This window comes from Limnohabitans sp. Jir72, assembly GCF_003063575.1.
Classification (GTDB): domain Bacteria; phylum Pseudomonadota; class Gammaproteobacteria; order Burkholderiales; family Burkholderiaceae_C; genus Limnohabitans_A.
In genome coordinates this window covers 55471-110096 of sequence record NZ_NESC01000004.1, presented here as the reverse complement: position 1 = coordinate 110096, position 54626 = coordinate 55471, and the positions used below count along the sequence as shown (strand labels likewise).

Annotated in this window: 58 protein-coding genes (2 of these 58 only partly in view); 36 read left to right on the top strand and 22 right to left on the bottom strand. The window is 59.9% G+C overall.

Going from position 1 to position 54626, the window contains the following annotated elements:
• Positions 1-385 carry the 5' end (the start) of a hypothetical protein gene (locus tag B9Z52_RS06920; protein ID WP_108413119.1) on the bottom strand. It extends 566 nt beyond the left edge of the window, so 385 of the gene's 951 nt are visible here — the first part of the coding sequence; the start codon lies at positions 383-385; its stop codon lies beyond the left edge, outside the window.
• A 56-nt stretch (positions 386-441) separates the two neighbouring features.
• Positions 442-585, bottom strand: coding sequence for a hypothetical protein (locus B9Z52_RS17845; RefSeq protein ID WP_158270520.1), 144 nt, complete (start codon positions 583-585; stop codon positions 442-444).
• Between the two features lie 97 nt (positions 586-682).
• Between B9Z52_RS17845 and B9Z52_RS06915 the strand changes: the two genes are divergently transcribed.
• From B9Z52_RS06915 to B9Z52_RS06850, 14 genes are all read left to right on the top strand, one after another.
• Positions 683-1882: an MFS transporter gene (locus tag B9Z52_RS06915; protein ID WP_158270519.1), complete on the top strand. Its 1200-nt coding sequence runs from the start codon at positions 683-685 to the stop codon at positions 1880-1882.
• A gap of 714 nt (positions 1883-2596) precedes the next feature.
• Complete coding sequence (locus B9Z52_RS06910; protein WP_108413117.1) at positions 2597-3064, top strand: CoA-binding protein; 468 nt, start codon at positions 2597-2599, stop codon at positions 3062-3064.
• Positions 3065-3277: 213 nt separating this feature from the next.
• Entirely contained in the window at positions 3278-4561 is a 1284-nt protein-coding gene (locus B9Z52_RS06905; RefSeq protein WP_108413116.1) for an O-acetylhomoserine aminocarboxypropyltransferase/cysteine synthase family protein, read from the top strand.
• 34 nt (positions 4562-4595) lie between these two features.
• A complete protein-coding gene (locus B9Z52_RS06900; RefSeq protein ID WP_108413115.1) occupies positions 4596-5864 on the top strand; it encodes a lipoprotein-releasing ABC transporter permease subunit in 1269 nt (422 codons plus the stop codon).
• The gene (gene lolD / locus B9Z52_RS06895) at positions 5857-6540 is read left to right on the top strand and encodes a lipoprotein-releasing ABC transporter ATP-binding protein LolD (protein ID WP_108413114.1); all 684 of its coding nucleotides are present in this window, start codon (positions 5857-5859) and stop codon (positions 6538-6540) included. Before B9Z52_RS06900 ends, lolD begins: the two co-directional genes overlap by 8 nt.
• Before the next feature lie 6 nt (positions 6541-6546).
• A complete protein-coding gene (locus B9Z52_RS06890) occupies positions 6547-7386 on the top strand; it encodes a TatD family hydrolase (RefSeq protein ID WP_108413113.1) in 840 nt (279 codons plus the stop codon).
• On the top strand, positions 7383-7937 hold the full coding sequence (locus B9Z52_RS06885; protein WP_108413112.1) for a DNA-deoxyinosine glycosylase: 555 nt from the start codon (positions 7383-7385) through the stop codon (positions 7935-7937). The genes B9Z52_RS06890 and B9Z52_RS06885 overlap by 4 nt, the downstream gene beginning before the upstream one ends.
• Positions 7934-8692, top strand: a complete 759-nt coding sequence (locus B9Z52_RS06880; RefSeq protein WP_108413111.1) for a spermidine synthase — start codon at positions 7934-7936, stop codon at positions 8690-8692. Before B9Z52_RS06885 ends, B9Z52_RS06880 begins: the two co-directional genes overlap by 4 nt.
• Positions 8693-8841: 149 nt before the next feature.
• Positions 8842-9330, top strand: coding sequence for a tripartite tricarboxylate transporter TctB family protein (locus tag B9Z52_RS06875; RefSeq protein WP_108413110.1), 489 nt, complete (start codon positions 8842-8844; stop codon positions 9328-9330).
• Positions 9331-9340: 10 nt separating this feature from the next.
• Positions 9341-10855: a tripartite tricarboxylate transporter permease gene (locus B9Z52_RS06870; protein WP_108413109.1), complete on the top strand. Its 1515-nt coding sequence runs from the start codon at positions 9341-9343 to the stop codon at positions 10853-10855.
• Between the two features lie 154 nt (positions 10856-11009).
• Positions 11010-11987, top strand: a complete 978-nt coding sequence (locus B9Z52_RS06865) for a tripartite tricarboxylate transporter substrate binding protein (protein ID WP_108413108.1) — start codon at positions 11010-11012, stop codon at positions 11985-11987.
• 1 nt (position 11988) lies between these two features.
• Positions 11989-13611: a gamma-glutamyltransferase family protein gene (locus B9Z52_RS06860; protein ID WP_108413107.1), complete on the top strand. Its 1623-nt coding sequence runs from the start codon at positions 11989-11991 to the stop codon at positions 13609-13611.
• Positions 13612-13631: 20 nt separating this feature from the next.
• A complete protein-coding gene (locus B9Z52_RS06855; protein WP_233251855.1) occupies positions 13632-14513 on the top strand; it encodes a DMT family transporter in 882 nt (293 codons plus the stop codon).
• A gap of 16 nt (positions 14514-14529) precedes the next feature.
• Positions 14530-15330, top strand: coding sequence for an SDR family oxidoreductase (locus tag B9Z52_RS06850; protein WP_108413105.1), 801 nt, complete (start codon positions 14530-14532; stop codon positions 15328-15330).
• A gap of 93 nt (positions 15331-15423) precedes the next feature.
• Here B9Z52_RS06850 and B9Z52_RS06845 read toward each other — a convergent pair whose 3' ends face one another.
• The 4 genes from B9Z52_RS06845 to B9Z52_RS06830 form a co-directional block, all read right to left on the bottom strand.
• Complete coding sequence (locus B9Z52_RS06845; protein ID WP_108413104.1) at positions 15424-16350, bottom strand: TauD/TfdA family dioxygenase; 927 nt, start codon at positions 16348-16350, stop codon at positions 15424-15426.
• A 98-nt stretch (positions 16351-16448) separates the two neighbouring features.
• Positions 16449-17204, bottom strand: a complete 756-nt coding sequence (locus B9Z52_RS06840; protein WP_108413103.1) for an ABC transporter permease — start codon at positions 17202-17204, stop codon at positions 16449-16451.
• The gene (locus B9Z52_RS06835) at positions 17194-18003 is read right to left on the bottom strand and encodes an ABC transporter ATP-binding protein (protein WP_108413102.1); all 810 of its coding nucleotides are present in this window, start codon (positions 18001-18003) and stop codon (positions 17194-17196) included. Before B9Z52_RS06835 ends, B9Z52_RS06840 begins: the two co-directional genes overlap by 11 nt.
• A gap of 3 nt (positions 18004-18006) precedes the next feature.
• Positions 18007-19011, bottom strand: coding sequence for an ABC transporter substrate-binding protein (locus B9Z52_RS06830; protein ID WP_108413101.1), 1005 nt, complete (start codon positions 19009-19011; stop codon positions 18007-18009).
• Between the two features lie 154 nt (positions 19012-19165).
• Here B9Z52_RS06830 and B9Z52_RS06825 point away from each other — a divergent pair, with 154 nt between their 5' ends.
• Positions 19166-19861: a Crp/Fnr family transcriptional regulator gene (locus B9Z52_RS06825; RefSeq protein ID WP_108413100.1), complete on the top strand. Its 696-nt coding sequence runs from the start codon at positions 19166-19168 to the stop codon at positions 19859-19861.
• Positions 19862-19948: 87 nt separating this feature from the next.
• Here the strand turns inward: B9Z52_RS06825 and B9Z52_RS06820 are convergent, their stop codons facing one another.
• The gene (locus tag B9Z52_RS06820; protein WP_108413099.1) at positions 19949-20848 is read right to left on the bottom strand and encodes a DMT family transporter; all 900 of its coding nucleotides are present in this window, start codon (positions 20846-20848) and stop codon (positions 19949-19951) included.
• 122 nt (positions 20849-20970) lie between these two features.
• On the opposite strand from B9Z52_RS06820, the gene B9Z52_RS06815 reads away from it, so the two are divergent.
• Complete coding sequence (locus tag B9Z52_RS06815) at positions 20971-21954, top strand: quinone oxidoreductase (protein WP_108413098.1); 984 nt, start codon at positions 20971-20973, stop codon at positions 21952-21954.
• A 164-nt stretch (positions 21955-22118) separates the two neighbouring features.
• On the opposite strand, the gene B9Z52_RS06810 is transcribed toward B9Z52_RS06815, so the two are convergent.
• The 6 genes from B9Z52_RS06810 to B9Z52_RS06785 form a co-directional block, all read right to left on the bottom strand.
• The gene (locus tag B9Z52_RS06810) at positions 22119-23267 is read right to left on the bottom strand and encodes an aminotransferase class V-fold PLP-dependent enzyme (protein ID WP_108413097.1); all 1149 of its coding nucleotides are present in this window, start codon (positions 23265-23267) and stop codon (positions 22119-22121) included.
• Positions 23268-23327: 60 nt separating this feature from the next.
• A complete protein-coding gene (locus B9Z52_RS06805; RefSeq protein WP_108413096.1) occupies positions 23328-23627 on the bottom strand; it encodes a nucleotidyltransferase family protein in 300 nt (99 codons plus the stop codon).
• Positions 23628-23640: 13 nt separating this feature from the next.
• A complete protein-coding gene (locus B9Z52_RS06800) occupies positions 23641-24075 on the bottom strand; it encodes a nucleotidyltransferase substrate binding protein (RefSeq protein WP_108413095.1) in 435 nt (144 codons plus the stop codon).
• Positions 24076-24106: 31 nt separating this feature from the next.
• Complete coding sequence (gene lspA, locus B9Z52_RS06795) at positions 24107-24616, bottom strand: signal peptidase II (protein ID WP_108413094.1); 510 nt, start codon at positions 24614-24616, stop codon at positions 24107-24109.
• 26 nt (positions 24617-24642) lie between these two features.
• Positions 24643-27549 carry an isoleucine--tRNA ligase gene (gene ileS / locus B9Z52_RS06790; RefSeq protein ID WP_108413093.1) on the bottom strand — a complete coding sequence of 969 codons (2907 nt, stop codon included), beginning with the start codon at positions 27547-27549 and terminating at the stop codon, positions 24643-24645.
• Between the two features lie 117 nt (positions 27550-27666).
• The gene (locus tag B9Z52_RS06785; protein ID WP_108413092.1) at positions 27667-28704 is read right to left on the bottom strand and encodes a bifunctional riboflavin kinase/FAD synthetase; all 1038 of its coding nucleotides are present in this window, start codon (positions 28702-28704) and stop codon (positions 27667-27669) included.
• Positions 28705-28885: 181 nt separating this feature from the next.
• Here B9Z52_RS06785 and B9Z52_RS06780 point away from each other — a divergent pair, with 181 nt between their 5' ends.
• Together B9Z52_RS06780 and B9Z52_RS06775 are read left to right on the top strand one after the other, a co-directional pair.
• The gene (locus B9Z52_RS06780) at positions 28886-29443 is read left to right on the top strand and encodes an HNH endonuclease (protein WP_108413091.1); all 558 of its coding nucleotides are present in this window, start codon (positions 28886-28888) and stop codon (positions 29441-29443) included.
• 101 nt (positions 29444-29544) lie between these two features.
• Complete coding sequence (locus B9Z52_RS06775) at positions 29545-30417, top strand: DNA ligase (protein ID WP_233251853.1); 873 nt, start codon at positions 29545-29547, stop codon at positions 30415-30417.
• Positions 30418-30461: 44 nt separating this feature from the next.
• Here B9Z52_RS06775 and B9Z52_RS06770 read toward each other — a convergent pair whose 3' ends face one another.
• Both B9Z52_RS06770 and B9Z52_RS06765 read right to left on the bottom strand, forming a co-directional pair.
• Entirely contained in the window at positions 30462-31577 is a 1116-nt protein-coding gene (locus B9Z52_RS06770; RefSeq protein ID WP_108413089.1) for an acyl-CoA dehydrogenase family protein, read from the bottom strand.
• A gap of 10 nt (positions 31578-31587) precedes the next feature.
• A complete protein-coding gene (locus B9Z52_RS06765) occupies positions 31588-32769 on the bottom strand; it encodes an acyl-CoA dehydrogenase family protein (RefSeq protein WP_108413088.1) in 1182 nt (393 codons plus the stop codon).
• A gap of 154 nt (positions 32770-32923) precedes the next feature.
• On the opposite strand from B9Z52_RS06765, the gene purN reads away from it, so the two are divergent.
• Positions 32924-33499 (top strand): phosphoribosylglycinamide formyltransferase, encoded by a 576-nt coding sequence (gene purN, locus B9Z52_RS06760; protein ID WP_108413087.1) that lies wholly within the window; start codon positions 32924-32926, stop codon positions 33497-33499.
• Here the strand turns inward: purN and B9Z52_RS06755 are convergent.
• A complete protein-coding gene (locus tag B9Z52_RS06755) occupies positions 33496-33735 on the bottom strand; it encodes a DUF1653 domain-containing protein (protein WP_108413086.1) in 240 nt (79 codons plus the stop codon). The two genes, purN and B9Z52_RS06755, sit on opposite strands and share 4 nt — an antisense overlap.
• Positions 33736-33788: 53 nt before the next feature.
• Here B9Z52_RS06755 and B9Z52_RS06750 point away from each other — a divergent pair, with 53 nt between their 5' ends.
• Both B9Z52_RS06750 and B9Z52_RS06745 read left to right on the top strand, forming a co-directional pair.
• The gene (locus B9Z52_RS06750; RefSeq protein ID WP_108413085.1) at positions 33789-35084 is read left to right on the top strand and encodes an RsmB/NOP family class I SAM-dependent RNA methyltransferase; all 1296 of its coding nucleotides are present in this window, start codon (positions 33789-33791) and stop codon (positions 35082-35084) included.
• A gap of 113 nt (positions 35085-35197) precedes the next feature.
• Positions 35198-36409, top strand: a complete 1212-nt coding sequence (locus B9Z52_RS06745; protein ID WP_108413084.1) for a fatty acid desaturase — start codon at positions 35198-35200, stop codon at positions 36407-36409.
• A 171-nt stretch (positions 36410-36580) separates the two neighbouring features.
• Here B9Z52_RS06745 and rpmG read toward each other — a convergent pair whose 3' ends face one another.
• The 3 genes from rpmG to trxB all read right to left on the bottom strand — a co-directional run bounded on the left by rpmG (position 36581) and on the right by trxB (position 38151).
• The gene (gene rpmG / locus B9Z52_RS06740; protein ID WP_006298735.1) at positions 36581-36751 is read right to left on the bottom strand and encodes a 50S ribosomal protein L33; all 171 of its coding nucleotides are present in this window, start codon (positions 36749-36751) and stop codon (positions 36581-36583) included.
• A 26-nt stretch (positions 36752-36777) separates the two neighbouring features.
• Positions 36778-37011 carry a 50S ribosomal protein L28 gene (gene rpmB, locus B9Z52_RS06735; protein ID WP_026039317.1) on the bottom strand — a complete coding sequence of 78 codons (234 nt, stop codon included), beginning with the start codon at positions 37009-37011 and terminating at the stop codon, positions 36778-36780.
• Between the two features lie 180 nt (positions 37012-37191).
• The gene (gene trxB, locus B9Z52_RS06730; protein WP_108413083.1) at positions 37192-38151 is read right to left on the bottom strand and encodes a thioredoxin-disulfide reductase; all 960 of its coding nucleotides are present in this window, start codon (positions 38149-38151) and stop codon (positions 37192-37194) included.
• Between the two features lie 129 nt (positions 38152-38280).
• Here trxB and B9Z52_RS06725 point away from each other — a divergent pair, with 129 nt between their 5' ends.
• The 9 genes from B9Z52_RS06725 (at position 38281) to B9Z52_RS06685 (ending at position 48741) form a co-directional block, all read left to right on the top strand.
• Positions 38281-40683: a DNA translocase FtsK gene (locus B9Z52_RS06725; RefSeq protein WP_108413082.1), complete on the top strand. Its 2403-nt coding sequence runs from the start codon at positions 38281-38283 to the stop codon at positions 40681-40683.
• Between the two features lie 5 nt (positions 40684-40688).
• Positions 40689-41351 carry an outer membrane lipoprotein chaperone LolA gene (gene lolA, locus B9Z52_RS06720; RefSeq protein WP_108413081.1) on the top strand — a complete coding sequence of 221 codons (663 nt, stop codon included), beginning with the start codon at positions 40689-40691 and terminating at the stop codon, positions 41349-41351.
• Positions 41352-41358: 7 nt separating this feature from the next.
• Positions 41359-42657: a replication-associated recombination protein A gene (locus B9Z52_RS06715; RefSeq protein ID WP_108413080.1), complete on the top strand. Its 1299-nt coding sequence runs from the start codon at positions 41359-41361 to the stop codon at positions 42655-42657.
• 185 nt (positions 42658-42842) lie between these two features.
• Positions 42843-43772, top strand: coding sequence for a branched-chain amino acid ABC transporter permease (locus B9Z52_RS06710; RefSeq protein WP_108413079.1), 930 nt, complete (start codon positions 42843-42845; stop codon positions 43770-43772).
• Positions 43773-43789: 17 nt separating this feature from the next.
• Positions 43790-44866, top strand: a complete 1077-nt coding sequence (locus tag B9Z52_RS06705; protein WP_108413078.1) for a branched-chain amino acid ABC transporter permease — start codon at positions 43790-43792, stop codon at positions 44864-44866.
• A gap of 11 nt (positions 44867-44877) precedes the next feature.
• A complete protein-coding gene (locus tag B9Z52_RS06700) occupies positions 44878-45651 on the top strand; it encodes an ABC transporter ATP-binding protein (protein ID WP_108413295.1) in 774 nt (257 codons plus the stop codon).
• A 1-nt stretch (position 45652) separates the two neighbouring features.
• On the top strand, positions 45653-46369 hold the full coding sequence (locus B9Z52_RS06695) for an ABC transporter ATP-binding protein (RefSeq protein WP_108413077.1): 717 nt from the start codon (positions 45653-45655) through the stop codon (positions 46367-46369).
• Positions 46370-46474: 105 nt separating this feature from the next.
• Positions 46475-47602: a branched-chain amino acid ABC transporter substrate-binding protein gene (locus B9Z52_RS06690; RefSeq protein ID WP_233251876.1), complete on the top strand. Its 1128-nt coding sequence runs from the start codon at positions 46475-46477 to the stop codon at positions 47600-47602.
• 116 nt (positions 47603-47718) lie between these two features.
• Positions 47719-48741 carry a porin gene (locus tag B9Z52_RS06685; protein WP_233251852.1) on the top strand — a complete coding sequence of 341 codons (1023 nt, stop codon included), beginning with the start codon at positions 47719-47721 and terminating at the stop codon, positions 48739-48741.
• Positions 48742-48852: 111 nt separating this feature from the next.
• Here the strand turns inward: B9Z52_RS06685 and B9Z52_RS06680 are convergent, their stop codons facing one another.
• Positions 48853-49815 (bottom strand): tripartite tricarboxylate transporter substrate binding protein, encoded by a 963-nt coding sequence (locus tag B9Z52_RS06680; RefSeq protein ID WP_108413074.1) that lies wholly within the window; start codon positions 49813-49815, stop codon positions 48853-48855.
• Positions 49816-49922: 107 nt separating this feature from the next.
• On the bottom strand, positions 49923-50963 hold the full coding sequence (locus B9Z52_RS06675; protein WP_108413073.1) for a CDP-6-deoxy-delta-3,4-glucoseen reductase: 1041 nt from the start codon (positions 50961-50963) through the stop codon (positions 49923-49925).
• 47 nt (positions 50964-51010) lie between these two features.
• Here B9Z52_RS06675 and B9Z52_RS06670 point away from each other — a divergent pair, with 47 nt between their 5' ends.
• Together B9Z52_RS06670 and B9Z52_RS06665 are read left to right on the top strand one after the other, a co-directional pair.
• Positions 51011-51967: an SDR family oxidoreductase gene (locus tag B9Z52_RS06670; RefSeq protein ID WP_108413072.1), complete on the top strand. Its 957-nt coding sequence runs from the start codon at positions 51011-51013 to the stop codon at positions 51965-51967.
• Between the two features lies 1 nt (position 51968).
• On the top strand, positions 51969-52370 hold the full coding sequence (locus B9Z52_RS06665) for an RNA-binding S4 domain-containing protein (protein ID WP_108413071.1): 402 nt from the start codon (positions 51969-51971) through the stop codon (positions 52368-52370).
• Positions 52371-52403: 33 nt separating this feature from the next.
• Here B9Z52_RS06665 and B9Z52_RS06660 read toward each other — a convergent pair whose 3' ends face one another.
• The gene (locus B9Z52_RS06660) at positions 52404-52982 is read right to left on the bottom strand and encodes a rhodanese-like domain-containing protein (protein WP_108413294.1); all 579 of its coding nucleotides are present in this window, start codon (positions 52980-52982) and stop codon (positions 52404-52406) included.
• Between the two features lie 199 nt (positions 52983-53181).
• On the opposite strand from B9Z52_RS06660, the gene B9Z52_RS06655 reads away from it, so the two are divergent.
• From B9Z52_RS06655 to B9Z52_RS06640, 4 genes are all read left to right on the top strand, one after another.
• Positions 53182-53514 (top strand): helix-turn-helix transcriptional regulator, encoded by a 333-nt coding sequence (locus tag B9Z52_RS06655; protein ID WP_108413070.1) that lies wholly within the window; start codon positions 53182-53184, stop codon positions 53512-53514.
• A 78-nt stretch (positions 53515-53592) separates the two neighbouring features.
• Positions 53593-54003: a DsrE family protein gene (locus B9Z52_RS06650; RefSeq protein WP_108413069.1), complete on the top strand. Its 411-nt coding sequence runs from the start codon at positions 53593-53595 to the stop codon at positions 54001-54003.
• 39 nt (positions 54004-54042) lie between these two features.
• The gene (locus tag B9Z52_RS06645) at positions 54043-54351 is read left to right on the top strand and encodes a c-type cytochrome (protein WP_108413068.1); all 309 of its coding nucleotides are present in this window, start codon (positions 54043-54045) and stop codon (positions 54349-54351) included.
• Positions 54352-54362: 11 nt separating this feature from the next.
• Positions 54363-54626: the beginning of an NAD(P)/FAD-dependent oxidoreductase gene (locus B9Z52_RS06640; protein WP_108413067.1), read on the top strand. 1008 nt of this gene lie beyond the right edge of the window; 264 of the gene's 1272 nt are visible here — the first part of the coding sequence; the start codon lies at positions 54363-54365; the stop codon falls past the right edge of the window.

Below are 54626 nucleotides of genomic sequence, written 5' to 3'. Positions count from 1 at the left end.
GCAAAAATGGCTGCATGGCTTGCAAAAGGTGCTGCGATTCCTCGTCGGACAGGTGCAAATGAGCCGGGTCGGCCATCACCACCTGGTCCATGCCGATTTGCCAGTGGCAGGGCGTCATCCAGGCTTGGGGTTCAGTGCTGGGTAGACCTTGTTGCGCTTGGTGCCAAGCGGCCCAGGGCAGGGTGGGGGCGTCAGGTGCCCAGCCCAAGGCTTGGGCTTGCAAGCGTTCGTGGGGCAGGTGCAGCGGTGTGGCTTCAGGGTCTTGCAGCACCTGCTGGCGCTGCAGCAGGGTCAGCAGGGCTTGTAAATTTGGCAGCTGCAAACCGGCCCAAACCTCGGGGCCGGTCAGGGTGTGGCTGGCTGCGAAGGGAATGATCAGGTGCATGGGTCGTGATTGTCGCAGGCCACCCAATGACCTTGAACCATTGAACTTGGAGGGCTTCAGGTGGCGTTCATGCCGTAGATCACCGCCAAGGCGGTGGCAAAAATCACCGCCCAGATGGCGCGGTTGTTTTTTTCGATGAATTTGAGCACCACGTCTTCCAGGCTTTTGGATTCGTGCGGGGGGCGAGGGTCCTGTGTCATCGGTGCGCGCTCAAGCGTTGGGGTGAACCATTATGGACAGGCGAGCCAATGCCTTGAGGGCACAATGTCCAACACCTTCAAAAAATACGGAGACCGCATGAAAGAAACCCCCTACGCCTGGGTGGTGGTGTGGGCCACCTTTGTGTGCCTGGCGCTGATCTTTGGGGTGTCGTATTCGTTCGCGGCGTTTTTTGAATCGTTCGCGGCCGAATTCTCGGCGCAGCGGGCCGATGTGTCCTGGATTTTTGGGCTGTCGGGCTTTGTTTACTTTGTGCTGGGCGCGGGTGGCGGCATGCTGGCTGACCGCTTCGGTCCGCGACTCGTGTGCTCGGCGGGCATGGCCTTGATTGCGCTGGGCCTGCTGGCCACCAGCTGGGCGTCTTCCTTGTTGGCGGTGTACGTGAGCTACGGTTTGCTGGTGGGCCTGGGGATCGCACTGGTCTACACCCCGTCCATTGCCAGCGTGCAGCCTTGGTTCACCACCCGGCGGGGGCTGGCCGGGGGCATTGCCAGCTCGGGCGTGGGCGCGGGCACTTTGCTGGTGCCGGTGTTGGTGGCCATGGCGATTGGCCCCATGCCCTGGCGCGACGCCATGCAGCTGCTGGCCTTGGGGGTCTTGGTGCTGGGCTTGTTGGCGGCGGGTTTGCTGCGACGGGCCCCTGCGGCGTCCGGCGTTGCCGCTGACGTGCCAGGTGCGGGCGGCTCGGCCTCTGGGCTGACTTTGCGCGAGACCTTGCGCAGCCCCACCTTCCGCTGGCTGTACCTGGCCACCGTGCTGGCCTCACCCGTCATGTTCATTCCCTTTGCCCATGTGTCCGCCTCGGCGCGTGACCTGGGTCTGGGCGAGGCCTTTGCCGTCGGTTTGGTGGGCTTGATTGGCGTGGGCAGTCTGGTGGGGCGATTTGCCATTGGCCTGCTGGCCGACCGACTTGGCCGGGCGCAAACGCTGGTGCTGATGCAGCTGTCCATGGGCGCGTCGTATGTGCTGTGGGGCGCGGCAGGCGGGCAGGCCATGCTGGTGCTGTTTGCGCTGTGGTTTGGCCTGAGCTATGGCTCCATCGTGTCGCTCTTGCCCGCCATTTGCATGGATTACTTTGGCGGAAAATCGGTGGCCAGCGTGGTGGGCACGCTCTACAGCGGCGCGGCTCTGGGGAACTTGCTGGGGCCTGTGTTGGCGGGCGCGGTGTTTGACCACAGCGGCCACTACCTGGGCGTGATGGCGGTGTGCGGGGTGCTGTCGCTGAGCGCCACCTGGGCCTCGCGGCAAATGAAGCGCAGTGGACATGTGACGTATTGAACCTGCGACCCCTTCGCAGCTGATCGCGTTGACATTCAGCTCAATGGCTTTTGTAGGAGCCCACCCTGTGGGCGATGGCTTGCCTTGGCGGTGTGCGTGAAATCGCCCACAGGGGTGGGCTCCTACACAGACAAAAACCATCGTCTGTGGGCTCCTGCAAAGATAAGAACCATCGCCTGTGGGCTCCTGCGCAGTGGACATGTGACGTATTGAACCTGCGACCCCTTCGTCGCTGATCGCGTTGACATTCAGCTCAATGGCTTTTGTAGGAGCCCACCCTGTGGGCGATGGCTTGCCTTGGCGGTGTGCGTGAAATCGCCCACAGGGGTGGGCTCCTACAAAGACAAAAACCATCGTCTGTGGGCTCCTGCAAAGATAAGAACCATCGCCTGTGGGCTCCTGCGCAGTGGACATGTGACGTATTGAACCTGCGACCCCTTCGCCGCTGATCGCGTTGACATTCAGCTCAATGGCTTTTGTAGGAGCCCACCCTGTGGGCGATGGCTTGCCTTGGCGGTGTGCGTGAAATCGCCCACAGGGGTGGGCTCCTACACAGACAAAAACAACGCCTGTGGGCTCCTACACAGACAAAAACCATCGTCTGTGGGCTCCTGCAAAGATAAGAACCATCGTCTGTAGGCTCCTACAAATATCCTTGCACCGCTTAAGCTTGAGGTTTCAACGCAACGACGCCGAAAAGACAAAAGGACTTTCATGCACAACGATTTGCACGCGCTGCGGCGCATCTTCAAAACGTGCCCCACCATCGCCGTGGTGGGCTTGTCGGCTGAGTGGCACCGGCCCAGCTATTTCGCTGCCAAGTACATGCAGTCGCATGGCTTCAAGATCGTGCCCGTGAACCCGCGCTATGCGGGCACGCCCGTGCTGGGCGAGACTTGTTATGCCAGCCTGGGCGACATCCCTTTTAAGGTGGACATGGTTGACGTGTTTCGCCGCGCCGAAGACGTGTTGCCGATTGCCGAACAAGCGGTGCAAATCGGGGCGCGGTGTTTTTGGCAGCAGCTGGGCGTGGCCAACCCCGAGGCCGATGCGCTGGCCCGGCAAGCCGGGCTGGATTCGGTGAGCAACCGCTGCGTGAAGATCGAACACGCCCGGCTGTTCGGGGGGCTGAACTGGGTGGGTGTGAACACCGGCGTCATCTCGGCGCGGCGGTTGGTGTGAAGGCTTCTTATGGATCAGGCCAGATGTTTGCATCTTCTGCACCGCGCCCCCGTAGGTCGGCAGCTTTAGCTCCGACAGTGCTGGTTGGTCGCGGCCACTTGTCGGGGCTAAAGCCGCCGACCTACAAAATCATTGACCATTGAACTCTTGACAGGGCCGGATCAATCGCTCTGCACTTGCCATTTTTGAACCGACTTTTTTCACCCGAACACCATGACCGACCGCCAATTTCACCCCGAGACCCTGGCCATCCACGCCGGGCAAATCCCCGATGCGGCCACGGGCGCACGCGCCTTGCCGATTTACCAGACCAGCAGCTTTGTGTTTGACAGCGCCGAGCACGCGGCGTCGCTGTTCAACCTGCAGACCTTTGGCAATGTGTATTCGCGCCTGAGCAACCCCACGGTGGCGGTGCTCGAAGAGCGTGTGGCCGCGCTCGAAGGCGGGCGTGCTGCGGTGGCCAGTGCCTCGGGCATGGCGGCCGAAACCATGGCGCTGATGACCATCTTGCAATCGGGCGACCATGTGGTGGCGGCCGGGGCTTTGTACGGCGGCTCGGTCACGCTGCTGGCCGTGAGCCTGGCCAAGTTCGGCATCGAGACCACCTTTGTGGACGCCACAAAACCCGAGGCCTTTGCCGCCGCCATGCGCCCCAACACCCGAGCGGTGTACGCCGAGAGCTTGGGCAACCCGAGCATGGTGGTGCTGGACATCGCCGCCGTGGCCGAGGTGGCCCATGCGCACGGCGTGCCGCTCATCATCGACAACACCGTGCCCAGCCCGCTGCTGTGCAATCCGCTGGCGCTGGGGGCCGACATCGTGGTGCATTCGGCCACCAAATACCTGGCTGGGCACGGCACCACGCTGGGCGGTGTGGTGGTCGAAGGCGGCAAATTCCCGTGGGACAACGGCAAGTTCCCCGGCATGACCGAGCCCTCGCAGGGCTACCACGGCGTGAAGTTTTACGAGACCTTTGGCGACTTTGGCTTTTCCATGCGCTGCCGCATGGAAAGCCTGCGCGTGTTCGGCGCATCGCTCAGCCCCATGAGCGCCTGGCAAATTCTGCAAGGCGTCGAAACCCTGCCGCTGCGCATGCAAAAGCACTGCGACAACGCACTGGGCGTGGCCAAATTTTTGCAGGCCGACCCGCGTGTGGCTTGGGTCAACTACCCCGGCCTGCCCGACCACCCGCAGCATGCCCTGATGCAGCGCCAGATGCGCGGCGCTTCAGGACTGCTGTCGTTTGGCGTGAAAGGCGGGCTGGCGCAGGGCGTCAAGTTCATCGAGTCGGCCCAGTTCATGAGCCACCTGGTCAACATCGGCGACACCCGCACCCTGATCAGCCACCCGGCCAGCACCACCCACCGCCAGCTCGACGACGCCCAGCAACTGGCCGCTGGCGTGCCGCCCGACATGGTGCGCATATCTGTCGGCCTGGAGAATCTGGACGACATCTTGTGGGACATCGACCAGGCGCTGGACAAGGCCAGCCGCTGAAAGCCCCAACTGCGATTGGTCACAATAGCGGTCTATGGCTTTTTTCAAAAACATTCCCTACGAACTCGTACTGGGCTGGCGTTACACGCGGGCCGGCCGCGCGACGCGGCGCAACGGTTTCATTTCCTTCATCTCGGGCGTGTCCATGCTGGGCATTGCGCTGGGGGTGGCCGCCCTGATCATCGTGCTGAGCGTGATGAACGGTTTTCAGAAAGAGGTCCGCGACCGCATGCTGGGCGTGGTCTCACACATCGAGGTGTATGCGGCTGACGGCGGTGCGGTGCAGGACCTGGCTGCGGTGCTGGCCAAGCTCAAAGCGCATCCTCAGGTGGTGGGTGCGGCGCCTTTCATCACGGCGCAGGCTTTGTTGGCCCGTGGTGAAGACATGAAAGGGGTGCTGGTGCGTGGCATCGATCCGGCTTTGGAGCCCGAAGTGACCGACATGGCATCGGAGGCCCAACGCGCCAGCCTGATGCGCTTGCTGCCCGGGCAGTTTGGCATGGTGTTGGGCGCGGACTTGGCGCAAAGCCTGGGGGTGCAGTTGGGCGATCCGGTCACCTTGGTCTCGCCCTCGGGTCAGGTCACGCCGGCCGGAGTGGTGCCCCGCATGAAGCAAATGCAGGTGGTCGGGACCTTCCATTCGGGGCATTACGAATACGACTCCACGCTGGCCATGATGCATGTGGCCGATGCGGCCCGCATGTTCCGCTTGGAGGGGCCCACGGGCATTCGCCTCAAGCTCCAGGATTTGCACGAGGCCCGCGCGGTGGCGCGTGATTTGCAGTTGCAACTGGGTGCCAGCTTTTGGGTGCGCGACTGGACGCAGCAAAACAAGACCTGGTTTGCCGCGGTGCAGGTTGAAAAACGCATGATGTTCATCATCCTCACGCTGATCGTGGCGGTGGCCGCGTTCAACCTGGTCAGCACACTGGTGATGACGGTGACCGACAAGCGTGCCGACATCGCCATCTTGCGCACGCTGGGCGCCAGCCCCCGCAGCATCATGGGTATTTTTGTGGTGCAGGGCGCCACGGTGGGGGTGATCGGCACCATGAGCGGTTTGCTCTTGGGCTTGTTGGTGGCCTTCAACATCGACGTGATCGTGCCCGCTTTGGAAAAGCTGTTCAACGCCAGCTTCTTGCCGCGCGATATTTACCTCATCAGCCGCATGCCCAGCGAGCCGCTGGCCAGCGACATCCTGCCGATTGCGGTGATCTCTTTGGTGTTGGCTTTTGTGGCCACGCTCTACCCGAGCTGGCGCGCCAGCCAGGTGAATCCTGCCGAGGCGCTGCGTTATGAATAAGACGGTTTTAAAAGCCCAGGGCCTGACCAAGCGCTTCACCGAAGGCCGCCTGGATGTGACGGTGTTGCAGGGCGTGGACCTGGAAGTCCATGCCGGGCAAACGCTGGCGATTGTGGGCGCTTCGGGCTCTGGCAAGAGCACCCTCTTGCATTTGCTCGGCGGGCTGGATGCGCCCACGCAAGGCAGCGTGCAACTGCAGGGCCAATTGCTCTCGGCGCTCAACGCGGCCGAGCAAGGCCAGTGGCGCAACCGCTACCTCGGCTTTGTGTACCAGTTTCACCACCTCTTGCCCGAGTTCAGCGCGCAGGACAACGTGGCCATGCCGCTGTGGATCCGCAGGCAGGACCGCGGCGAAGCGGCCGCTGTCGCGGCGCAGTGGCTGGCGCGTGTGGGCTTGGCCGATCGCGTGCACCACCGGCCTTCAGAGCTGTCTGGCGGCGAGCGCCAGCGTGTGGCCTTGGCCCGGGCGCTGGTCAACGATCCGGCCTGCGTGCTGGCCGATGAACCCACCGGCAACCTGGACCGCGAGACGGCCGATGGCGTGTTCGCGCTGATGCTGCAATTGGCACGCGAGCGCGGCACCGCTTTTGTGGTGGTCACGCACGACCAGGCCTTGGCGGCCCGCTGCGATCGGCAATTGCACCTGGTCAAAGGCGTTTTGCAGCCTGCTGTTTGAGCGGCAATGTGGATCGACACCCATTGCCATCTGGATGCGGCGGAGTTTGACGCCGACCGTGACGTGGTCAGAGCCCATGCCCGTGCACAAGGGGTGTCGCTGTGCGTGATCCCGGCGGTGGAACGCGCGCATTGGGCCGGTGTGGCGCAATTGGCAGAGCGCCATGGCGATGCTTATGCACTGGGCATTCATCCTTTGTACGTACCCCAGGCCCATGAAGAAGATTTGCTGGCGCTGGATGCGGCCTTGAGCGAGCGCCTGGGCGACCCGCGCTTGGTGGCGGTGGGCGAAATCGGGCTGGATTTTTTCGTGCCTGCCTTGTGCGAGCCCGCCATGCGGGAGCGGCAGTGGCTGTTTTACACCGCCCAGTTGAAGCTGGCGCAAAAACACCATTTGCCGGTGATCTTGCATGTGCGCCGATCGGCAGACTTGTTGCTCAAGGGCCTGCGTCAATGCCCGGTGCTGTCGGGCATTGCACACGCCTTCAATGGCAGTGCGCAGCAGGCCGGGCATTTTGTGGAAATGGGTTTCGCGCTGGGCTTTGGCGGTGCGCTCAGCTATGAGCGGGCTTTGCAATTGCGCCGCCTGGCGCGCGAGCTGCCTTTGCAGGCGCTGGTGCTGGAGACCGATGCCCCCGACATGCCGCCGCACTGGCTCTACCAGACCGCCGAGCAGCGCGCACTGGGCCAGGCGCAAGGCCGCAACAGCCCGGCCGAGTTGCCGCGCATCGCGCAGGTGCTGGCCGATGTGCGGGGCGTGTCGCTGGACGCGCTGGCGCAGGCCAGCAGGCGCAACGCTCAGTGCGTGCTGCCCAAGCTTTTGTCTTTGTGCGGGGCCACGCCATGACGGCCTTGGCTTGCGGGTCTCATTCGGACCGTTTGCAGGGCCTGGCCCCTTTGGTCCATCCCGACATCAGGGTGCTGGTGTTGGGCAGTTTTCCCAGCGTGAAGTCCTTGCAGTCGCAGCAGTATTACGCCCATCCGCAAAACCATTTCTGGCGCATCATGCGAGCCCTGTGGCCCGATGCCGCCTGGCCAGCAGATGGTGATTACGCGCAGCGTTGCCAGTGTTTGCTGGCGCAAGGCCTGGGCGTGTGGGATGTGTATGCGCATTGCGAGCGCGAAGGCAGCCTCGACAGTGCGATCCGCCATGCCCAGCTGAACGATTTTCCGGGTCTGCTGCAACGCTGCACGCAGTTGCGCGGCATCTTGCACAACGGCGGCGAGAGCTTTCGGCATGCCAAAGCGGTCAAAAAAGCACTCCAAGACGCCGCTTGCGGCGAGCGCGTGACGGTTCATCGCCTACCATCGACCAGTCCAGCCAATGCGTCGTGGACTTTTGAACAAAAACTCAGCGCCTGGCAGGCGGTGATGAACACCCATGGAATGATGGCATGAGCCGAAAAAAAGCAATCGAACTGCCCGAAGTCAATTTCTCTGAAGACGGCGAAATCCGTTACCTGCACTTGGGCACCGAGTGGATCCAGGGCTCCATGTTCCTCGACAGGCCTTTTGACATCGAGCTGGAGTATGTGCAGCGCATGTTCGGCTGGCTGCTGTTTTTTCCGCACGGCGAAGTCAAGGGTGCGCACGCCATGCAGCTGGGTTTGGGCGCAGGCACCATCACCAAGTTTTGCTACAAAAAACTCAAAATGACCACCACCGCCATCGAGCTCAACCCCGGTGTGCTCCACGCGTGTCGTGGCTGGTTCCGTTTGCCGCCAGACGATGAACGCTTGCGTGTGGTGCTGGCCGACGCGGCGCTGGAAATCCAGTCCGACGAATGGCGTGGCACCGTCGATGCGCTGCAGGTGGATTTGTACGACGAGCACGCTGCCGCGCCTGTGCTGGACACGCCTGACTTTTACCGGCACTGCCGCGATCTGCTCAGCCCGCAAGGCGTGATGACGGTCAACCTGTTTGGCCGCTCGTCCAGCTACCCGGCCAGCGTGGAGAAAATTTGCGCCGCCTTTGGTGAAGACGCGGTCTGGGCTTTCAAGCCTACCCGCGAAGGCAATGCGATCGTCCTGGCCCAACGCACCAGCAGCCGACCCAAGCGCGAAGATTTATTGGCTGCGGCCGAGCGCATCCAGGACAAGTGGGGCCTGCCTGCACCCAAATGGCTCAGGGTCTTCAAGCCTTTGACCAAATGAAGTCTGCATCGCACCCTCGAGGTGCGCCAAGCCGCATGGGGTAAGGGTTAACCATGTGTTTGTCCTTCGCGGGACATAGGTGTAACCCACATCGACCCGGGGGACATCTTCACGCAGAATCGTGCCAACTCAATCAGAGGAGATATCTCGTGAAAATCAAGAGTCAAAAAGACTTTTTCTCCGGGCTCATGTTCACCGTGGTCGGTGCATCATTTGCCTACGGTGCCACCAGTTACAGCATTGGTTCCGGCGGCCGAATGGGCCCAGGTTACTTCCCGGTGCTGTTGGGTGTGATCCTGGCCATCCTGGGCGGTGCCATCATGTTCAAAGCCTTGGTGGTTGAAACCCAGGACGGCGAAAAAATCGGCGCATGGGCCTGGAAACCTTTGTTCTTTATCATCGCCGCCAACGTGTTGTTCGGCATCTTGCTGGGCGGTCTGCCCAGCGTCGGTATTCCGGCCATGGGCCTGATTGCTGCCATTTTTGGCGTGACCATTGTGGCCAGCTTGGCGGGTGACACCTTCAACCTCAAAGAAGTGCTGATCCTGTCCGTGGTGTTGTCGATCGGCAGCTACCTGGCGTTCATCATGCTGCTGAAACTGCAGTTCCCCGTGTGGCCAACCTTCATCGTCGGCTGAGGAGTTATTCATGACCGATCTGATCAATAACCTGTCCCTCGGTTTTGGGGTGGCGTTCACCTTCCAGAACCTGATTTACGCGTTCATCGGCTGCTTGCTGGGCACCTTGATTGGCGTGTTGCCAGGCATCGGCCCTGTGGCCACGATTGCCATGTTGCTGCCTGCCACTTACGCGCTGCCCCCTGTGGCGGCGCTGATCATGCTGGCCGGTATTTACTACGGTGCCCAGTACGGCGGCTCCACCACCGCGATCTTGGTCAACCTGCCTGGCGAATCTTCGTCGGTGGTGACCGTGATCGACGGCTACCAGATGGCCCGCAAGGGCCGTGCAGGTCCGGCCTTGGCCGCTGCCGGTCTGGGCTCGTTCTTTGCCGGTTGCGTCGGCACTTTGATCTTGGCTGCATTCGCTGCACCTTTGACCGAAGTGGCTTTCAAGTTCGGCCCTGCTGAATACTTCTCGCTCATGATCTTGGGCTTGATCGGCGCAGTGGTGTTGGCTTCGGGCTCCTTGCTCAAGGCTGTGGCCATGATCGTGCTGGGCTTGTTGCTGGGCTTGGTGGGCACCGACGTGAACTCGGGTGTGGCCCGTTTCAGCTTCGACATCCCCGAGTTGACCGATGGGGTTGGCTTCATCGTGATCGCCATGGGTGTGTTTGGCTACGGCGAGATCATCTCCAACTTGTCGCAAAAAGAAGAAGACCGCGAAGTCTTCACCGGCAAAGTGCAGGGCCTCATGCCCACAGCGGAAGATTTCAGGAACATGGTGCCTGCAGTTTTGCGTGGCACAGCCATTGGCTCCATCTTGGGCATCTTGCCTGGTGGCGGTGCCTTGCTGGCGGCGTTTGCGGCCTACACCATCGAGAAGAAAACCAAGCTGCGCAAAGGCGAAGTGCCTTTCGGTCAGGGCAACATCCGTGGTGTGGCAGCGCCTGAGTCGGCCAACAACGCCGGTTCACAAACCTCCTTCATTCCATTGCTGACCTTGGGCATTCCGCCCAACGCCGTGATGGCTTTGATGGTGGGTGCCATGACGATCCACAACATCCAGCCCGGTCCTCAAGTGATGACCAGCAACCCCGAGTTGTTCTGGGGCTTGATCGCCTCCATGTGGATTGGTAACGCCATGCTCGTGATCTTGAACCTGCCTTTGATCGGCATGTGGATCAAGTTGCTGACGGTGCCCTACCGCTGGTTGTTCCCCGCCATCGTGCTGTTCTGCGCGATCGGTGTGTACTCGACCAACAACAACACCTTCGACATCTGGATGGTGGCCATGTTCGGTGTGATCGGTTACACCTTCATCAAGCTCGGTGTGGAGCCTGCACCTTTGCTGTTGGGTTTCATCCTCGGCCCAATGATGGAAGAAAACCTGCGCCGCGCCATGTTGCTCTCGCGTGGCGACTGGAGCGTGTTCGTGACACGTCCCCTGTCGGCCAGCCTGTTGGCGGCGGCACTGGTCTTGCTGATCATCGTGCTCTTGCCTGCTGTGAAGTCCAAGCGAGAAGAAGCATTCGTCGAAGAATGATGAACGTTTGACCTGAACAAGCGGCCTCCCTGTGAGGCCGTTTTTCATGGGGCATGCGGGCTGTCACCTGTGGATGCACCAGGTCTTGCGGCCTCTGACAAAATCAAGACCCCTTCAACATGGCCCACATCGACGGTTTGAATCAGGACATCCCATGCAAAGACGACGACTGATGGCCATGTTGTGGCTCGCAGGCTGTGCCTTGGGCGCAGCCCAACAGGTGCAGGCCCAGGCCACGTACCCCAGCAAGCCCCTGCGTTTGATCGTGCCTTTCCCAGCTGGCGGTGCCACCGATTTGTTCGCCCGGACCTTGTCGCAAAAACTCGGTGAAAAACTCGGCCAATCGCTGGTGGTCGAAAACCGGCCCGGGGCCGGAGGCACTTTGGGCTCAGACCTGGCCGCCAAAGCGGTGGCCGATGGCTACACCTTGTTGTTGGCCACCTCCAGCACCCATTCGATTGGCCCCAATTTGAATCCGCGCATGCCCTATGACGCGGTGAAAGATTTCACGCCCATCAGCCAGGTGGGCAATGCGCCCAGCATCATGCTGGTGCCCAACAGCTCGCCTGCCAAAACCGTCAAGGAATGGATCGACTACGCCAAGAAGAACCCAGGCCGTTTGAACTACGCATCGAGCGGCAACGGCACCATCGTGCAGTTGACGGCCGAGTTGTTCAAGGCGCAGGCCGATCTGTTTGTGGTGCACATCCCCTACAAAGGAACGGCCTTGGCCATTCCCGATTTGGTCAGTGGCAAGCTGGATGTGCTGTTTGACAGCTTGCCCACCGGTTTGCCGCATGTGCGCGATGGCCGCTTGCGTGCGCTGGGTGTGACCACACTCAAAGCCACGCCGCTGGCACCTGGTGTGCCGCCGATTGCCGATGTCTTGCCCGGCTACGAATCCAACACCTGGTTTGGCTTGTTTGGCCCCAAGGGCTTGCCCGCCGATGTGGTCAGCCGCGTCAACACCGCTGCCAACCAGGTGCTGCAAGACCCCGAAGTCATCGACAAACTGCAACGCCTGGGCATCGAGTCTGTGGGCGGTACGCCTGCCCAATTCACCGCCATGCTGGCCAGAGAATCGGCCAAATGGAAAAAAATCATCAGTGAACGCAAGATCACACTGGACTGACATGCATTTTCAAAACCAATACCCCTACACCAGCACCCGTTTGCCGCTGTTTGCGCGCAACATCGTGTCCACCTCGCACCCATTGGCCGCGCAGGCGGGCCTGCGCATGATGCTCAAGGGCGGCAACGCGGTCGATGCCGCCATCGCCGCTGCAGCCGTCATCACCCTGACCGAGCCCGTGAGTTGCGGCTTGGGTTCGGACGCGTTTGCCATTTTGTGGGACGGCAAAGAACTGCACGGTTTGAATTCGTCCGGCCCCGCCCCGGCCACCTGGACGCCTGAATACTTCCACCGCAAATACGGTGCCGACGCGGCCACTCCGCCGAAGCGCGGCTTCGACTCGGTCACCGTGCCCGGTGCCGTGGCGGGCTGGGTCGCTTTGAGTGAGCGATTTGGCAAGCTGCCTTTTGCCGACTTGCTGGAACCTGCCATCGATGTGGCCGAGCGCGGCTATTTGATGCCGGTGGTGGTGCAGCAAAAATGGGCGGCCGCCACGCCCGAGCTGCAGTCGCAGCCCGGTTTTGCGCAAAGCTTTTTGCCTTGGGGCCGTGCGCCCGAAGTGGGTGAGTTGTTCCAGTTCAAGAACGCGGCGCGGGGCCTGAAAGCCATTGCGGCCACCAAGGGCCAGGCCCTGTATGGCGGTGAGATTGCTCAAGCGATTGAAAAGTTCGCCAAGGAAAACGGCGGCAGCATCACCGCCAAAGACCTGGCCGACTTCAAACCCGAGTGGGTCAAGCCCATTGCACAAGACTACCGGGGCTACACCCTGCACGAGATCCCGCCCAACGGGCAGGGCATCGCCGCGCTGATCGCCTTGGGCATCCTGTCCAACTTTGACCTGGCCAGCCACAAAGTGGATGGCGTGGATTCGCAGCATCTGCAAATCGAAGCCATGAAACTTGCCTTTGCCGATGTGTACCGCTATGTGGCCGATCCGCGCTACATGGAAGTCACACCCGAGCAGATGCTCGACCCGGCCTATCTGGCCAGCCGTGCCAAGCTCATTGACCTGAAAAAAGCGCAAAACTTCCAGGCGGGCAACCCGGTCAAGGGCGGCACGATTTACCTGACGGCGGCCGACGAGAACGGCATGATGGTCAGCTTCATTCAGAGCAATTACATGGGCTTTGGCTCGGGCGTGGTGGAGCCGACCTACGGCATCAGCCTGCAAAACCGGGGCCATGGTTTCAGCACCAACCCCCAAGGCCCCAACACCGCCAATCTGGTCATGCCCGGCAAGCGGCCTTTCCAGACCATCATCCCGGCCTTCCTGACCCAAGACGGCCAGCCGGTCATGAGCTATGGCGTGATGGGCGGCAACATGCAGCCTCAGGGCCACATGCAAACGCTGGTGCGCATGCTCGACTACAACCAGAACCCGCAAGCCGCTTGCGACGCACCGCGCTGGCGCTACAACACCGGCATGAACATCAACGTCGAAGCCGCCATGAACGCCCAGACCGTCCAAGGCTTGATCGCCCGTGGCCACGAACTGGACATCATCAACGACTCGTACCAAGACTTTGGCGCAGGCCAGTTCATCTGGCGCATGGGCGATCCGGGTGTGGAGGGTTACATGGCCGCCAGCGACCCGCGCCGTGATGGGCAGGCGGTGGGCTTTTGATGGCGACGCACTCACCGAAGATGACCTCAGGCCTGTTGCTGGCCGCAGCAGGCTCCATCGCGTTCAGCGGCAAGGCCATCATCGTCAAACTGGCTTACCGCCACGGGGTGGATGCGGTCACGTTGCTGATGTACCGCATGCTGTTTGCCTTGCCCATGTTTTTGCTCATGGCCTGGTGGGCTGGGCGGGGCAAAGCCGCACTCACACGCCGCGATTGGCTGGGCGTGGTGGGCCTGGGTTTTTGCGGTTATTACCTGTCGAGCTTTCTGGATTTCTGGGGGCTGGCTTTTGTCAGCGCTTCGCTGGAGCGATTGATCTTGTACCTCAACCCCACGCTGGTGTTGGTGCTGGGCTGGTGCTTGTTTAAAAAACGCATCAGCACCCGCCAAGGCATGGCCATGGCCATCAGTTACTCCGGTGTCTTGCTGGTGTTCGGGCACGAAGTCAGTCTGGCCGGTACGCATGCAGCATTGGGAGCCTTTTTGGTGTTTTCCAGCGCGATCACGTACGCCGTTTACCTGACCTACAGCGGTCAAATGGTGCAACGCCTGGGCTCTTTGCGGCTGGCGGGGCTGGCTTCGTCGGCGGCCTGCTTTTTTTGCCTGTTGCAGTTTGCACTCTTGCGGCCTTGGGCCGCTGCGCAGGTGGCCGAGCCGGTGCTGTGGCTGTCGCTGCTCAATGCCACGGTCTGCACCGCCTTGCCGGTGCTGCTGGTCATGATGGCCATTGAGAGGATTGGCCCGGGCCTGACGGCGCAGACAGGCATGATCGGCCCCATGTCAACGATTTTGATGGGTGTGCTGATTCTGGATGAGCCCTTCAATGCATGGGTCATTGCGGGCACCTGTTTGGTGGTCAGTGGTGTGTTTTGGGTGACGCGGCCAGCGGGCCGCACAAATTAACTTTCAGGAGATCAACATGGATTTGGGCATTGCAGGCAAATGGGCTTTGGTGGGCGGCGCGAGCAAAGGCTTGGGCTGGGGATGTGCACGCGCCTTGGCCCTTGAAGGCGTGAACGTGGTCATGGTGGCGCGGGGCGCTGAGGTGCTGAACAAGGCAGTCGACGACTTACGTGCCGAAACAGGCAGTAAGGTGAAATTGATCGCTGTGGCTCAAGACATCACCACCGAAGCCGGACGCGAAGCCATCTGGAACGTGGCGGGCGGCCCCGGCAAAGACTACGACATCGTGGTCACCAACGCTGGCGGCCCACCCCCAGGCGACTTCCGCGACTGGGACCGCGACGCGTGGATCAAGGCCATCGACGCCAACATGCTCACACCGATTGAGCTGATCAAAGCCACGGTGGACGGCATGGCCGCGCGCGGCTTTGGACGCATTGTGAACATCACCTCCAGCTCAGTGAAGTCGCCCATTGATGTGCTCGGCTTGTCCAATGGTGCCCGCAGTGGCCTGACCGGTTTTGTGGCCGGCACCTCGCGCAGCAAGATCGCGGGCCAGGGCGTCACCATCAACAACCTGCTGCCCGGCAAGTTCGACACCGACCGCATCCGCTCCACGCTGCCCGCGATGGCGCAAAAGCAAGGCAAAACGGTGGAAGAAATGCGCGCCATCCAGCAAGCGCAAATCCCGGCCGGGCGCTATGGCAACCCGCAAGAGTTTGGGGCGATCTGCGCCTTCTTGTGCAGCCAGCACGCGGCCTACATGACGGGCCAGAACGTGTTGGCGGATGGTGGGGCTTATCCGGGGACGTATTGAAGCAGGGTAAAGGTCGGTGCTGAAAATTTGGAGTGGCTGTCATCCATTCAGTCCACTTTTTGTGAGCGGATCAGATGACAGCGGTTCCAAAAATCAGGTGAGTTTCTTACCGCCCAACACCTTTTGATTCACACTGACTTTGTCGGCTTTGACGCCTGGCTCATCGAAGGTGACGCGCTGATTGACGCGGTTGTGAGGCCAGTAGTCGGCCACTGCATAGTGCTGGGTTGAACGGTTGTCCCAAATGGCAATGCCGTGCGCTTCCCATTGGTGGTGGACCATGAATTCGGGCTTTTTCATCCAATCCAGCAGGAATCTGAGGATGCCCACCGCTTCATGGCGATCGACGCCTTGAATGTTGCGGGTGAAATCGCTGTTGACAAAAATGCACTTGCGCTTGGAATCCGGGTTCACGCGCACGACCGGGTGCACCACGGGTTTGAAGGCTTTGATGGCCGCAATGAGTGCCTCGTCACCGCGTTTGCCCAGGGCTTCCCGAAAGCCGGAAACCTCCCAACTGTGGACGGCGGTCAGCCCATCCAGGTATTTCTTCATGCCAGGAGACAACCAATCGTAGGCCTTGCTGGTGCTGATCCAGCAGGTATTGCCCCCGGCGGGTGGTGTGACGGTGATCTGAATCGCCGTACCTAAAGGCGGACGAGGTTTCCAGCTGATGTCGGTGTGCCAATTGTCAATGGAGGGCGGACGCTCAGGGTCAGAGGTGATGACCTCCAAGTCTGGTGCATCCGGATGCCGATCAAAATAAGAACCCGAGGACAAAGGACCAAACACTTTGGCCAAGGCAATGTGCTGATCGGGTGTGATGACTTGCGGTCGAAAGAAAATCACTTCGAAATCGAACAAGGCTTGACGCAATTCAGCTTGCACCGCTTTGCTCAATGGCTTGGTCAAGTCCACACCTTCGATCCAAGCTGCGAAGTTGGGCATGCGCGGAACAGGCGTGATGTGCTTGTACCGTTTGGCAATGTTGATCAATTTCAGGGGTTTTGTATTCGCCATGTGGGGTCACTTTCCTTGTGTTTGAAGAGTCGGTTGAATCTACTGAGATGGTTTTTTGAACCGTGGTGTTTGACAGGTCGCGTTCCAAAGTGCCGCGTTCATTGCCAATGCAACAAACGTTTTTCAAGCCAAGTCATGGTTTTCATCACACTGACGCCGATCATGGCCAAGACCAAGAGCAGGGCCATCACGCCATTGACCTCAAACGTTGAGCCCAAATAGGCCAGTGACTGGCCAAGGCCCTTTTCTGAGGCAATGATTTCTGCACCGATCACGCCCAAAAGTGAATAGATCAAGCCCAGGCGCAGGCCCGAGAAAATCACGGGCACCGCACCGGGCAGCGTGACCTGAAAGAAGGTGGACACTGCGCTGGCGCCCAAGGTCTTGCAAAGGGTCACATGGTCTTGACTGACGCCACGAATGCCTGCGACTGTGCTGGACAACACAATGAAGAAAGTCAAGCTGAAACCCAGCGCAATCTTTGACCCAAGCCCTAAGCCAAACCACAAAATGAACAGCGGTGCCAACGCAATGCGTGGCATCACGTTCATCGCGTTCAAATAGGGATCAAGGAACCTCTCAAACTTTGGAAACCCCACAAACAACAGTCCTACGGATATGGCGGCCACACTGCCCAGTGAGAAAGAAATCAAGGTGCCGGCCATGGTCCAGCCCATGTCCACCCAGAGCTGCCCCGAGGTGATGTTGTTCCATAAGAACTTGAGGACCCCGCTGGGTTGCCCCACAAACGTAGGATCTAGCCAGCGGTTGACAGTGAGCCATTCGCCCAATGCCAACAGCAAGCCGATGAAGGCCAGGTGTGCTGTGGCCCACTTCAATTTTTCAACCTTCATGTTTGCTCCAGCCAGATTCAAGGTGAGACCAGATCTGCGCATACAGTTCGTGAAAGTGCGGATCTTTCTGCAACTCGCGGATAGACCGCGGACGTGGCAAATCGATCGCAATGTCGGCGACGATCCGCCCAGGTCTCGAAGTCATCACCACCACGCGGTCAGACACGGCGACAGCCTCAGACAAATCGTGCGTGACAAACAGCACCGACTGCTTGTGTTGTTGGCACAAGCGAAGCAGCAGGTCTTCCAATTGCAGTTTGGTTTGTGCATCCAGCGCACCAAACGGCTCGTCCATCAAGAGCACAGAAGAGCCCAAGGCGAAGGTACGGGCCAGCGCCACCCGCTGGCGCATGCCGTGTGATAAGGCCTTGGGGTAAGCATTTTCAAATCCTGCCAAACCCACCTCTTGCAACATGGCTTGGGCACGCTCTTGCGCTTGTGCACGCGGCACGCCGCGCACTTGCATGCCAAACATGGCATTGCCCAATGCCGTCTTCCAAGGCAACAGACTGTCGCGGGCCAGCATGTAGCCAACTTGCGGATTGCCTTGCACTGGCGCGGTGCCAGCCACTTGGATGCTGCCTTTGCCGGTCTGCGCCACCAAGCCCGCGGCCATGTTGAGCAGCGTTGTTTTGCCGCACCCACTCGGGCCGACCAAAGACACAAATTCACCTTGTTGGATGTGCAATGAGACGTCAAACAAGACAGGGTTGGTCCCATCAAAACTCAAACTCACGCCATCGACCGTGATGGCACCCAGGGTGTGATTTGATACGGTGCTTGGGTTGACGTTGTGCATGGATCAACGCAATTGCAATAGCTTTGTGGTGTCGACTGTTTTATCGATTTGTGCAGTCTTGTGTAAATAGTCAGCGGCGGCTTGCAAGGCTTTGGGGTCAAGCGAAAAGCCCGAGCTGCTGATGGCATTGCGCAATGAAGTCTCTACGGCCAAGGCACCTGCAGGCCCGTCTATTTTGAAGGTGTCGTTGACTATTTTGAGCAAGGCACTGAAGTTGGCTGGGTTTTGAACAAAAGCTTCAGATTCGCGCATGGCTTTTGCAAATGCGTCCAAGGTGGCACCTTTTCTTTGCGCAAAATCACCTCGCACAGTCATGGGGCCCGCAGCGCCGTTGAGTTGTGTGATCTCTTTGGGACCTTCTCCCTTGCGGGGGTCCACAAGCACGCGGCAAACTTTCATGGCCACACAAAAACCGTCCATGGGTGAAAACAGCATGAGTGCGTCTATTTGTTTGTTGGCAATGGCAGGCAAGGCGGTGTTTGGCGCGCCTACTGGCACGATGGTCACGTCACTGCCGGACAGGCCTGCGCCTTTGAGCATGTCGAGCAACTGAAATTCAGCACCAGAGCCACGCGCGGTCACGCCGATTTTTTTCCCTTTCAAGTCGGCCATCACTGCCGGGTAGCCCTTGGCCGCATTCGGTGTTTCGATGTGAGCGCCAGCCATCAAATAGAAAATGTTGCCGCGTGAACCGCTGCCGATGATCTTGAGATCTGCGCCTTTGTTGAAAGCCTGAATCACCACCTCTGCCGGACCAAAAGCGACATCGATGTCACCTGCCATCAGCGTCTGTATTCCCAAAGGTGCGGCTGGGATGGTTTTGAGTTCGCACTTGAGGCCATTTTTTTCGCAGTACCCGTTGGCTGCGGCGACGCGCACCAGAATGTTGCCCAGACCTGGGTAGTCCTGGATGCGCAAGGTTTCAACTTGCGCCATCACTGTGGCACCCCATGTCAGGGCGGCAAGGCTCAAAGCGATTCTGACGAGTGAAGAGAAAAAGAGTGTCATGTCGTTTCCAATGAAGGGCTATTCCTTGAGAAAACTCAAGTCCACATCATTTGAAAACGCAACGAATCGGCGAATTGTTACCCGGGTGACAATTTAAGGGATAGCACTCAAAATCGGAGCTCAGCCGATCGATGCCATCCATGTCCCTCCTTTCATGAATTCAGTACCTCCCGCTCTTCGCGGTTCTCATCTCAAGAACATCGATGTCATGGCCTTGTCCCAATCTTGGGCCGAAAATTCGGCCCTATCGCCAAGCACTACTGAGGCATTGCTGAAAGTTGGCGTGATGCGCCAATGGCAAACAGGTCAGGTCGTTCTCAGTCGCGGGCAGTCCATTTCGGTGGCCCTGTTGCTGGTCAAGGGCCGAATGCGTGTCAGCGTGACGACCCTCGATGGCGAGGAACAACTCTTGCGTTGGATGTTGCCCGGAGAAATTTCGGGTTTAAGTTCAGTTTTTGCAGATACCACCTACCCTGCCGATTTGGTGGCGGCTGTGCCGAGCGAAGTCCTGCAGATCGAACGCGTCAAGCTGTTAGAACTCATCGGTCAAGATGCCTCGGTTGCGGTGGACCTGTTGCGGATCTTGGGATTGCGCATCAATCAGTTGTTTGACACTTTGGCCGATCAGGTGATGCCCACGCTTGAAAAAAGGGTTTGGGCCACTTTGGAGCGCATCGCCAAATTCAACAGCGTACAAGTCCCCGGAGGCGTACAACTGCGGGTCAGCCAAGCCGATTTGGCGCAGGCGGTCATGGCATCACGGCAAAGGGTCAACCAACAATTGAGGCGTTTTCAAGACAAGGGGCTGATTCGATTGGGCTATCGAAACATCGTATTGCTTCGAACCTGATCATGGGCTTGCCTTGCCAAACACGCTGACCACCGCACAGACGCAAAGCGCGCTGCACAGGATGCAGCTCAGCAAACTCCTTGCGGCTCAATGCCTTGCTGACACCACAATTCCGCCCACAATCAGCGCAAACGCCGCCACGTGGTACAGGTGCGGCAGTTCTCCCAAAAAGGCGGCTGACAGCACCGCCGCAAACAGCGGCGTGAGGTTGGCAAAGAAACCCGCCACCGCCGGGCCTGCTTGCTGTATGCCCAAGCCCCAGCAGCGGTAGGCCAGCACGGCCGGACCCACGGCCACGAAGGCCAAGGTGGTGATCAAGGGCCAGCCCCACACGATGTGGGCGTCGGTGAATGTCCATTCCAGACCGGCAAACAGGCCCGACCAGCCCAAGCCAAACACCACCTGTCCCAGCAAAAAGGCCGCCCAGTCGTTGCGGATGGCTTCGGGCTCGTCACGGCGGCTCAGCAGCCAGCTGTAGAAAGACCAGCAGGCCGTGGCCAGCAGCACGTACATGTCGCCAGCCACCAGCCGCACGGCCATCAGTTCAGCCCATTGGCCGCGTGAGAGCACCACCAGCACGCCGCTGATGGACAGCAAGGCACCCAGCTGCTGCATGCGCCGCACTGGGGCTTTGAAAAACAGTGCACCGATGATGAGCATCCAGAACGGTCCGCTGGCGGCGACCAGCGTCACGTTCAGCGGGGTGGAAGTTTGCAGTGCCAAATATTGCAGTGCGTTGTAGCAACCCACGCCCAAGAGGCTGAGCAGGCCAAAGCGCCGCCAGTGGGACCACAAGCCGCTGCGCGGGCGCAGCACCCTCCAGGCCAGGGGCAGCAAGATGAACAGCGCCACAAACCAGCGCAAGAAGTTGAGTGTGATCGGCGGGACCAGGTCGGTGACCAAGCGGCCAACCACCGCATTGCCAGCCCACATGAGCGGCGGCACCGTCAGCAACAAAGCGGTGATCGGAGAAAGTTTTTGAGACATGCCGCACTGTAGCGGACCTCGGGTTTTCCCGCTGTCGCGCAGCTGTCCTTCAGGTTCGCTCGGTCATGGATTTCGTGGCAAAGTTACATATCGTTTGATTCCACATCCACAGGAGAAGCTCCATGAGCCTTGCAGTCCAGATCGACCAACACGGTGGTCCCGAAGTCATGAAACTCGTCGACGTCACCGTTGGCGAACCCGGCCCTGGCGAGATCCGCATCCGCCACAAGGCCATTGGCCTGAACTTCATCGACGTGTACCAGCGCAGCGGTTTGTACCAGCTCCCCATGCCGCTCAAGATGGGCATGGAAGCCTCTGGCGTGGTCGAAGCCGTGGGCGAAGGCGTCACGCACCTCAAAGTCGGTGACCGCGCGGCGTACGCCAGCCAGCCGCCCGGCAGCTACTGCGAAGTGCGCGTGATGCCGGCCAAATGCGTGTGCAAGCTGCCCGATGCGATCTCGTTCGAGACGGGCGCAGCCATGATGCTCAAGGGCCTGACGGCCCAATATCTGCTCAAGCGCACACTGCCCCAGGGCGGCTTGAAGGCGGGTGATTTTGTGTTGTTCCATGCCGCTGCCGGTGGCGTGGGCCTGATCGCTTGCCAGTGGGCCAAGGCCTTGGGCTTGCGCATGATTGGCACGGCCGGCAACGACGCCAAGTGCGAATTGGCCAAGGCCAATGGTGCCGAGTTCTGCATCAACTATTCGACCGAAGACTTCCAGGCCAAAGTCAAAGAGATCACGGGCGGCAAAGGCGTGAAAGTGGTTTACGACTCGGTGGGCAAGGACACCTGGGACAAGTCACTCGACTGCTTGGCACCTTTTGGTTTGATGGCCAGCTTTGGCAATGCCTCGGGCCCGGTCGCCCCATTTGCGCCGGGCATCCTCGGCCCCAAGGGTTCGGTGTATGTGACGCGCCAGACCCTGTTCAGCCACATCACCACGCGCGAGAGCACGCAAGAGATGGCCGATGATTTGTTTGAAGCAGTCACCAGCGGCAAGGTCAAGATCCACATTGACCAGACCTTCCCCTTGGCCAACGTTCAGGATGCGCACATCGCGCTGGAAGCGCGCAAAACCACGGGTTGCACGATCATCACTTTGTGACAGGCCGGTCGATTGGGCTGATTTCGTAGGAGCCCACCCCTGTGGGCGATGGTTTTCTAGGGCGTGTGCCACGCCCATCGCCCACGGGGTGGGCTCCTACAAACACCCTCTTGATTTTGCGCCATCGCCTACAGGCTGGGCGTCTACATGAAAAACTTCAGACTTCAGGCCGCCAGCTTGGCCTTGGGTGCGATGGTTTCCAGTGCTTCACTCAAGATCTGCAGAGTGCGGGGCACTTGGTGCCATTTGTCCAAGCCGAACAAACCCATGCGGAAAGTGCGGAAGTCGGCCGGTTCGTCGCACTGTAAGGGTACGCCTGCAGCGGTTTGCAGGCCCAGGGCCAAGAACTTCTTGCTGCTCTGGATCTCGGGGTCGGTGGTGTAGCTCACCACCACGCCAGGCGCTTCAAAACCGGGCGCGGCCACGCTGGGGAAGCCGTGCTCCAGCAACAAAGAACGCACCTGGCGACCCAGCGCTATTTGTTCTTCGCGCACTTTGGCAAAGCCGTAGGCTTCGGTTTCCAACATGGCTTCTTGCAGGCGCAGCAAAGCATCGGTGGGCAAAGTGGTGTGGTACATGTGGGCACCGCTTTCGTATGTTTCCATCACCTGCAGCCACTTTTTCAGGTCCATCGCAAAAGTGGTGCTGGTGGTGCTGTCGATCGCTTGGCGGGCACGCTCGCTCAGCATGACCATGGCGCAGCATGGCGAGCTGCTCCAGCCTTTTTGTGGAGCGCTGATCAGCACATCCACGCCCGTGGCTTTCATGTCCACCCACATGGCGCCAGACGCAATGCAGTCGAGCACAAACAAACCGCCCACAGCGTGCACCGCATCGGCCACGGCTTTCATGTAGTCGTCGGGCAGGATCATGCCGGCCGAGGTTTCCACGTGCGGGGCAAACACCAGAGCGGGTCTTTCTGCGGCGATGGCGGCTTTGACTTCTTCAATCGGTGCAGGTGCCCAGGCCGCTTGTGAGCCAGCGGCGACGCGGCGTGCTTTGAGCACGCTGTGGCTCTTGGGGATTTGGCCCATGTCAAAAATCTGCGTCCAGCGGAAGCTGAACCAGCCGTTGCGGATCACCATCACATGCTGGTGGGTGGCGAACTGGCGGGCCACCGACTCCATGCCAAAAGTGCCGCTGCCAGGCACCAGGGCCACCGAGTGGGCACCATAGACGTTTTTGAGCATGCGCGAGATGTCGGTCATCACGCCGCCAAAGCGCTTGGACATGTGGTTCAGGGCGCGGTCGGTGTAGACCACCGAGAATTCGAGCAGACCATCGGGGTCAATGTGGGGCAGCAAGCCGGGCATGGGAGTCTCCGTTTTTTTCAATCAGGGCCGAAAGCTTAACGCAAGTGCTGGTGCTGCGCTTTACAGGGTCTTGGGCGTTGGCAGTTGGACACTGTGATTGGCGATGTGCGCCCTGAAATCTGGTGATGTACTGGCCCAGTCCACCAGGTCAACACGCCAAGGCAGGTCGCTGTTGGCAAAGGCCTCATGCAACTGACCCATCGTGGTCAGTGTCGTGGGGGTCTCGCCCATGATGACCAGGTCAAGGTCAGAGTAGGGCTTGGATGTGCCTCGTGCACGCGATCCAAACAGACGTACCTCATGTGCGGGCAGCCACGTGGCGAGGATGTTGTGGATGAGCGCCAGTTGTTGCTCGCTCATGCCGTGTCGCGGCTCAGTCAATGGCGTCTTCCAGCCGGGCCAGCAAACTGCGGGCATCCATCATGAATGCTTGTGTGCCTTCGTAGACTTGCTGGGCTTTTTGGTGGTCATAGGTGTGTGCTGTGATGTTGCGCATCTGCCGATAGCCGAACCAGGCTTGCACATCCGTGATCAGGCCTTTTTCTGCAGCGATGCGCAGCACATCACGAAAGTTCGCAAAGTCCACTTCACTGGGGTTCAGTGCGTCCATTTCCAGGCGACGGCGCAGCATCTTTGTACTGATTTCATAGACGAACTCGAAGTTCTGAATCACGCCAGCGATCAGTGTGTGGCGAACTTTGTCGCTTTGCAGGTTGAACCACGCTGAATCACGTACGACATCCAAGCCGTCCTCCAGCGACGCAAGTGCTTGGCGTAAAGGTGTCAAATCAAGGCGTGGAAGATTCATGTGGGCATTTTCCCGAGCAAGTTGTGCCAGGTCAACGCCCGCGCCGCACCCGCAAGATCTCGTCCAGGATCAAGAGGCCTGCGCCCAAGGTGATGGCGCTGTCGGCGATGTTGAAGGCCGGGAAGTGCCAGCGGCCCCAGAAGAAGTCGAGGAAGTCGATCACATAGCCGTGCAACAGGCGGTCCACCACGTTGCCGACCGCGCCACCCAGAACGAGCGAGATCGCCAAGCAAAACAGGGTTTGACCGGCGTGTGAGCGCAGCATCCACAGCATGAACAGCGTGGCCACCACGCCAATCCCGGTGAAGAACCAGCGCTGCCAGCCTCCCGCAGAGGCCAGGAAGGAAAACGCCGCGCCGTGGTTGTGCACCCGCACCAGGTTGAAGAACGAGGTGACCGGGGTGCTGTCGCCCAGCTGGAAAGCGCCCAGGATCAGCACTTTGGTGAACTGGTCGATCAGCAGCACCAGCAGCGCAATGCCCAGCCAGAGCAGCAGACCGTGGCGTGAGCCGCTTTTGGCGAATTTTTTGGAGCTGGCCATGGGGTGTCTTTCGAGGTCAGGCCGGATCAGGCCACCAGGCGGGTTTCGCCAGCGCCATGCAGGTTGCTCACGCAACGCCCGCACAGGGTAGGGTGAGCGGCGTCGTGACCCACGTCATCGGCGTAATGCCAGCAGCGCTCGCACTTGACGGCCTGGCTGGCCGCCACTTGCACGGCCAGTTGTTCGCCCGCTTGCAGCGTGACCTTGGAGGTGATGAACACGAACTTGATGTCCTCGCCCAGACTGGCCAGCAAGGCGTGGTCAGCCGCAGGAGCGGTCACGGTGATTTCGGCTTGCAAGGAGGCGCCAACCTGGCCAGCGGTGCGGACCACTTCGATGTCTTTGTTGACCAGATCGCGGATCTCGCGGATGCGGCTCCATTTGGCCAGCAGCTGATCATCGGCTGCGCCGAAGTCGCTGAAGGTTTCCATGAAGATGGATTCAGAGCTGCCAAAGGTGCTCCAGGCTTCCTCGGCGGTGAACGACAGGAATGGCGCCATCCAGCGCAGCATGCCGTGGGTGATGCGGTACAGCGCCGTTTGTGCGCTGCGGCGCGCCAGGCTCTTGGGCGCGGTGGTGTACAGGCGGTCTTTCAGCACGTCCAGGTAGAACGCGCCCAGGTCTTCCGAGCAGTAAACCTGCAGCTTGCTGACCACGGGGTGGAATTCATAAGCGTCAAAGTGGGCGCGGATGTCCGCTTGCAGCTGGGCTGCACGGGCCAAGGCAAAGCGGTCGATTTCCAGCAATTGGTCGTCGGCCACGGCATCCAGCGCCGGGTCGAAGTCGCTCACGTTGGCCATCAAAAAGCGCAGCGTGTTGCGGATGCGGCGGTAGCCGTCCACCACGCGGGCGAGGATTTTGTCGTCGATGTTCAGGTCGCCCGAATAGTCGGTGCTGGCGACCCACAGGCGAACGATTTCAGCGCCCATTTTGGAGGTGATGGTTTGGGGCTCGACGGTGTTGCCCAGCGATTTGCTCATCTTGCGGCCTTGGCCGTCGGTGGCAAAACCGTGGGTCAACAGGCCTTTGTAGGGCGCACGGCCTTCGAGGGCGCAGCCCAACAGCAGCGAGCTGTGGAACCAGCCGCGGTGCTGGTCGTGGCCTTCCAGGTACAAATCGGCCTCAGGCCCTTCGGCATGGAAGGGGGGCACGCCATAGGCATCCTTGTGGCTACCGCGCAGCACATGGCGGAAGGTCGAACCCGAATCGAACCAGACCTCCAGGATGTCGGTGCTTTTGGTGTAGCTGGGCGCATCGGCTGCACCCAAGATGTCTTGCACCGTCACGCGGCTCCAGGCTTCGATGCCGCCTTTTTCCACGATGTCAGCGGCCTGGTCGAGGATATCCATGGTGCGCGGGTGCAGCTCGCCGCTGTCCTTGTGCAAGAAGAAGGGCACGGGCACGCCCCATGAGCGCTGGCGCGAGATGCACCAGTCGGGGCGGTTGGCGATCATGTCGCGCAGGCGGGATTTACCGTTTTCCGGATAGAACTGAGTCTGCTCAATGGCGTCCAAGGCCAGCTGGCGCAGGGTCTTGGGGGCTTTGTCTTTTGTGAAGACCCCTTCGCCCTCGTCCATGCGCACAAACCACTGGGCGGCGGCGCGGTAGATGACGGGGGTTTTGTGGCGCCAGCAATGCGGGTAGCTGTGGGTGATTTCCACCGTGGCCATCAAGCGGTCGCTTTGGCCCAACACCTCGATCACGCGGGCGCAGGCTTTCCAGATGTGCTGGCCTCCAAAGAAGGGCAACTCGGGCGCATACACACCATTGCCTTGCACGGGGTTCAGGATGTCATCGTAGGCCAGGCCGTTGGCGATGCAGGAGTTGAAGTCGTCCACGCCATAGGCGGGGGCCGAATGCACGAGGCCGGTGCCGTCGGTGGCGGTCACGTAGTCGGCCAGGTACAGCGGCGATGTGCGGCGGTAGCTGTATTCGCCACCTTGCCCTTCGCCGCCTTCACCTTCGGTCGCGGTGTCGTGCAGTGGGTGGCGGAACACCAGGCCGCGCAGCTTCTCGCCCACAGCGGTGGCGATCACGGTGCCTTGCAGCTTGTAGCGCTCCAGGCATTTGTCGACCAGGCTGGCGGCCAGCAGCAGCACGCCACGGGGCGTGTCCACCAAGGCGTATTCCAGCTCAGGGTGGGCGTTCAGGGCCTGGTTGGCCGGGATGGTCCAGGCGGTGGTGGTCCAGATGACGGCAAAAGCCTTTTTACTGCCCTCGCCAGGCAGCTTGGGCAGGCCAAAGGCGGCGGCAAGGGCCGCGTTGTCGTCGGCTTCAAAGGCCACGTCCAGCGTGTCGCTCTTTTTGTCAGCGTATTCGATCTCGAACTCGGCCAGCGAAGAGCCGCAGTCAAAGCACCAGTACACGGGTTTCAGGCCACGGTAGACAAAGCCGCGCTCGATCACGCGCTTGAAGGCGCGGATTTCACCGGCCTCGTTGGCAAAGTCCATGGTGCGGTAAGGACGCTCCCAGTCGCCCAGCACGCCCAAGCGCTTGAAGTCTTCGCGCTGCTGGTTGATCTGCTCGGTGGCGAAGGCGCGGCTCTTGGCCTGCATGTCGTCACGGCTCAGGTTGCGGCCGTGCAGTTTTTCGATCGCGTTTTCGATCGGCAGGCCGTGGCAGTCCCAGCCGGGGATGTATTGCGCGTCAAAGCCCGCCAATTGTTTGGACTTGACGATCATGTCTTTCAGCACTTTGTTCAGTGCGTGACCGATATGCAGCTTGCCGTTGGCATAGGGCGGGCCGTCGTGCAGCACAAACAGCGGGGCGCCCTGGCGGGCGGCGCGCAGCTTTTTGTACAGGCCGCCTTCGTTCCAGTCTTTCACCCAGCCGGGCTCGCGCTTAGGCAGGTCGCCGCGCATGGGGAAAGGGGTGTCCGGCAGATTCAGCGTGGTGCGGTAGTCTGTGCTGGATGAGGTGTTTTGTTCAGACATGAGGTGAATCCGAGGGCGCGGCCATCTGGCCGCTGGGAGCAAAAAAGGTGGGCGGTGAAAGTCAGCCCGCAAGGTAGGGTGCCAGCCCGTGGCCGGCACAGGACGCGTTGGTCAGCGTCAAATTCGGTCGCGTGTGGTTTGGCGGTGTGTCTCGCTGTGGCGCAATGCAAACCAGGCGTGCGCATCGTCGCAGTCTTGGGCGATGCCTTTTGTCAGGGCGTCCAGACCGTCGTATTTGAGCTCGTCGTGTAGTTTGTGCAGCAGATCCACGCGAATGATTTTACCGTAGCCCCCTTCGCCGCCCAGCTCGGCGGGCCAGTCGAAGGCGTGGGTCTCCAGCAGTACGCGCCCGCCGTTGACATCGGTGGGGTCCAGCGAGGGGCGGATGCCCAGATTGGCGACGCCACGCAAGGGCTGGTCGGCCAGGCCGTGCACCTGCACCACAAAGATGCCGCTGGCGGCGGGTTTCCAGTGCGAAAAACGCAAATTCAGGGTCCGAAAGCCATCGCCTGCGCCTTCGGCGGTGGCGGCCAGCTCGCGCCCGAGCTTGCGCCCGTGCACAACGTGGCCGCTGATGCTGTAGGGTCGGCCGAGCAGGGCCTGCACCGCTTGCAAGTCGCCCCTGCCCAAGGCCTCGCGCACGGCCGAGCTGGACACGCGCAGGCCGTGGACCTCGTAGCTGTTCATGCGGGCCACATCAAAGCCCAGGCGCTGGCCGGAGGCATCGAGCATGGCGTAGTCACCGGCCCGCTTGGCGCCAAAGCGGAAGTCGTCACCCACCAGCACATAGCGCACACCCAAACCTTGGATCAGCACCTTCTGGATGAAGTCCTCGGGCAACTGGCTGGCCAGCTCGGCATCAAAGGGCAGCACCACGACCTGGTCCACACCGCAGCGCTCCAGTTCGCGCAACTTGTCGCGCAAGGCGGCAATGCGGGCGGGGGCCAGCTCGGGCTTGTTCAGGGCCTTGGCAAAGTAGTCGCGGGGGTGGGGCTCGAAGGTCATCACGCAGCTGGGCACGCCCCGGTGAGCGGCTTCGCTGCGCAAAAGTGCCAGCATGGCCTGGTGGCCCCGGTGCACGCCATCGAAATTGCCGATGGTCAGCGCGCAGGCGGGGGCGAGCTGGGGGTGGTGAAAACCGCGGAAAACCTTCATGGCGATGGTGCTGCGTTGGGGCTTGACTTGGAGCTTTTGCCCTTTGTCATGGTTTTGAGAAATGGAGAGGGTATATTGTGACTGAGCCCGATCCCCTCAAGCTTTTGCCTTCGCAGAGCTTGTCTGGACCGAGACAGTCCCCATCCTTTTCAGTGCTTGCATCTGTTGCCAGGAGTCGTGTGTGAAGGTCTTGAAACTCTCTGCCCAAGGGCTGCCCCAGTCGTGGATCACGCTGGAGCAAGCGGTCACCCATTACGCCGCCGACGATGTGCGTTGGGAAGCGGGCCGACAAGTGGCGGTCTTTCGCGGCGGCCACAATGCCATCACGGGCGAGCAATCCATCATCACGGTCAACAGCATCATCGGCACCCAAGGCGTGCCGCGCATCAACCCGTTTGACATGCGGTCGGGCCTCACCAACCCCAAGCTCTTTGTGCGGGACCGCAATGTGTGTGCCTATTGCGGTGGGCACTTTCATGAGTCAGAGCTGACCCGCGAACACATCGTGCCTTTGGCCCACAAAGGCCCGGACCACTGGATGAATGTGGTGACCGCCTGCCGATCCTGCAACCACCGAAAAAGCAGCCGCACGCCCGAGCAGGCCAATATGCCCTTGCTCTATGCGCCTTATGTGCCCAGCTTGTGGGAAGACTTCATCTTGCGCAACCGTCGCATCCTGAGTGACCAGATGGCGTTTTTGATGGCGCATGTGCCCAAGACCTCGCGCTTGCTGGTTTGAGCTGCGGGCGCTTGCAGACGCGGCCAAAGCGCCGCATCATCACTTCCTGAAAAAACAAAGCGCGGGCTGAACGGCCCAGTGCGATCAGGGAGGACGTCATCATGCACAGCCATGAAAAAATGGGCACGCCGCTCGTCTCGCGGCGGCACGTCATCGGCAGTTTGCTGGGGGGCGCATGGTGGGCGCCGCCTGCACTGGCCGCTGGTGAATCGGTTCAACTCGCGCAGGCTTGGCCTTCCGGTCGTTCACCGCAAGGATTTTTGGTCAGCGAAAAGTTCGATGGCGTTCGCGCTGCGTGGGACGGCAAGCATTTGCGTTTTCGCAGCGGCCGGTTGATCGCAGCGCCCACCTGGTTTTTAGCCGCCCTGCCACCCTTGCCGCTGGATGGCGAGCTGTGGATGGGCCGTGGGCAATTTGACCGTGTCTCGGGGGCTGTGCGCAAAACCGTGCCCGACGATGCCGAATGGCGCAGCCTGAAATACCTGGTGTTTGACGCCATGGGGCGCACGGAGACTTTTGCCCAGCGTGTGGGTGTGCTCACGCAAGCCGTGGCGGCCGCCAATCTGCCTTGGTTGCAGGCAGTACCGCAAAGCACCTTGGAGCATGCGGCGGCATTGCAGGCGCGCTTGCACGACGTGGTGGGCCAAGGCGGAGAAGGCCTGGTCTTGCACCGTGCCGATGCGGTGTGGCAATCGGGCAGAACAGATGCCTTGTTCAAGCTCAAGCCACAACCCGATGAAGAAGGGCGGGTGCTGGGCTACCAGGCGGGTAAAGGGCGTTTTGAAGGCTTGACGGGTGCGTTGCTGCTGGAGACGCCGCAAGGCCAGCGATTCGCCTTGGGCTCTGGTCTGAGTGATGCCCTGCGGCGCGATCCGCCGCCCGTGGGGGCTTGGGTGACGTACCTCTACCGGGACCGCACACCCTCAGGCTTGCCACGTTTTGCTTCTTTTGTGCGCGTGCGGGCGCCAGAATGAACAAGGGCTCCTTGCGGAGCCCTTGTCGTGGGTGTCATGCCAGATCAGGCAAACACGCCCGCCGTCTCCTGCATGCGGGCCGACACTTCGCCCAACTGGTGCAGGGTGTCGCCAAAAGTCATGTCCAGCTGCGTCAATTTCTTGAAGTAGTGGCTCACGATGTACTCGTCGGTGACGGCAATGCCGCCGTGCAGCTGCACCGCTTGTTGGCCAATGAAACGCATGGACACGCCCAGCTGGTACTTGGCACGGGCCATGGCGCGGCGGCGCTCGTCGGTCGGAGCGTGCAGCTTGAGGGTGGCGTAGTAGCTCATCGAGCGGCCCAACTCCAGCTGCATCTTCATGTCGGCCACGCGGTGGCGCAGGGCCTGGAAGCTGGCGATCACCACGCCGAACTGCTTGCGGGTGTTCATGTAGTCCACGGTGATGGCCAGGGTTTTGTCCATCACGCCCACAGCTTCGGCGCAGGTGCAGGCGATGCCAATGTCCACAGCTTCTTCGAGCGCGGCCAGGCCGTTCAGGGTGATCAGCTGCGCGGAAGCATTGTTCAGCACCACTTCGGCGGCGCGTGAGCCGTCTTGCGTGATGTAGGCCTGGGTGCTCACGCCGCTGGCGCTGCGCTCGACCAAAAACAGGGCGATCTGGCCGTTCACCGAAGCAGGCACCACAAAGGCGTCTGCCTGGTCGCCCACAGCCACCACGCTCTTGGTGCCCGTCACGGTCCATGCGCCGCCCGATTCGCTGGCCTGGGCGGCGCAGCGGCCCAATTGGTAACGTGCAGCGCGCTCTTGATGTGCCAGCACGACGATGGCTTCACCTGCCGCCATGCGTGGCAACCAAGCCGCTTGCAGGGCAGCAGGCGCGTGGGTTTGCAGTGTGGCGCTGCAGATCAGCGTTTGGGTCAGCGGTTCGAGCACGATGCCGCGCCCGAGTTCTTCCATGGTGACCATGGCTTCGGTCGGGCCCATGCCCATGCCGCCGTGCTCTTCGCTCACGTACAGGCCAGTCAGGCCCAGTTCGGCCATTTCGCCGTAAGCGGCGCGGTCAAAACCACCCGCAGCCACGATGGCGCGGCGGCGGTCAAAGTCATAGCCCTTGTCCACCCATTTGCGCACCGCGTCGCGCAGTTGTTCCTGGTCGTCAGAAAAATCGAAATCCATGTGTGTCCCCTTAACCCAGAACTGTCTGGGCGACGATGTTGCGTTGTACTTCGTTGCTGCCGCCGTAAATGGTGGTCTTGCGCATGTTGAAGTAGTTGGCGGCCAGTGGCGCGTTGGCCAATGTGCCGCCGGGGAAGTTGCCTTGCCAGCCTGCGTCCATGGCTTCGAAGATGTAGGGCAGGGCAAAAGGACCCGCCGCTTGCATCATCAGCTCGGTGTAGCGCTGCTGGATTTCACTGCCCTTGATCTTGAGCAGACCTGCGATGTCGAGCGAGTTCTTGCCAGATTTCTCGGCCGACAGGACGCGCAACACGAGCATTTCGAGGGCCACGATGTCGACTTCGAGCTTGGCGATTTCGTCGCGGAAGCGCAGGTCGTCGTACACGCCTTCGGCTTTGGCGATGCGCTTCAAACGCTCCAGTTCGCGCTTGGCGCGGTTCACGTCAGCGATGTTGGTGCGCTCGTGCGCCAGCAGGTGCTTGGCGTAGTTCCAGCCCTTGTTTTCTTCGCCAATCAGGTTCTCGGCGGGCACTTCAACATTGTCAAACCAGACCTCGTTGACTTCGCACTCGCCGTCGAGCAGCTTGATGGGGCGCACGGTGATGCCGGGCGACTTCATGTCGATCAACAAGAACGAGATGCCGGTTTGCGGTTTGCCTTCGGTGCTGGTACGCACCAGGCAGAAGATCCATTCGCCGTATTGGCCCAGGGTGGTCCAGGTTTTTTGGCCGTTGACGATGTATTTGTCTCCCACGCGCTCGGCGCGGGTTTTGAGGGACGCCAGGTCCGAGCCAGAGCCCGGTTCGCTGTAGCCCTGGCTCCACCAGACTTCGCCGCTGGCGATGCCGGGCAAAAAGCGCTGTTGTTGCTCAGCATTGCCGAACGCCATGATCACCGGGGCCACCATCACCGGGCCGAAGGGCACCACGCGGGGGGCACCGGCCAGGGCGCATTCTTCTTCGAACAAATGCTTTTGCACGGCGGTCCAGCCCGGGCCGCCAAACTGCGTGGGCCAGCCCCAGCCCAGCCAGCCTTTTTTGCCCAAAATTTTGGCCCAGCGCTGCATGTCTTCACGCGTCAGGCGCATGGCGCTGTGCACTTTTTGTGAAATGTCGGCGGGCAAGTTGTCCTTGACCCAGGTGCGAATCTCGTCGCGGAACGCGAGCTCATCGGGGGTGAATGCCAAATCCATGAGGAAAATTCTCCGTTGGTGTAAGTGTTATTTGTGGCGCTGTGCAAACAAAATCAAACGACCGTGCTTTTTATCACGCTGCAGGCAGGCGTCCATGTCCTTGGAGCGACAAACAAGGGTTTGCAGGGGGTGTGCTGGGATAATTCCCCCTCTCATGAAAAACATTGTCATTTTGATTTCCGGCTCTGGCTCCAACATGGGGGCCATTGTTCGTGCGGCTGAGCAAGAGCGTTGGGCGGATCGCCTGCATGCCCGGGTGGCCGCTGTGGTCAGCAACAAGGCCGATGCCGCCGGCTTGGCCCTGGCCACAGAACATGGCATTTCCACCGCTGTGCTGGACCACAAAGCATTTGCCAGCCGTGAAGAATTCGATGCGGCCTTGATGGCGCAAATGGACCTGTTCTCGCCCACCCTGGTCGTGCTGGCCGGTTTCATGCGCATCCTGACGCCAGGTTTTGTGGCGCACTACGCGGGGCGCTTGCTCAACATCCACCCGTCCTTGTTGCCCGCATTTCCTGGCTTGAACACACACCAACGGGCGATCGATGCGGGCTGCAAGTTTGCAGGCGCCACGGTGCACCAAGTGACGGCTGATTTAGACCACGGTCCAATCCTCGACCAAGCGGTGGTGCCGGTGCTGGCGGGGGACACGGCCGAGCTGCTGGCATCGCGGGTGCTCACCCAAGAGCACCTGATTTACCCGCGGGCTGTGGCGAAATTCCTGGCTTAATCGCCCACGCGCTCAAAGCGCGGCTGCACCTTGCCGTTGAACTCGGCCACATCGCCAAACATGGCCGCTGGCCGTACCCACAGGCCTTGTTCGCCATAAAGTGCCTGGTAAAGCGTCATGGGCTGCAGGTCTTCGCTGTGCCGCACGGTGCCCAGCACGCGGTACATGCCGCCTTTGTAGTGCTTGTACAGGCCCTTGGGGGTTTCGATCAGGGGAGGCAAGGTTTCTTCGGACATGTGTTTCCTGGGGTGGTGCATTCCAAAGGGGCAAGGATGGGACAATACGCCCCATGCATCCAAAAGCCCTTTTAGACGCCTGTGCCGATCTGGTCAGGCTGGTTCTCCAATTTGAACATCCCGCCGACGCTGTCGTGTCGCGCTATTTCCGTGAACATCGCTCGCTGGGCCCGCGAGAGCGTGCAACTCTGGCCGAAACCGCTTTTGCGGTGCTGCGCAAAAAACTGTTGTTCGAGCAGTTGGCCCGTTCGGGCTCCGGCCCCAAAGAGCGCAAGTTGGCGATTTTGGGGTTTTTTGGCCCCCGCGACTTTTTGGCCGCAGCCTTGAACGACACCGAAAAGCAATGGCTGGCCACCTGTGACGCCATTCCCGCCGATGCCCTGATGGCCCCGCACCGCCACAACTTGCCCGAGTGGATGGCCAAAGCGCTGCAAGATCAGCTGGGCGATGACTTCTGGGTCTTGGCTGAGAACTTGCAGCAGCCCGGCACATTGGACTTGCGCGTGAACACCTTCCAGGCCAAGCGCAGCGATATCCAGAAAGAACTGGCACAAGCAGGCATTGCTTCGGAGCCCACGCCTTATTCGCCTTGGGGTCTGCGTCTGCAAGGCAAGCCAGCGCTGCAAAAGACCGACGCCTTCACACGTGGTGCGATCGAGGTGCAGGACGAAGGCTCGCAGCTGCTGGCCTTGTTGGTGGACGCCCACCGCGGCGAGATGGTGGTGGACTTTTGTGCGGGTGCGGGCGGCAAAACGCTGGCGCTGGGCGCGGCCATGCGCAGCACCGGCCGCTTGTATGCCTTTGATGTGTCGGGTCACCGCCTGGATGCCCTCAAGCCGCGCATGGCGCGCAGCGGCTTGTCCAATGTCCACCCTGCGGCGATTGCCCACGAGCGTGATGAGCGCGTCAAGCGTTTGGCGGGCAAGATCGACCGCGTGCTGGTCGACGCCCCATGCTCAGGCTTGGGCACCTTGCGCCGTAACCCGGACTTGAAGTGGCGTCAAAAGCCCCAAGCTGTGCAGGAGCTGACCGAAAAGCAGTTGGCCATCTTGCAAAGTGCCTCGCGCATGGTCAAGTCGGGCGGTCGCTTGGTGTATGCCACCTGCAGCGTTTTGCCTGAAGAAAACGAGCTGATTGCGCAAGCCTTCAGCGCGGCCAATCCGGATTTCGTGCTGCTCAATGCCGCACAAGAGCTGGAGCGCCTGAAGGTGCCGGGCGCTGAGGGTTTGTGTGCCCCGGCCATGACCGTGGCCGATGACGGCACGCGTTCAGGTGGTGATTTCCTGCGCTTGTGGCCACACCGCCATGGCACGGATGGTTTCTTTGCTGCCGTCTGGACTCGAAAGTAATCATTTGGAGTTCTTTGATGCGTGGTCAGGTGCGAAAGACCTGTTCTTTTTGGCCTGAAAAACTTAAAATCGAAAGATTGCCTGAAAACAGGCGTTCGTAGAAAGATACCTGCATGTTGTTGCCTGATTCGGCTTTTTTAGATGCTTTGATCCAGTGGATGGGTCACGGTTTGTTTGACTTCACATGGTGGCAAATCGTCCTGGTGACTTTGGGTCTGACCCACATCACCATCGCCAGCGTGACGATTTTTCTGCACCGCCACCAGGCGCACCGTGCACTTGACCTTCATGCCATTCCTTCGCATTTCTTCCGTTTTTGGCTGTGGCTGACCACAGGCCAGGTGACCAAGGAGTGGGCCGCGATCCACCGCAAGCACCACGCCAAGTGCGAGCAGGCTGAAGACCCGCACAGCCCCCATGTGTACGGCATCAAGACCGTGCTGTTCACTGGTGCGGAGCTGTACCGCAAGGAATCCAAGAACCTGGACACCATGAAACGCTACGGTCACGGCACCCCCGATGACTGGATCGAGCGCAACCTGTACACCCGCTTCTCGTGGCAGGGCGTGGCTTTGATGCTGATCATCGATGTGGTCTTGTTTGGCTTCATCGGTTTGACCATCTGGGCAGTGCAAATGGCCTGGATCCCGATCACGGCGGCCGGCATCATCAATGGCGCTGCGCATTACTGGGGTTACCGCAATTTCGAGGCGCACGACGCCAGCACCAACATTTCGCCTTGGGGCATCTTGATTGGTGGCGAAGAGTTGCACAACAACCACCACACTTACCCGACATCGGCCAAGTTGTCGGTCAAGCCTTACGAGTTTGACATCGGTTGGTTGTACATCCGTGTTCTGGAAACATTGGGCATGGCCACCGTCAAAAAGACACCGCCACGCCTGGCGTATGGTGACATTCGCCCCGTGGCGGACGAAAAGACGCTGGAAGCCTTGATCGCCAACCGTTACGAGGTGATGGCGGGTTATGCGCGCAATGTGCGCACGGTGATGCAGCAAGAGGCCGAAAAATTGAAGCTCGACGCCAATGTGCTCCAAGCGGCCAAGCGCTGGTTGCATCGCGATGCCGCCAAAGTGCCTGTCGCTGCGCAAGCCCAGCTCAAGCAGGCCCGCGCCGCCAGTCCCGTGCTCGACAAGATGGTTCAGATGCGTGAAGAGCTCAGCCAGATTTGGCTCAATACCTCGCATTCACGCGAGCAACTGGCCGCTGATTTGCAGGCTTGGTGCCGCCGCGCCGAAGAAAGCGGCATCGCCGCTTTGCGCGATTTCTCGGTGAAGCTGCGTGCGGTGCGTCAAACAGCTTGAGGCGTTGAAAACACCACGACAAAGGACCTTCGGGTCCTTTTTTGCTGGGGCGGATCTGTCACCCTTGGCTTGAATCGGGGTCCAGTGGCATTGACATGGTGCCCCGAAGGCTGCATCAGGCAACAAAAAACCCGCCATAGGCGGGTTTTTTGTTGCAAGGCTCAGGCCGAATCACTTCAGCTTGATTTCCTTGTATTCAACGTGCTTGCGAGCTTTGGGGTCGAACTTCATGATCGACATTTTCTCGGGCATGGTTTTCTTGTTTTTGCTGGTCGTGTAGAAGTGACCAGTGCCAGCTGTGGATTCCAGCTTGATTTTTTCGCGTCCGCCTTTGGTTGCCATGGTGTATGACTCCTAATGTTCTGGGTTTAGGCTTGACCGCGTGCGCGCAGGTCTGCGAGCACGGCATCGATGCCGTTTTTGTCGATCAGGCGCAGAGCAGCGCTGGAAACGCGCAGACGCACCCAACGGTTTTCTGTTTCAACCCAGAAACGACGGTATTGCAGGTTCGGCAGGAACCGGCGCTTGGTTTTGTTGTTGGCGTGGGAAACGTTGTTCCCTGTCATTGGGCCTTTGCCCGTTACGTCGCAAACGCGTGCCATGTGGACACTCCGATACTTATAAAACAGCCGGTGCCGATGGGTCTCATGCAGATTTGCATGGGGCCTGGCGTTCCAGCCTCACCTCGCCAAGATGGGTGGCGGTATCCCAGATCGCTGGCCCTGTGATCCCCGGCGAAAAGTCGGGGCAGATCCAGCAAAGCCTTGAATTATAACCAGAAATCAAGCTTGGTTTTGTTCCAGAAAGCGTTGGGCATCCAGGGCGGCCATGCAGCCTGTGCCTGCGCTGGTGATGGCCTGGCGGTACACATGGTCTTGCACGTCGCCTGCGGCGAACACGCCCGGTACCGATGTCTGAGTGGCAAAACCCTTCAGGCCGCCTTGGGTCACGATGTAGCCGTTTTCCAGTTCCAGCTGACCCTGGAAGATGTCGGTGTTGGGTGAGTGGCCAATGGCGATGAAGCAGCCTTTGAGTTCGACGTCTTCCAGGCTGCCGTCCACAGTGCTTTTCAATCGCACGCCGGTCACGCCGGTGCCGTCGCCCAATACTTCTTCCAGGGTCTGAAATGTTTTGAGCACGATCTTGCCCGCAGCCACTTTGTCCATCAGCTTGTCCACCAAGATGGGCTCGGCCTTGAATTTGTCGCGGCGGTGGATCAGATAGACCTTGCTGGCGATGTTGGACAGGTAAAGGGCTTCCTCGACGGCCGTGTTCCCACCGCCCACCACGCAGCACAGCTGTTCGCGGTAGAAGAAACCATCGCAGGTGGCGCAGCCGCTCACGCCGCGGCCCATGAAGGCGGTTTCAGAAGGCAGGCCCAGGTATTTTGCCGAAGCGCCGGTGGCGATGATCAGGCTGTCGCAGGTGTAGGTGGCGCTGTCACCAATCAGTGTGAAGGGGCGTTGGTCGAGCTTGACCGTGTGGATGTGGTCAAACACGATTTGCGTGTTGAAGCGCTCGGCGTGTTCCAAAAAGCGCTGCATCAACTCGGGGCCTTGCACGCCGTTCACGTCGGCTGGCCAGTTGTCCACTTCGGTGGTGGTCATCAGTTGGCCACCTTGGGCCATGCCGGTGATCAGGAGGGGCTTGAGGTTGGCGCGGGCGGCGTATACGGCTGCGGTGTAACCGGCTGGGCCGGAGCCGAGGATCAGGACTTGGGCGTGTTGGGTGGGGGTGGACATGGTCTGCAAATCCGGTGATGGGAAGGGGGGATGCCGTGCATCGTGTACTGCACTATTGTAAGAAGCCTGCAAAGGCAAGGGTTGGCAAGGGAATCCGTGCCCTGATCGGGTAAGCTTGTGACCTCAGTTATGACTTATTCCTTGCACACTCTGACCCATTCGCCGTCTTCTACAGAAGTTGATGGCAAACCGCAAAATTTTTGGGTGCGTTTTGCCCAAGAGATCGGCCTCGTCTTGGGTATTGGCTTGTTGCTTTTGTGTTTTTTGGCATTGGCCAGTTACCACCCAGAAGATGTGGCTTGGTCAACTTCAGGGACACCAGGTGCTGCCCGAAACTGGTTAGGCCGTGCAGGTGCCTCATTTGCAGACTTGTCTTTTTTTGTATTCGGTTATTCAGCTTGGTGGTGCTTTGCTGCAGGCTTGCGTGCCTGGTTGTCGGGTTTGGCCCGCTGGTTGGCAGGCACAGAGCCCGTAGATCGAAATCCGCAGTCATTGCTGCAACGTGGCGCTTGGGTGTTTTGGTTGGGTTTATTCTTGCTGCTGGTGGCCAGCACCAGTCTTGAGTGGACAAGACTCTACCGTTGGGAATCCCATTTGCCAGACCACAGCGGCGGCATTCTGGGGTATGTGTTAGGGCATTTAGGTGTTCATTGGTTGGGTTTTACCGGCTCAGCCTTGGTCGGTTTGATGATGGGTGTTGTGGGCGTGGCCATGGTGTTTCGTTTTTCATGGGGCCAATTGGCGGAAAACATTGGTGCGCGCATTGATCGCCTGATCCAGATGCGGCACGCCAAGAGGGAAATCGAAGAAGACATTGCGTTGGGTCAGCAAGCCTTGCGAGAGCGTGAGCAGGGGTCTTCGCTGCAAGCGATTGAGCCGCAATGGGATATAAAGCACGCTGGTCTGGGTTTGCCAGAGGTCTCGCTTGGTTTGGGGCCGAGATCAGTTCTGGATCCCCAACCGAAGTCCATGGTGATTGAACCTGCGGTCATGGATGTGCCACGCAGCGAACGAGTGGTCAAGGAACGCCAAAAACCGCTGTTCAACGAATTGCCCGACAGCAAACTGCCTCAGGTGGACTTGCTCGATGCCCTGACGGCGCGTCAGGAAACGGTGTCGCCTGAGACCTTGGAGATGACCAGCCGACTCATCGAGAAAAAGCTCTCGGACTTTGGCGTCAAGGTGCGGGTGGTGGCAGCGGCTCCCGGGCCCGTGATCACGCGTTACGAGATCGAACCAGACACCGGCGTTAAAGGCTCGCAGATCGTCAATTTGGCCAAGGATCTGGCACGTTCGCTGAGTCTGGTGTCGATCCGTGTGATCGAAACCATCCCCGGCAAAAATTTCATGGCGCTCGAGTTGCCGAACGCCAAGCGCCAGTCGATCAAACTCAGTGAAATTCTGGGCTCGCAGATTTACCACGAGGCCAAGTCCATGCTGACCATGGGTCTGGGCAAGGACATTGTTGGCAACCCGGTGGTGGCCGACCTGGCCAAGATGCCGCACGTGCTGGTGGCCGGTACCACCGGTTCGGGCAAGTCGGTGGGTATCAACGCCATGATTTTGTCGCTGCTCTACAAAGCCGAGGCGCGCGACGTGCGCCTCTTGATGATCGACCCCAAGATGCTGGAGATGTCGGTCTACGAAGGCATTCCGCACCTGCTGGCCCCGGTGGTCACTGACATGCGCCAGGCCGCGCACGGCCTGAACTGGTGTGTGGCCGAGATGGAAAAGCGCTACAAGCTCATGAGCAAGATGGGTGTGCGCAACCTGGCGGGCTACAACCAGAAGATCGACGACGCCACGGCACGTGAAGAGTTCATCTACAACACCTTCAGCCTGACCCCGGACGATCCAGAGCCGCTCAAGCGTTTGCCGCACATCGTGGTGGTGATCGACGAGTTGGCCGACTTGATGATGGTGGTGGGCAAGAAAATCGAAGAGCTGATTGCTCGACTGGCCCAAAAAGCCCGCGCTGCCGGCATCCATTTGATCTTGGCCACCCAGCGCCCCAGCGTGGACGTGATCACCGGTCTGATCAAGGCCAACATCCCGACCCGCATTGCTTTCCAAGTGTCCAGCAAGATCGACAGCCGCACCATCCTCGACCAAATGGGCGCCGAAGCCCTGCTGGGCATGGGTGACATGCTGTACATGCCTTCGGGCACCGGTTTTCCGATCCGCGTGCACGGTGCCTTTGTCAGCGACGAAGAAGTGCACCGCGTGGTCAGCTATCTGAAAAGCCAGGGTGATCCCGACTACATCGAAGGCGTGCTCGAAGGCGGCACCGTGGACGACGACGGCGGCATGTTGGGCGAAGGCGACAACGCCGAAAAGGACCCGATGTACGACCAGGCGGTCGAAGTGGTGCTCAAGAACCGCAAGGCCAGCATCTCCTTGGTGCAGCGCCACCTGAAGATCGGCTACAACCGCGCCGCCCGATTGGTGGAAGACATGGAAAAAGCCGGTCTTGTCAGCGCCATGAGCGGCAGCGGTCAGCGCGAAATTTTGGTGCCCGCAAGGGCCGAATAACAACCATGCCCATTTCACGTCGTCATGCGCTGAGCGCTTTGTTTGGGATCGCCTTGAGCCTGTCAGGTGCAGCACATGCCGATGGGCTGGATGCACTGAACCAGTTCATCAAGCAAACACGCAGTGGCCGTGCGCAGTTCACCCAAGTGGTCACCTCGCCACCCAAGGCAGGGCAGGCGGCGCGCAGTAAAACGTCAAGCGGCAGCTTTGAGTTCCACAGGCCTGGCAAATCTCGCTTCGACTACCGCAAGCCTTTTGTGCAGACCCTGGTGGCCGACGGGCAGACCCTGTGGATGCACGATGTGGACTTGAACCAGGTGACGGCCCGCAACCAGGCACAGGTGCTGGGCTCCACACCAGTGGCCTTGTTGACTGCGGCCAGTGACCTGGAGTCTTTGAAGATCGACTTCCAATTCAAGGCCGAGGCTGATCGTGACGGATTGCAGTGGGTGCGAGCCACACCGAAAACATCCGATACCCAAATCCAGTCTGTGTTGGTGGGCTTGCGCGCCTCCGACAAGGGCATTGAGCTGGCGGTTTTGGATGTGCAAGATGCCTTGGGTCAACGCTCGGTTTTGAACTTCACGGCTTTTGAGCTCAACCCGGCATTGCCAGCATCGATCTTTGTGTTCAAGGCACCAGCCGGTGCCGATGTGATTCGCCCCTGAGCCTTCCATGACGGCCGTGCCCCTGTCACCCCAAGCCCCGCTGGCCGAGCGCTTGCGTCCGCGCCATTTGGGCGAAGTGATTGGACAGCAGCATTTGCTGGGCGGGGGCATGGCACTGCGCTTGGCATTTGAATCGGGCCAGCCGCACAGCTGCATTTTGTGGGGTCCGCCGGGCGTGGGCAAAACCACCATCGCGCGTTTGATGGCCGATGCCTTTGATGCCCAGTTCCTGAGCATCAGCGCGGTGCTCGGTGGCGTCAAGGACATCCGTGAAGCCGTTGAAAAAGCCGAGGCCGCACGCACAGGTCTGCATCCGCAGCGCACCATCATGTTTGTGGACGAGGTGCACCGCTTCAACAAGAGCCAGCAAGATGCTTTCTTGCCGCATGTGGAAAGCGGGCTGTTCACCTTCATCGGCGCGACGACCGAGAACCCGTCGTTCGAGGTCAACTCGGCCTTGCTCTCTCGGGCCGCGGTCTATGTATTGCAGTCCTTGACCGAAGACGATCTGAAAAACATCGTGCTGCGGGCTCAGGGCATCAACGCGGTGCCAGCCATTGAGCCCGATGCCTTGGCCCGTTTGTTGGCCTATGCCGATGGCGATGCCCGCCGTTTGCTCAACACGCTGGAAACTTTGTCGATGGCGGCCTCCCGCGAAAAAGTCGACCCGGTCACCGATGCCTGGTTGCTGCGCGTGCTGGGCGAGCGCATGCGCCGCTATGACAAAGGCGGCGAGCAGTTCTACGACACCATCAGCGCGCTGCACAAGTCGGTGCGCGGCTCGGACCCGGACGCTGCCCTCTATTGGTTTGTGCGCATGCTCGACGGTGGTGCCGATCCGCGTTACATGGCGCGTCGTCTGATCCGCATGGCCAGCGAAGATGTGGGTCTGGCCGATCCGCGTGCTTTGCGCATGGCGCTGGATGCGGCCGAGGTGTATGAGCGGCTGGGCAGCCCCGAGGGCGAGTTGACCTTGGCCCAGTGCGTGATTTACCTGGCCATGGCCCCCAAATCGAACGCCGCCTACAAGGCTTACAACGAGGCCAAAGCCTTCGTCAAGAAAGATGGCACACGCCCCGTGCCCATGCATTTGCGCAACGCGCCCACCCAACTCATGAAGCAGCTGGACTACGGCAAGGGCTACCGCTACGCCCACGACGAAGCCGACGGCTTTGCTGCGGGCGAGCGTTACCTGCCCGAAGGCATGCCCGATCCGGGCTTTTACCGGCCGGTGCGTCGGGGCCTGGAGATCAAAATCGCCGACAAACTGGAAGAACTGCGAAAACGTAATCAGGCCACAGGGTAATTCCTGATCAGGTCAAAGGCGGACAGCCTCCGTCCTTCTCTACAATTCATTCACCCCGCCAGCGCAAAAGCACCATTGGCGGGGTTTTTGCTATGTACTACGAGTCACTCAAAAGGTGTATCGGGGTATTCAAAAGCCATTCGCGGCGCACCCGGCAAGATCGGGTCAACATTCGGAGAGAAAAAATGGACGTCTTTTTGCAGCAGGTCATCAACGGCCTGGTCATGGGCAGCATGTACGCCCTGGTGGCCTTGGGCTACACCATGGTGTACGGCATCATCAACCTGATCAATTTTGCGCACGGTGAAGTGCTGATGGTGGGGGCCCTGACCAGTTGGTCCGCCATCGGCATGATGCAAGAAGCCATGCCCTGGGCACCGGGTTGGCTGATCCTGATCTTGGCCACACTGATCGCCTGTGTGGTGGCGGTGGCCCTGAACTTCACGATTGAAAAAGTCGCTTACCGCCCCCTGCGCAACAGCCCCAAGCTGGCCCCGCTGATCACGGCGATTGGCATGAGCATCTTGTTGCAGACCCTGGCCATGATCATCTGGAAGCCCAACTACAAGGCGTATCCCACTTTGCTGTCCAGCACCCCCATCAATGTGGGCGGTGCGGTGATCACCCCCACCCAAATCATGATTTTGGGCGTGACGGCGGTGTCTTTGGCGGTGCTCATGTGGTTGGTCAATTACACGCGCCTGGGGCGCGCCATGCGGGCCACGGCCGAGAACCCCCGCGTGGCGGGGCTGATGGGCGTCAAGCCCGACATGGTGATTTCGGCCACCTTTGTGATCGGCGCCATCCTGGCGGCCATTGCGGGCGTGATGTACGCCTCCAACTACGGCACGGCGCAACACGCCATGGGCTTCTTGCCGGGCCTGAAGGCCTTCACCGCCGCTGTCTTCGGTGGCATTGGCAACCTCTCGGGTGCGGTCGTGGGCGGCATCTTGCTGGGCCTGATCGAGGCCATTGGCTCGGGCTACATCGGCCAACTCACCGGCGGTGTACTGGGCAGCCACTACACCGACATCTTTGCCTTCATTGTGCTCATCATTGTGTTGACCCTGCGCCCCTCGGGCCTGATGGGTGAACGCGTGGCCGATCGCGCTTGATCGAAGGGACCGCTGTCATGAAAAACAACAAAACATTGCAATTCATCCTGTTGGGTGTAGCGCTCATCGTGTTGCCTCTGATCTTGCAGGGCTTTGGCAACGCCTGGGTGCGCATCGCCGACATGGCCTTGCTCTACATCCTGCTGGCGCTGGGTTTGAACATCGTGGTCGGCTACGCCGGTTTGCTGGACTTGGGTTACGTCGCGTTCTTCGCGGTGGGGGCCTACATGTACGGCCTGCTGTCTTCGCCGCACCTGACCAACACCTTCGAATGGATCGCCGCCGTGTTCCCTGCGGGCATGCACATGCCGATCTGGTTGATTGTGCCGGTGGGAGCCGCATTGGCGGGGCTGTTTGGCATGTTGCTGGGCGCACCCACGCTCAAGTTGCGCGGCGACTACCTGGCCATCGTGACGCTGGGTTTTGGTGAAATCATCCGGGTGTTCATGAACAACCTGGACCACCCGGTCAACATCACCAACGGGCCCAAAGGTCTGGACCAGATCGACCCGATTTCGATCTTTGGCATCAATCTGGGCAAAAAGCTCATGGTGGGTGACTTTGAAATTTCTTCGGTGTCGCTGTATTACTACCTGTTCCTCTGCCTGGTGTTGGTGGCCATTTTGATTTCCCATCGTCTGGAGTTCTCGCGCATTGGCCGTGCTTGGATGGCCATCCGCGAAGACGAAATCGCGGCCAAAGCCATGGGCCTGAATACCCGCAACTTGAAGCTCTTGGCGTTTGGCATGGGAGCCACTTTTGGTGGCGTGTCCGGTGCCATGTTCGCGGGCTTTCAGGGCTTCATCTCGCCCGAATCGTTCAGCCTGATGGAGTCGGTGATGATCGTGGCCATGGTGGTGCTGGGTGGCCTTGGCCACTTGCCAGGCGTCATCTTGGGTGCTGTCTTGTTGTCGGCCTTGCCAGAGGTCTTGCGCTATGTGGCCGGGCCTTTGCAGTCACTCACCGACGGGCGTCTGGACGCATCCATCTTGCGCCAGTTGCTGGTGGCGCTGGCCATGATCGTGATCATGTTGATGCGTCCGCGTGGCCTGTGGCCATCGCCCGAGCATGGCAAAGCGCTCAAGACGAAATGAAAGACCCGCACATGACACAAGATACTGTTCTCCAAGTTGCAGGCATTTCCAAAAGTTTTGGCGGCTTGCAAGCGCTCACCGATGTGGGCATGACCATCCAGCGCGGTCAGGTCTATGGCCTGATCGGCCCCAACGGCGCAGGCAAGACCACGTTTTTCAACGTCATCACAGGCTTGTACACGCCTGACAGCGGCACTTTTGAGCTGGCAGGCAAGCCCTATCAGCCCACGGCGGTGCATGAAGTGGCCAAGGCGGGCATTGCCCGCACCTTCCAGAACATCCGTTTGTTCGCCGAGATGACGGCCCTCGAAAACGTGATGGTGGGCCGCCATGTGCGCACCCATTCGGGTTTGCTCGGCGCCATCTTCCGCACGCCCGGCTTCAAGGCCGAAGAGGCCGCCATTGCTGAGCGTGCCCAAGAGTTGCTCAACTACGTTGGCATCGGCAAGTACGCCGATTTCAAAGCACGCACGCTGTCGTATGGCGACCAACGCCGCCTGGAAATCGCCCGCGCACTGGCCACCGACCCGCAGCTGATTGCGCTGGACGAGCCTGCTGCAGGCATGAACGCCACCGAAAAAGTGCAACTGCGCGAACTGATTGACCGCATCCGCAAGGACAACCGCACCATCTTGCTGATCGAGCACGATGTGAAGTTGGTCATGGGCCTGTGTGACCGCGTGACGGTGCTCGACTACGGCAAGCAGATTGCCGAAGGCACGCCTGCCGATGTGCAGAAGAACGAAAAAGTGATTGAAGCCTATCTGGGCACGGGAGGACACTGATATGGCCGACATCCTTTTGAAAGTCAAAGACCTGCAAGTCGGCTACGGTGGCATTCAGGCGGTCAAGGGCGTGAGCCTCGAAGTGCGCGAGGGTGAGCTGGTGTCCTTGATCGGCTCCAACGGTGCAGGCAAAACCACCACCATGAAAGCCATCACGGGCACCTTGCCTTTGCAAGTGGGTGACATCGAGTACCTGGGCAAAAGCATCAAGGGCCAAGGCCCTTGGGATTTGGTTAAGCAAGGCTTGGCGATGGTGCCGGAAGGCCGCGGCGTGTTCACCCGCATGACCATCACCGAAAACCTGCAAATGGGCGCGTACATCCGCTCGGACGCCGCAGGCATTGCCGATGACATCGAGAAGATGTTCACCATCTTTCCGCGCCTGCGCGAGCGCAAAGACCAGCTGGCGGGCACCATGTCCGGTGGCGAACAGCAAATGCTGGCCATGGGCCGTGCCCTGATGAGCCGCCCCAAAGTCTTGCTGCTGGACGAGCCGTCCATGGGCTTGTCGCCCATCATGGTCGACAAGATTTTCGAGGTGGTGCGTGATGTGTACGCCCAAGGCGTCACGGTGCTGCTGGTGGAGCAGAACGCCAGCCGCGCCTTGGCCATTGCCGACCGGGGTTATGTGATGGACTCTGGCCTCATCACCATGACCGGTGTGGGCAAGGACATGCTCCAGGACCCCAAGGTGAGGGCCGCATATCTGGGCGAGTGATTTGAATGGGCTTCCAAGGTGGGTGCCTGGCCCGGGTACTGTGCTTGGTTTTTCCAAGCGGGGATGCTCACCTCAAACTCTCAGGGAGATGACATGAAAATCAAAATGAAAAAAGTCTGTTGGGCGATCGTTGCTTTGGGTGCGTCACAAGCCATGGCGCAGCAAGTGGTCAAGATCGGTCACGTCGGCCCGGTCAGCGGTGCCATCGCCCACTTGGGCAAGGACAACGAAAACGGCGCACGTTTGGCCATTGAAGAGCTCAATGCCAAGGGCGTCAAGATCGCTGGCCAAGCGGTCAAGCTGGAGCTGGTGACCGAAGACGATGCAGGCGACCCCAAGCAAGGGACTGCTGCCGCACAAAAACTCGTGGACTCCAAAGTCAATGGCGTGGTGGGGCACCTGAATTCCGGCACATCGATTCCGGCTTCCAAGATTTACAGCGAAGCGGGTATCCCTCAGATCTCCCCATCGGCAACCAACCCCAAATTCACGCGCAACGGTTACAAGACCACTTTCCGCGTGGTGGCCGATGACGTTCACTTGGGCGGCACCTTGGGCCGCTATGCGGTCAAGACAGTTAAGGGTAAATCCATTGCAGTGATCGATGACCGCACAGCCTATGGCCAAGGTGTGGCCGAAGAGTTTGAAAAAGCCGTCAAGGCCGCTGGCGGCACCTTGGTGGGTCACGAGTTCACCACCGACAAAGCCACCGATTTCATGGCGATTTTGACCACGCTGAAAGCCAAGAAACCCGATGTGGTGTTCTTCGGTGGCATGGACGCTGTGGCTGGCCCGATGCTGCGCCAGATGAAGTCGCTGGGCATCAATGCCAAGTTCATGGGTGGTGATGGCATTTGCACCTCCGAGCTGGCCAAGTTGGCGGGCGACGCCATGGCCGATGGCCAAGTTGTTTGCGCCGAAGCAGGTGGCGTCGAAGGCCAGCAGAAAAAGGGCATGGAAGACTTCACCGCCCGCTTCAAAAAGCGCTTCAATGCCGACGTGCAGGTCTATGCACCCTATGTGTACGACGCCGTCAACGTGATGGTGGATGCCATGGTGCGTGCCAATTCGGCCGATCCAGCGAAATACCTGCCCGCCTTGGCCAAGACCAATGGCTACAAGGGCGTCACTGGCAACATCACCTTCGATGAAAAGGGTGACATCAAAAATGGCGCATTGACCTTGTACAGCTACAAGGCCGGCAAGCGCGACCAAATCGCTGTGGTTCGTTGAAGACTGGGGCATCGTGCCCGGTCTGACGATTCACAACGAAGGTGTGGCGATCGCCACACCGTTTTCAAGCGACCCCGAATTCCATATCGGGGCGCATTCATTCAAGGGAGAAATCAATGAAACTCAATCAAAAAACACTTTGTGCAATGGCGGCTACTGCATTGCTGTCGGGTACGGCCATGGCCGAAACCGGTTTTACTTTCTACGGCCGTGCCAACGTGTCCGTGGAACAGCAAAAAGTGGGGTCGCAAACAGACATGGTGATGGTTGACAACGCATCACGTGCAGGCGTGCGCGCCAACCGTGATTTGGCCGATGGCATGTCTGTGGGTGCTGTGCTCGAAGCCGGCACCAACCTGACCAGTGGCTCGACCAAAACCGATAAATTGTTTGCTCGTGAAGCCTCTGTGGCTTTGAACGGTGGTTTTGGTCAGGTCAAGCTGGGCCGCATGCCCGCATCCGTGGCTTACTTCGCCACCGCCGACTACGTCAGCAACCATAACCACGACACCGGTACATCGTCGGATGCTTTGTACGACTTCTTGGCCACAGGCAGCTTGTCAAACGCCATTGGCTATGCCAGCCCCAAGATTGGCGATCTGAAACTGGAAGCCCAGTACGGTTTGAAGAAGGCCACCGGTACAGGTACCAGTGACACCACTGCCGTCAATCCCATTGCGCTGGCTGCCAACTATGGCATGGGCCCACTGCAATTGGCCCTGGGTTATGAAAGTGCACAGAACCCTAAAACTCCAGCGGCAGTGTCTGCCAGCCAAGTGACTGCTCGTGCTTACTACAGCATGGGTCCACTGGGCTTTGGCGGTTATGTTCAGAAGTCTTCTGGCACCAACTTTGACCGTACAGCGTATCGTCTGTCGGCCATGTACACCATGGGTCAAAACGAATTCCATGTGAATTATGGTTCAGCTGGTAATCGTGCAAGCGTTGCCAATACGGCTGCGTCGCAATTCACGTTGGCATACAACTACAACCTCGACAAGCAGACCAAGGTATACGCTATGGTGACCAAGGTTGCCAACAAATCTGCTGCGGTTTATACCCCAGGTGGTTTTGCTACAACGAACAGCAGTGGCCAAGATTTGCAATCCATTGGTGCTGGTATTCGGTACAACTTCTAATGGTGTCAGGCGAGAACTCGCCTGATGAGCTTTAGCGAGCAACCCACTGTGGAAACGCAGTGGGTTTTTTATTGAATCTTCTCCGTCCTGGATTTTCAATATCCCGATATTTCAATCCACCCGAGCGCCGCTTGCCTTGACCACGCTTTCGTAGCGCGCCAGTTCTTTTTTCATGAAGGCACCAAACTGATCGGGCGAGTTGCCCACCGGTTCGGCCATCAACATCGCAAAGCGTGATTTGGTTTCTGGCGCTTGCAGTGCGGCGCTGAAGGCTTTGTTCAAACGCTCCACCACCTCACGGGGCGTGGCCGCAGGGGCCACCAGGCCCCACCAGGTGTCGATCTCAAAGCCTTTGAGGGTCTCGCTCATGGCGGCGATCTCGGGCAGAGCGCCGCTGCGTTGGCCGGTGGTCACGGCCAAGGCTTTGAGCTTGCCCGCCTTGATGTTGGGGGCGGCGGTGGCCAAGTTGTCGAAGTTGAAATCGACTTGTCCCGACAGCAAAGCCAGTTGCGCCGGGTTGCCGCCGTTGTAGGGAATGTGCACTGCAAAAATACCCGCTGCGCGTTTGAGCATTTCGCCTGCCAGGTGACCTGCGCTGCCGTTGCCGCCAGACCCAAAATTGAGCCTGCCAGGGTTGGCCTTGGCATAAGTCACCAGATCGGCCAGGCTGTGGATGTTCAGTCGCTGGGCCGTCTCGGCGTTCATCACCAGCACATTGGGCACGCGCACCATTTGCGTGATGGGCGCAAAGTCGCGGCTGGCGTCGTAAGGCATCTTGGCAAACAGCCAAGTGTTGATCGCGTGTGTGGCGGTGGCGGCGATGCCGATGGTCAGGCCATCGGGTGCGGCCTTGGCCACCAGATCAGCGCCCAAGTTGCCGCCCGCGCCGGGTCGGTTTTCGATGATCACCGTGCCCAGCGTGTCTTTGACCCGCTCGGCCAGCGCACGCGCCGTGACATCGATCGGACCACTCGCCGCATAGGGCACGATGAGACGGATCGTTTTGCCTTGCGCCAGTGCTGGGACTGTGACACCGCAAGCGATGGCGCTCAGGCAAAAATGGCGGCGTTGCATGAGCTGTCCTTTTGTATCGCGGTGCTTGCAGGTCGTGGGCTTTAGCCCCAACGTTGGCGTGGGTCATGGCCACAGTGTGTGACCTGAAAGTCCGACCTGCGAATCGATCAGGCTTTGGCTTTGTCCGCTTCCGACGTGAACGAGTCCGCGTAGAACTCTTCTTCGGGCAGACCGCCCTGGCTCACATGGTCGCGCTTGGCCGAGTCCACCACGATGGGGGCGCCACAGGCATAGACTTGGTGGCCCGACAGATTCGGGAAGTCTTGCAACACCGCCTGGTGCACAAAACCGGTGCGGCCGGTCCAGTGGTCTTCGGCTTCGGCGTTCGAGATCACCGGCACGTAGCGCAGGTTGGGCATCTCGGCCAGGCGGGCCTCGACCCAGTCGGCCATGTACAGGTCGGCCGGACGGCGACCGCCCCAATACAGCGTGGCGGGGCGGGTGATGCCGCGGTGCTGCATGTGCTCGATCAGCGCCTTGATGGGTGCAAAGCCCGTGCCCGAAGCCAGCAGCACGATGGGCTTGTCGTTGTCTTCGCGCAGGTAAAAACTGCCATAAGGGCCTTCGGCGCGCAGGATGTCTTTTTCCTTCATGGTGGTGAACACCGGGTCGGTGAACTTGCCGCCGGGCATGTGGCGGATGTGCAGCTCCACCGTGGGCGGCGCCACCTCTAGGGTGTGGGGGGCATTGGCCATGCTGTAGCTGCGGCGCGAGCCGTCGCGCAGCAAGAACTCGATGTACTGACCGGCGTGGAACTTCATCACGTCGTTGGCGGGCAGTTGCAGTTTCAGCACGATCACATCGTGAGATTTTTTCTCGAGACTCACCACACGCACCGGCATCTTCTTGACGGGCAGGCCACCTTCGGCCGTCACTTGTTTGGATTCGAGCACCACGTCGCTTTGGGCGGTGGCACAGCAGGTCAGCACCAGGCCTTGGGCTTCTTCCTCGTCGCTCAGGGCTTTGGCCTGGTGGGGGCCATGCACCACGGTGCCCGAGATTTTTTTGCACTTGCAGGAACCGCAGGCGCCGTCCTTGCAGCCATAGGGCAGGCCGATGCCCTGGCGGATGCCTGCCGTCAGCAGGGTTTCGTTGTCGTCGGCGGTGAAGCTGCGGCCGCTGGGCTGCACGGAAATTTGGAAGCTCATCTTTTCGGTATCCTTGAGGGGTTGTCTTTGACCCGGAACCCCTGATTTTGCCTTCAAACCAGACCCCTCTGGGCGCTTTGCCCGCCCGCTTTCGTCGCCAGCGTGTCCTGATCGTGGGTTGCGGCGATGTCGGCTTGCGCACAGCGGGCCAGTTGGGTGCCCCGCAAAGCCAGCGCGTGCGCCTGATGGCGCTGACTTCTTCGCCCGAACGTGTGCGTTTGCTGCGCGCTTGTGGCATCACGCCTTTGCGGGGCGATCTGGACGATGCCGCCAGCATCCGTCGCTTGGCGGGCATTGCGCACCGGGTGATCCATCTGGCACCGCCGCCCAGTGAGCGCCTGGGCGACTGGGAGCATGACCCCCGCACCCAAACCTTGGGCCGTGTGCTGCGTTTGCGCACACTCCCGCAAGCGCTGGTTTACGGTTCGACCACAGGGGTGTACGGCGACTGTGCAGGCGAGCGCGTGCGCGAGACGCGCGGCGTGAAACCCCACACCCCCCGTGCCCAGCGCCGTGTGGATGCCGAGACGGCCATGCGGTTTTTGGGGCGCAGTGGCGTGCGTGTGAGCGTGTTGCGCATACCCGGCATTTATGCAGCTGACCGCCAGGGTGGGACGCCCCGAGAGCGTTTGCTGAAAGGCACACCGGTGCTGGTGGCCAAAGAAGACGTGTACACCAACCACATCCACGCGACCGACCTGGCTCGCGCCTGCGCGGCGGCACTGTGGCGCGGCAAGTCGCAGCGGGTGGTCAATGTGACCGACGACACCGACTTGAAGATGGGCGATTACTTTGATTTGGCCGCCAGCTTGTATGGCCTGCCCAAACCACCCCGCATTTCGCGTCACGACGCCAACACCGCCTTGCCTTTGATGCTGCTGAGCTTCATGAACGAATCGCGCAGGCTGGACAACACCCGCATGAAGCAAGAGCTTCGGCTCAAGCTGCGTTACCCGCATGTGCGCGATGGCTTGAGCCCGCAAACGGCCTTGTTCGGCAGCTGATATGGATTCGCTGCGCATTGACAAGTGGCTGTGGGCGGCTCGGTTCTTCAAGACCCGCAGCATCGCCAGTGACGAAATCGGCAAGAACCGTGTGCAGGTCAATGGCCAGGATGCCAAGGCCTCACGCGAGGTCAAGCCAGGCGACACCGTGCGCATGCGGCAAGGCCAGGTGGAACGCACCGTGCTGGTCAAAGGCATCAGCGCCGTGCGCGGCCCGGCGCCGGTAGCCCAACTGCTTTACGAAGAAACCGCCGAAAGCCTGGCGCAGCGGCAAAAACAGGCCGAGATGAACCGCCTGTCTCGCGAGCCCGCGCTGAGCATCGAGCAGGGACGCCCCACCAAGCGCGATCGCCGCCAGATTGAAAAGACCTGGGACGACCGTTGGAGCGCAGGCATCGATTGATGCCTTGGGCACTTCAGGGGGTGGGAAAGGGCTTCAGAACTCGTCTTTGACCATTGTTAGACCCAAAGCATCCCAGTCGAGCATGCCGCCGCGGTAGTAATAAATCTTGTCTGTAGGAAAGCCATCGCGTGTCATGGCGCGGATGGCTGCAGGGCTTTGTGGGCACACCGGACCGTTGCAAAAAGCAAAAACTTTCTTGGCTGCGGTGCAGTTCCATTGGGAGCCTGTTTTTTGGCAACCCAACTCGTTCAGGCGGGATGCCACTTCTGTATAGGGAATGCCAACCGATCCGGGGATGGTCCCTTTGACGCGGTCGTTGGTGTCGCGCATGTCCACCACCAGTGCATTGCGGTCGCTCAGCGCTTCCAGAATTTCGATCTCACCCACAGGGTGAACGCCAGGCACAGGCACCAAGGGTTGCAAGGTGCCCCCATTTTTGGCGGCTGCCGTCATCACGCGCGTGATCTCAATGGGGCCTTTGGCGGTTTTCACCACGACAGACTTTTGGTTGTCAAAAATGTTCAGGGCGGTGCCAACCGGAATGACTGCGGCCTGGCCAAAGGCGAAGCCAGCAAAACCGAGTCCTAGGAGCCAAGCAGAGATGCGTTTCATGGTCATGATGAGAAAAGTTTTGAATTGCTCAATGGTCACTTTCTGGGCGTTGTTTTGTCTTGATGTAGATCAATCGCTAGACTGGGGTTAACCCTTTGTGGAAGCCGTTCCCCTGTCTTCTCAAATGGAACAAGCAGACGTTCTGAAAGTGTTTTGGGTGACAATCAACACTTATTTCTGAAATAAGGCGGGAACTTCTATGGTCAAGTTGACCAAAAAATCTACAGAAGAGCAGTCCATTGCGGTTTCGGACGAACAAATCGAGAAAGCCGCAGAAGTCTTTCGGGTGATGTCTGCCCCTATGCGTTTGCGCATCATCAGTTGCTTGTGCAGTGGCGAGAAAAATGTAGGAGAGTTGCTGGAGCAAATTGACACCACGCAACCCAACATGTCGCAGCACTTGAACACTTTGTATCTGGCAGGCGTGCTCGACAAGCGCCGTGATGGCGTTCAAATCTACTACCGCATCGTGAACAACAACATCGTCAATATTTGTCGGGCGGTTTGCAAGCAGACCGAAATTGAAAACTGATGCCAGCTTGTGAGTCGGGTTTTCACGGGCGTTGAGCACACCGATCAACGGCTAATATCCATGCATCAGGAGATACGGATGAAGCGCTTGTTGTTTTTGATTTCAGGCCTGTTGGCTTGCAGCTTGACCTTTGCTCAAATCAAGGTCGTTTACCACCTCAGCGAAGGCCTTCCTCAGGCGTCTCGCGCCATTGGCAATATCCGCAACCACCTCACGGCCGATCCGACGGTCAAGATCGTGGTGGTGACGCATGGCTTGGGCATTGATTTTTTGCTGGACGGTGCGACCAATCAGACGGGCCAGCCCTTTGCGGGCAGTGTCAGTGAATTGGTCAGCAAGGGTGTGGAGTTCCGGGTGTGTAACAACACGCTGGTGTCACGCCAAATTTCTGCCGACAAGGTGTTGATGGAGGCCAAGGTGGTGCCTTCGGGTGTGGCCGAAGTGGCCAAGCTGCAGGCTAAAGAAGGTTTTGTGTACCTGCGTCCCTGATCGCATCGGGTTTTGTTCTCGTTTTTCTGAGGAGTTCTCATGAAATTTACAAAGGCCACTGTCGCCGCCAGTATGTTGATCTTGTCAGGCTGGGCGCATGCCCAGTCCCCCAGTGCCGCTCAGGTGCGCAGTTGGGCTGCAGCTTGTGCCAATTGCCACGGCACCAATGGCCAAGCACAGCCGGGCATGGAGTCTTTGGCGGGTGTAAACAAGGACGACATCGTCAAGAAAATGCTGGATTTCAAGGCTGGTCGCAAGCCCGCCACGATCATGCATCAGCTGGCCAAGGGCTACAGCGATGACCAGATCCAGGCCATTGCCGCTTACTTTGCCGCACAAAAGAAATAAGGAGCCTCGTCATGCAACGTCGTCATTTTTTGCAAACCGGCTCTGCGTTGAGCGCCATGGGCCTGGTGTCTGGCTGCGCCACCGTGGGTGGCAAAGGCCCCAAGGTGGTCGTGATTGGCGGGGGCTACGCAGGTGCCACAGCTGCCAAATACATCCGCATGTGGTCGGACTACGGTATCCAGGTCACGCTGGTGGAGCCTAACACCAGCTTCATTTCTTGCCCCATCTCCAACCTGGTGATCGGTGGCAGCAAGACGATGGCCGACATCACGACA

Excerpts from the sequence above, each read along its gene's own strand:
- B9Z52_RS06645 (WP_108413068.1), top strand. The coding sequence starts at position 54,043 with ATGAAATTTACAAAGGCCACTGTCGCCGCCAGTATGTTGATCTTGTCA.
- B9Z52_RS06805 (WP_108413096.1), bottom strand. The coding sequence starts at position 23,627 with ATGAGCGAGCAACAACTGGCGCTCATCCACAACATCCTCGCCACGTGG.
- trxB (WP_108413083.1), bottom strand. The coding sequence starts at position 38,151 with ATGTCCACCCCCACCCAACACGCCCAAGTCCTGATCCTCGGCTCCGGC.
- B9Z52_RS06885 (WP_108413112.1), top strand. The coding sequence starts at position 7,383 with ATGACGGCCTTGGCTTGCGGGTCTCATTCGGACCGTTTGCAGGGCCTG.
- B9Z52_RS06665 (WP_108413071.1), top strand. The coding sequence starts at position 51,969 with ATGGATTCGCTGCGCATTGACAAGTGGCTGTGGGCGGCTCGGTTCTTC.
- B9Z52_RS06660 (WP_108413294.1), bottom strand. The coding sequence starts at position 52,982 with ATGAAACGCATCTCTGCTTGGCTCCTAGGACTCGGTTTTGCTGGCTTC.
- B9Z52_RS06750 (WP_108413085.1), top strand. The coding sequence starts at position 33,789 with ATGCATCCAAAAGCCCTTTTAGACGCCTGTGCCGATCTGGTCAGGCTG.
- B9Z52_RS17845 (WP_158270520.1), bottom strand. The coding sequence starts at position 585 with ATGACACAGGACCCTCGCCCCCCGCACGAATCCAAAAGCCTGGAAGAC.
- B9Z52_RS06915 (WP_158270519.1), top strand. The coding sequence starts at position 683 with ATGAAAGAAACCCCCTACGCCTGGGTGGTGGTGTGGGCCACCTTTGTG.
- B9Z52_RS06725 (WP_108413082.1), top strand. The coding sequence starts at position 38,281 with ATGACTTATTCCTTGCACACTCTGACCCATTCGCCGTCTTCTACAGAA.
- B9Z52_RS06910 (WP_108413117.1), top strand. The coding sequence starts at position 2,597 with ATGCACAACGATTTGCACGCGCTGCGGCGCATCTTCAAAACGTGCCCC.
- B9Z52_RS06770 (WP_108413089.1), bottom strand. The coding sequence starts at position 31,577 with ATGGATTTCGATTTTTCTGACGACCAGGAACAACTGCGCGACGCGGTG.
- B9Z52_RS06850 (WP_108413105.1), top strand. The coding sequence starts at position 14,530 with ATGGATTTGGGCATTGCAGGCAAATGGGCTTTGGTGGGCGGCGCGAGC.
- B9Z52_RS06650 (WP_108413069.1), top strand. The coding sequence starts at position 53,593 with ATGAAGCGCTTGTTGTTTTTGATTTCAGGCCTGTTGGCTTGCAGCTTG.
- B9Z52_RS06680 (WP_108413074.1), bottom strand. The coding sequence starts at position 49,815 with ATGCAACGCCGCCATTTTTGCCTGAGCGCCATCGCTTGCGGTGTCACA.
- B9Z52_RS06880 (WP_108413111.1), top strand. The coding sequence starts at position 7,934 with ATGAGCCGAAAAAAAGCAATCGAACTGCCCGAAGTCAATTTCTCTGAA.
- B9Z52_RS06765 (WP_108413088.1), bottom strand. The coding sequence starts at position 32,769 with ATGGATTTGGCATTCACCCCCGATGAGCTCGCGTTCCGCGACGAGATT.
- B9Z52_RS06690 (WP_233251876.1), top strand. The coding sequence starts at position 46,475 with ATGAAAAAAGTCTGTTGGGCGATCGTTGCTTTGGGTGCGTCACAAGCC.
- B9Z52_RS06870 (WP_108413109.1), top strand. The coding sequence starts at position 9,341 with ATGACCGATCTGATCAATAACCTGTCCCTCGGTTTTGGGGTGGCGTTC.
- B9Z52_RS06685 (WP_233251852.1), top strand. The coding sequence starts at position 47,719 with ATGAAACTCAATCAAAAAACACTTTGTGCAATGGCGGCTACTGCATTG.
- B9Z52_RS06815 (WP_108413098.1), top strand. The coding sequence starts at position 20,971 with ATGAGCCTTGCAGTCCAGATCGACCAACACGGTGGTCCCGAAGTCATG.
- B9Z52_RS06865 (WP_108413108.1), top strand. The coding sequence starts at position 11,010 with ATGCAAAGACGACGACTGATGGCCATGTTGTGGCTCGCAGGCTGTGCC.
- B9Z52_RS06755 (WP_108413086.1), bottom strand. The coding sequence starts at position 33,735 with ATGTCCGAAGAAACCTTGCCTCCCCTGATCGAAACCCCCAAGGGCCTG.
- B9Z52_RS06840 (WP_108413103.1), bottom strand. The coding sequence starts at position 17,204 with ATGAAGGTTGAAAAATTGAAGTGGGCCACAGCACACCTGGCCTTCATC.
- purN (WP_108413087.1), top strand. The coding sequence starts at position 32,924 with ATGAAAAACATTGTCATTTTGATTTCCGGCTCTGGCTCCAACATGGGG.
- lolD (WP_108413114.1), top strand. The coding sequence starts at position 5,857 with ATGAATAAGACGGTTTTAAAAGCCCAGGGCCTGACCAAGCGCTTCACC.
- B9Z52_RS06715 (WP_108413080.1), top strand. The coding sequence starts at position 41,359 with ATGACGGCCGTGCCCCTGTCACCCCAAGCCCCGCTGGCCGAGCGCTTG.
- lolA (WP_108413081.1), top strand. The coding sequence starts at position 40,689 with ATGCCCATTTCACGTCGTCATGCGCTGAGCGCTTTGTTTGGGATCGCC.
- B9Z52_RS06810 (WP_108413097.1), bottom strand. The coding sequence starts at position 23,267 with ATGCCCGGCTTGCTGCCCCACATTGACCCCGATGGTCTGCTCGAATTC.
- B9Z52_RS06700 (WP_108413295.1), top strand. The coding sequence starts at position 44,878 with ATGACACAAGATACTGTTCTCCAAGTTGCAGGCATTTCCAAAAGTTTT.
- B9Z52_RS06900 (WP_108413115.1), top strand. The coding sequence starts at position 4,596 with ATGGCTTTTTTCAAAAACATTCCCTACGAACTCGTACTGGGCTGGCGT.
- B9Z52_RS06890 (WP_108413113.1), top strand. The coding sequence starts at position 6,547 with ATGTGGATCGACACCCATTGCCATCTGGATGCGGCGGAGTTTGACGCC.
- B9Z52_RS06830 (WP_108413101.1), bottom strand. The coding sequence starts at position 19,011 with ATGACACTCTTTTTCTCTTCACTCGTCAGAATCGCTTTGAGCCTTGCC.
- rpmB (WP_026039317.1), bottom strand. The coding sequence starts at position 37,011 with ATGGCACGCGTTTGCGACGTAACGGGCAAAGGCCCAATGACAGGGAAC.
- B9Z52_RS06800 (WP_108413095.1), bottom strand. The coding sequence starts at position 24,075 with ATGAATCTTCCACGCCTTGATTTGACACCTTTACGCCAAGCACTTGCG.
- B9Z52_RS06705 (WP_108413078.1), top strand. The coding sequence starts at position 43,790 with ATGAAAAACAACAAAACATTGCAATTCATCCTGTTGGGTGTAGCGCTC.
- lspA (WP_108413094.1), bottom strand. The coding sequence starts at position 24,616 with ATGGCCAGCTCCAAAAAATTCGCCAAAAGCGGCTCACGCCACGGTCTG.
- B9Z52_RS06655 (WP_108413070.1), top strand. The coding sequence starts at position 53,182 with ATGGTCAAGTTGACCAAAAAATCTACAGAAGAGCAGTCCATTGCGGTT.
- B9Z52_RS06775 (WP_233251853.1), top strand. The coding sequence starts at position 29,545 with ATGCACAGCCATGAAAAAATGGGCACGCCGCTCGTCTCGCGGCGGCAC.
- B9Z52_RS06675 (WP_108413073.1), bottom strand. The coding sequence starts at position 50,963 with ATGAGCTTCCAAATTTCCGTGCAGCCCAGCGGCCGCAGCTTCACCGCC.
- B9Z52_RS06860 (WP_108413107.1), top strand. The coding sequence starts at position 11,989 with ATGCATTTTCAAAACCAATACCCCTACACCAGCACCCGTTTGCCGCTG.
- B9Z52_RS06710 (WP_108413079.1), top strand. The coding sequence starts at position 42,843 with ATGGACGTCTTTTTGCAGCAGGTCATCAACGGCCTGGTCATGGGCAGC.
- B9Z52_RS06845 (WP_108413104.1), bottom strand. The coding sequence starts at position 16,350 with ATGGCGAATACAAAACCCCTGAAATTGATCAACATTGCCAAACGGTAC.
- rpmG (WP_006298735.1), bottom strand. The coding sequence starts at position 36,751 with ATGGCAACCAAAGGCGGACGCGAAAAAATCAAGCTGGAATCCACAGCT.
- B9Z52_RS06785 (WP_108413092.1), bottom strand. The coding sequence starts at position 28,704 with ATGAAGGTTTTCCGCGGTTTTCACCACCCCCAGCTCGCCCCCGCCTGC.
- ileS (WP_108413093.1), bottom strand. The coding sequence starts at position 27,549 with ATGTCTGAACAAAACACCTCATCCAGCACAGACTACCGCACCACGCTG.
- B9Z52_RS06695 (WP_108413077.1), top strand. The coding sequence starts at position 45,653 with ATGGCCGACATCCTTTTGAAAGTCAAAGACCTGCAAGTCGGCTACGGT.
- B9Z52_RS06825 (WP_108413100.1), top strand. The coding sequence starts at position 19,166 with ATGAATTCAGTACCTCCCGCTCTTCGCGGTTCTCATCTCAAGAACATC.
- B9Z52_RS06745 (WP_108413084.1), top strand. The coding sequence starts at position 35,198 with ATGTTGTTGCCTGATTCGGCTTTTTTAGATGCTTTGATCCAGTGGATG.
- B9Z52_RS06905 (WP_108413116.1), top strand. The coding sequence starts at position 3,278 with ATGACCGACCGCCAATTTCACCCCGAGACCCTGGCCATCCACGCCGGG.
- B9Z52_RS06855 (WP_233251855.1), top strand. The coding sequence starts at position 13,632 with ATGACCTCAGGCCTGTTGCTGGCCGCAGCAGGCTCCATCGCGTTCAGC.
- B9Z52_RS06835 (WP_108413102.1), bottom strand. The coding sequence starts at position 18,003 with ATGCACAACGTCAACCCAAGCACCGTATCAAATCACACCCTGGGTGCC.
- B9Z52_RS06820 (WP_108413099.1), bottom strand. The coding sequence starts at position 20,848 with ATGTCTCAAAAACTTTCTCCGATCACCGCTTTGTTGCTGACGGTGCCG.